Annotated in this window: 42 protein-coding genes and 1 pseudogene; 14 read left to right on the top strand and 29 right to left on the bottom strand. The window is 62.9% G+C overall.

The features are described 5' to 3' along the window. The 7 genes from V7773_RS25835 to V7773_RS25805 form a co-directional block, all read right to left on the bottom strand. A partial coding sequence (locus V7773_RS25835) for a Na+/H+ antiporter subunit G (RefSeq protein WP_336075979.1) occupies positions 1–223 on the bottom strand: 223 nt, incomplete at its 3' end. Continuing rightward, on the bottom strand, positions 220–498 hold the full coding sequence (locus tag V7773_RS25830; protein ID WP_024780040.1) for a K+/H+ antiporter subunit F: 279 nt from the start codon (positions 496–498) through the stop codon (positions 220–222). The genes V7773_RS25830 and V7773_RS25835, both read right to left, overlap by 4 nt. Then, positions 495–983 (bottom strand): Na+/H+ antiporter subunit E, encoded by a 489-nt coding sequence (locus V7773_RS25825; protein WP_063320694.1) that lies wholly within the window; start codon positions 981–983, stop codon positions 495–497. Before V7773_RS25825 ends, V7773_RS25830 begins: the two co-directional genes overlap by 4 nt. Next, positions 980–2,665 carry a monovalent cation/H+ antiporter subunit D gene (locus V7773_RS25820; RefSeq protein WP_336075978.1) on the bottom strand — a complete coding sequence of 562 codons (1,686 nt, stop codon included), beginning with the start codon at positions 2,663–2,665 and terminating at the stop codon, positions 980–982. The genes V7773_RS25825 and V7773_RS25820 overlap by 4 nt, the downstream gene beginning before the upstream one ends. Continuing rightward, the gene (locus tag V7773_RS25815) at positions 2,662–3,006 is read right to left on the bottom strand and encodes a Na+/H+ antiporter subunit C (RefSeq protein ID WP_007986256.1); all 345 of its coding nucleotides are present in this window, start codon (positions 3,004–3,006) and stop codon (positions 2,662–2,664) included. Before V7773_RS25815 ends, V7773_RS25820 begins: the two co-directional genes overlap by 4 nt. Then, complete coding sequence (locus V7773_RS25810; protein ID WP_063320696.1) at positions 3,006–5,930, bottom strand: monovalent cation/H+ antiporter subunit A; 2,925 nt, start codon at positions 5,928–5,930, stop codon at positions 3,006–3,008. The genes V7773_RS25815 and V7773_RS25810 overlap by 1 nt, the downstream gene beginning before the upstream one ends. A gap of 207 nt (positions 5,931–6,137) precedes the next feature. Further along, on the bottom strand, positions 6,138–7,142 hold the full coding sequence (locus tag V7773_RS25805; protein WP_336075981.1) for a DMT family transporter: 1,005 nt from the start codon (positions 7,140–7,142) through the stop codon (positions 6,138–6,140). Positions 7,143–7,154: 12 nt separating this feature from the next. On the opposite strand from V7773_RS25805, the gene V7773_RS25800 reads away from it, so the two are divergent. Together V7773_RS25800 and V7773_RS25795 are read left to right on the top strand one after the other, a co-directional pair. Beyond that, a complete protein-coding gene (locus V7773_RS25800; protein ID WP_072341866.1) occupies positions 7,155–7,718 on the top strand; it encodes a helix-turn-helix domain-containing protein in 564 nt (187 codons plus the stop codon). Positions 7,719–7,733: 15 nt separating this feature from the next. Then, entirely contained in the window at positions 7,734–9,176 is a 1,443-nt protein-coding gene (locus V7773_RS25795) for an FAD/NAD(P)-binding protein (RefSeq protein WP_336075977.1), read from the top strand. 198 nt (positions 9,177–9,374) lie between these two features. Here V7773_RS25795 and V7773_RS25790 read toward each other — a convergent pair whose 3' ends face one another. The 3 genes from V7773_RS25790 to V7773_RS25780 all read right to left on the bottom strand — a co-directional run bounded on the left by V7773_RS25790 (position 9,375) and on the right by V7773_RS25780 (position 12,503). Further along, positions 9,375–10,490: a Gfo/Idh/MocA family protein gene (locus V7773_RS25790; RefSeq protein ID WP_336075976.1), complete on the bottom strand. Its 1,116-nt coding sequence runs from the start codon at positions 10,488–10,490 to the stop codon at positions 9,375–9,377. A 153-nt stretch (positions 10,491–10,643) separates the two neighbouring features. Further along, positions 10,644–11,411, bottom strand: coding sequence for an SDR family oxidoreductase (locus V7773_RS25785; RefSeq protein WP_003180553.1), 768 nt, complete (start codon positions 11,409–11,411; stop codon positions 10,644–10,646). Positions 11,412–11,435: 24 nt separating this feature from the next. Further along, the gene (locus V7773_RS25780; RefSeq protein WP_336075975.1) at positions 11,436–12,503 is read right to left on the bottom strand and encodes a phosphotransferase family protein; all 1,068 of its coding nucleotides are present in this window, start codon (positions 12,501–12,503) and stop codon (positions 11,436–11,438) included. 198 nt (positions 12,504–12,701) lie between these two features. Between V7773_RS25780 and V7773_RS25775 the strand changes: the two genes are divergently transcribed. Further along, complete coding sequence (locus tag V7773_RS25775; protein ID WP_003202818.1) at positions 12,702–13,097, top strand: DUF4280 domain-containing protein; 396 nt, start codon at positions 12,702–12,704, stop codon at positions 13,095–13,097. Positions 13,098–13,318: 221 nt separating this feature from the next. On the opposite strand, the gene V7773_RS25770 is transcribed toward V7773_RS25775, so the two are convergent. The 10 genes from V7773_RS25770 to tssB form a co-directional block, all read right to left on the bottom strand. Next, on the bottom strand, positions 13,319–13,861 hold the full coding sequence (locus tag V7773_RS25770) for a toxin-antitoxin system YwqK family antitoxin (RefSeq protein ID WP_092145989.1): 543 nt from the start codon (positions 13,859–13,861) through the stop codon (positions 13,319–13,321). A 13-nt stretch (positions 13,862–13,874) separates the two neighbouring features. Next, complete coding sequence (gene tssI / locus V7773_RS25765; protein ID WP_336075974.1) at positions 13,875–15,884, bottom strand: type VI secretion system Vgr family protein; 2,010 nt, start codon at positions 15,882–15,884, stop codon at positions 13,875–13,877. Between the two features lie 57 nt (positions 15,885–15,941). Beyond that, complete coding sequence (locus V7773_RS25760) at positions 15,942–16,511, bottom strand: hypothetical protein (protein WP_336075973.1); 570 nt, start codon at positions 16,509–16,511, stop codon at positions 15,942–15,944. A gap of 52 nt (positions 16,512–16,563) precedes the next feature. Further along, a complete protein-coding gene (tssH, locus tag V7773_RS25755) occupies positions 16,564–19,107 on the bottom strand; it encodes a type VI secretion system ATPase TssH (RefSeq protein WP_336075972.1) in 2,544 nt (847 codons plus the stop codon). Next, on the bottom strand, positions 19,108–20,133 hold the full coding sequence (tssG, locus tag V7773_RS25750) for a type VI secretion system baseplate subunit TssG (RefSeq protein ID WP_336075971.1): 1,026 nt from the start codon (positions 20,131–20,133) through the stop codon (positions 19,108–19,110). Beyond that, positions 20,097–21,887, bottom strand: coding sequence for a type VI secretion system baseplate subunit TssF (tssF, locus tag V7773_RS25745; RefSeq protein ID WP_063320708.1), 1,791 nt, complete (start codon positions 21,885–21,887; stop codon positions 20,097–20,099). Before tssF ends, tssG begins: the two co-directional genes overlap by 37 nt. Further along, entirely contained in the window at positions 21,871–22,314 is a 444-nt protein-coding gene (tssE, locus tag V7773_RS25740; RefSeq protein WP_063320709.1) for a type VI secretion system baseplate subunit TssE, read from the bottom strand. Before tssE ends, tssF begins: the two co-directional genes overlap by 17 nt. A gap of 13 nt (positions 22,315–22,327) precedes the next feature. Next, positions 22,328–22,825 carry an Hcp family type VI secretion system effector gene (locus tag V7773_RS25735; protein WP_014337905.1) on the bottom strand — a complete coding sequence of 166 codons (498 nt, stop codon included), beginning with the start codon at positions 22,823–22,825 and terminating at the stop codon, positions 22,328–22,330. A 181-nt stretch (positions 22,826–23,006) separates the two neighbouring features. Beyond that, the gene (tssC, locus tag V7773_RS25730) at positions 23,007–24,488 is read right to left on the bottom strand and encodes a type VI secretion system contractile sheath large subunit (RefSeq protein WP_063320710.1); all 1,482 of its coding nucleotides are present in this window, start codon (positions 24,486–24,488) and stop codon (positions 23,007–23,009) included. A gap of 29 nt (positions 24,489–24,517) precedes the next feature. Continuing rightward, a complete protein-coding gene (gene tssB, locus V7773_RS25725) occupies positions 24,518–25,078 on the bottom strand; it encodes a type VI secretion system contractile sheath small subunit (RefSeq protein ID WP_003202799.1) in 561 nt (186 codons plus the stop codon). A gap of 224 nt (positions 25,079–25,302) precedes the next feature. Between tssB and V7773_RS25720 the strand changes: the two genes are divergently transcribed. From V7773_RS25720 to tssA, 5 genes are all read left to right on the top strand, one after another. Continuing rightward, entirely contained in the window at positions 25,303–25,752 is a 450-nt protein-coding gene (locus tag V7773_RS25720) for a hypothetical protein (protein ID WP_018605733.1), read from the top strand. Positions 25,753–25,815: 63 nt separating this feature from the next. After that, entirely contained in the window at positions 25,816–27,147 is a 1,332-nt protein-coding gene (gene tssK / locus V7773_RS25715; protein WP_072341844.1) for a type VI secretion system baseplate subunit TssK, read from the top strand. 18 nt (positions 27,148–27,165) lie between these two features. After that, positions 27,166–27,930, top strand: a complete 765-nt coding sequence (locus tag V7773_RS25710; protein WP_063320713.1) for a DotU family type IV/VI secretion system protein — start codon at positions 27,166–27,168, stop codon at positions 27,928–27,930. Further along, positions 27,927–31,751 (top strand): type VI secretion system protein, encoded by a 3,825-nt coding sequence (locus tag V7773_RS25705; RefSeq protein ID WP_336075968.1) that lies wholly within the window; start codon positions 27,927–27,929, stop codon positions 31,749–31,751. Before V7773_RS25710 ends, V7773_RS25705 begins: the two co-directional genes overlap by 4 nt. Then, entirely contained in the window at positions 31,748–32,830 is a 1,083-nt protein-coding gene (gene tssA / locus V7773_RS25700) for a type VI secretion system protein TssA (protein ID WP_336075967.1), read from the top strand. Before V7773_RS25705 ends, tssA begins: the two co-directional genes overlap by 4 nt. Here the strand turns inward: tssA and V7773_RS25695 are convergent. Beyond that, on the bottom strand, positions 32,827–33,780 hold the full coding sequence (locus V7773_RS25695; RefSeq protein WP_063320716.1) for a 2-hydroxyacid dehydrogenase: 954 nt from the start codon (positions 33,778–33,780) through the stop codon (positions 32,827–32,829). The genes tssA and V7773_RS25695 overlap by 4 nt on opposite strands. Before the next feature lie 380 nt (positions 33,781–34,160). Between V7773_RS25695 and V7773_RS25690 the strand changes: the two genes are divergently transcribed. Then, positions 34,161–35,441, top strand: a complete 1,281-nt coding sequence (locus tag V7773_RS25690) for a serine/threonine transporter (protein ID WP_336075966.1) — start codon at positions 34,161–34,163, stop codon at positions 35,439–35,441. 311 nt (positions 35,442–35,752) lie between these two features. Here V7773_RS25690 and V7773_RS30615 read toward each other — a convergent pair. Both V7773_RS30615 and acnB read right to left on the bottom strand, forming a co-directional pair. Further along, positions 35,753–35,830, bottom strand: a pseudogene (locus tag V7773_RS30615) (hypothetical protein); the annotation flags it as partial. A 422-nt stretch (positions 35,831–36,252) separates the two neighbouring features. Further along, a complete protein-coding gene (acnB, locus tag V7773_RS25685) occupies positions 36,253–38,862 on the bottom strand; it encodes a bifunctional aconitate hydratase 2/2-methylisocitrate dehydratase (RefSeq protein WP_336075980.1) in 2,610 nt (869 codons plus the stop codon). Between the two features lie 407 nt (positions 38,863–39,269). On the opposite strand from acnB, the gene V7773_RS25680 reads away from it, so the two are divergent. After that, positions 39,270–39,740 (top strand): DUF1289 domain-containing protein, encoded by a 471-nt coding sequence (locus tag V7773_RS25680; protein ID WP_003202781.1) that lies wholly within the window; start codon positions 39,270–39,272, stop codon positions 39,738–39,740. 185 nt (positions 39,741–39,925) lie between these two features. On the opposite strand, the gene V7773_RS25675 is transcribed toward V7773_RS25680, so the two are convergent. Next, positions 39,926–40,789: a universal stress protein gene (locus V7773_RS25675; RefSeq protein ID WP_072341820.1), complete on the bottom strand. Its 864-nt coding sequence runs from the start codon at positions 40,787–40,789 to the stop codon at positions 39,926–39,928. Between the two features lie 178 nt (positions 40,790–40,967). Between V7773_RS25675 and V7773_RS25670 the strand changes: the two genes are divergently transcribed. Then, positions 40,968–41,573 carry a tRNA-(ms[2]io[6]A)-hydroxylase gene (locus V7773_RS25670; protein WP_186704851.1) on the top strand — a complete coding sequence of 202 codons (606 nt, stop codon included), beginning with the start codon at positions 40,968–40,970 and terminating at the stop codon, positions 41,571–41,573. 40 nt (positions 41,574–41,613) lie between these two features. On the opposite strand, the gene V7773_RS25665 is transcribed toward V7773_RS25670, so the two are convergent. The 3 genes from V7773_RS25665 to V7773_RS25655 all read right to left on the bottom strand — a co-directional run bounded on the left by V7773_RS25665 (position 41,614) and on the right by V7773_RS25655 (position 43,953). Further along, a complete protein-coding gene (locus tag V7773_RS25665; protein ID WP_092145963.1) occupies positions 41,614–42,102 on the bottom strand; it encodes a GFA family protein in 489 nt (162 codons plus the stop codon). A 127-nt stretch (positions 42,103–42,229) separates the two neighbouring features. Then, on the bottom strand, positions 42,230–42,847 hold the full coding sequence (locus V7773_RS25660) for a DNA-3-methyladenine glycosylase family protein (protein ID WP_336075963.1): 618 nt from the start codon (positions 42,845–42,847) through the stop codon (positions 42,230–42,232). A gap of 23 nt (positions 42,848–42,870) precedes the next feature. Then, on the bottom strand, positions 42,871–43,953 hold the full coding sequence (locus V7773_RS25655; RefSeq protein WP_092145961.1) for a bifunctional transcriptional activator/DNA repair enzyme AdaA: 1,083 nt from the start codon (positions 43,951–43,953) through the stop codon (positions 42,871–42,873). A gap of 145 nt (positions 43,954–44,098) precedes the next feature. On the opposite strand from V7773_RS25655, the gene V7773_RS25650 reads away from it, so the two are divergent. Beyond that, the gene (locus V7773_RS25650; protein ID WP_336075960.1) at positions 44,099–44,575 is read left to right on the top strand and encodes a hypothetical protein; all 477 of its coding nucleotides are present in this window, start codon (positions 44,099–44,101) and stop codon (positions 44,573–44,575) included. Between the two features lie 69 nt (positions 44,576–44,644). On the opposite strand, the gene V7773_RS25645 is transcribed toward V7773_RS25650, so the two are convergent. Beyond that, positions 44,645–46,099, bottom strand: coding sequence for a TrkH family potassium uptake protein (locus V7773_RS25645; protein ID WP_336075958.1), 1,455 nt, complete (start codon positions 46,097–46,099; stop codon positions 44,645–44,647). A gap of 144 nt (positions 46,100–46,243) precedes the next feature. On the opposite strand from V7773_RS25645, the gene V7773_RS25640 reads away from it, so the two are divergent. Continuing rightward, the gene (locus V7773_RS25640) at positions 46,244–46,831 is read left to right on the top strand and encodes a LysE family translocator (RefSeq protein WP_336075957.1); all 588 of its coding nucleotides are present in this window, start codon (positions 46,244–46,246) and stop codon (positions 46,829–46,831) included. Positions 46,832–47,050: 219 nt separating this feature from the next. On the opposite strand, the gene V7773_RS25635 is transcribed toward V7773_RS25640, so the two are convergent. Further along, positions 47,051–47,875: a helix-turn-helix transcriptional regulator gene (locus V7773_RS25635; RefSeq protein WP_336075955.1), complete on the bottom strand. Its 825-nt coding sequence runs from the start codon at positions 47,873–47,875 to the stop codon at positions 47,051–47,053. 138 nt (positions 47,876–48,013) lie between these two features. On the opposite strand from V7773_RS25635, the gene V7773_RS25630 reads away from it, so the two are divergent. Continuing rightward, on the top strand, positions 48,014–48,976 hold the full coding sequence (locus V7773_RS25630; RefSeq protein WP_336075953.1) for a GGDEF domain-containing protein: 963 nt from the start codon (positions 48,014–48,016) through the stop codon (positions 48,974–48,976). Positions 48,977–49,078 lie beyond the last annotated feature (102 nt).

Genomic DNA, 49,078 nt, shown 5'->3' with positions numbered 1-49,078 from the left:
AGGCGTGCAGCACCGGCCCGGATTTGAGCGCCGAAAAATACACGATCGAAGCCAGCGCCACGCACCAGGCCCCCAGCGTGGAAGCCAGGGCCGGCGGGTGCATGCGCTGGAAGTAGTCCTTCAAGCGCACCAGGCCGATCGCCCCGATCAAGGCGAACAGGCTGCTGAGCACCAGCAGGATCGCCACCGGGATTTCCACCCACATCGACAATTCGCCGGTCATTCGATCACCTCGCCACGCAACAGGAACTTGGCCAGGGCAAACGAGCCGACAAAGCCGAACAGGGCGATCAGCAGGGCCGCCTCGAAATAGGTGTCACTGGCATATCGGATGCCCAGCACCAGCATCATCAGCATCGCCACGATGTACAGATAGTCCAGGGCCAGTACCCGGTCCTGGGCCGACGGGCCCTTGAACAGCCGCAGCAGGGTCAACACCATCGCCAGGGAGAACAGGAACAGGCTCAACAGGATCGCATTGGACAGCAAGGGGCTCATTGGAAAATCTCCATCAACGGGCGCTCGTAGGTGGCCTTGAAATGCGCGATGAATGACGCCTCGTCCTCCAGGTCGAACACATGCATCAACAGGATGCTGCGGTCCAGGGCCAGTTCCGACCAGACCGTCCCCGGAATCACCGTGGTGATCATCGACAGCGCGGCCAGTCCATTGGCGTCGTGCAGGTCCAACGGCACCTTGATGAACCGCGAGCGAGGCGGGCGGCGCCCGGCGTTCAGCACACCCCAGGCCACCGCCACGTTGGACACCAGCACATCACGGCCCACCAGCAGGAACAAGCGCAACACCACCCACGGCCGGCGGATACGGATGGGCCGTGGGCGCAACGGGCGCATCATCAACGGGGCCAGGAAGCCCAGCGCAGCGCCGAGCAGCAGATGGCCGGCGCTGACGGACACGTTCAACACCAGCCACAGCAACCACAACGCCAGGGACAACCACGGGGCGGGAAACAGGCGCTTCATGGCTGCACCTCCTGCAACGCGGCGCGGGTCTCTGGGTTGGGCACGGCGCGGGTGGCGAGTACCGACATCACGTAATGTTCCGGGGTGTTCAGCGCATCGGCAGCGGATTGGGTGTAGCGCAGCAACGGCTCGGCCTTGAAAGTCAGGGCGATGCCCAGGCCCAGCAGCACGATGATTGGCAGGCATTCGAACGGCCGCAGCAATGGCGAGGGTCGCTCCTGCGGCGTCCAGAAGCGCTGGATGCCCAGGCGCGAGAAGGCGATCAACGAGGCCAGCCCCGACAGGATCAATAACACCAACAAGCCCCAGGCCTGGTTCGACAGCAATGCCCCGGCGCTGGCGCCGAGCCCCTGGGGATTGAGCAGGGCGCTGAGCAGGCTCAGCTTGCCGATGAACCCCGACAACGGCGGCATGCCGATAATCAACAGCGCACAGAAGATAAAGCTCAAGCCAAGGAAGGCCATGGTCCAGGGAATTACTTGCCCGACCACGGCTTTCTGCTCGTCATCGAGGTTGATGCCCTTGGGCGGTTCCAGCGATTCCATCGGCCGTGGCAAGGTGTCCAGGTCATCGTCCAGGGCCTGTTCATTGGCCGAGCGCGAACGCTCGATCAGCTCGGCCAGCAAGAACAGCGCGCAGAGTGCCAGGGTCGAACTCACCAGGTAAAACAGCGCTGCGCCCACCAGGTTGGGTTGGGCGAAGCCGATGGCCGACAACAGGATCCCGGCCGAGACCAGGATGCTCAGGCTCGCCATGCGCTCCAGGCGTTGGGCCGCGAGAATGGCGATGGCGGCGCAGACGATGGTCGCCATGCCGCCGTAGACCAGCCAGTCGGCACCGTAATACGCCGAGGCGCCGGCTTGGCCGGAGAACAGCAACGTCCACAGGCGCAGGATCGTGTAGACGCCGACCTTGGTCATGATCGCAAACAGTGCCGCCACCGGTGCGCTGGCGGCGCTGTAGGCCGGCACCAGCCAGAAGTTCAGCGGCCACATGCCGGCCTTGGCCAGGAACGCCACTGCAAGGATGCCTGCCCCGGCGTGCAGCAAGCCGCGGTCGGCTTCCGGCACCAGGGGTACCTTCAGGGCCAGGTCGGCCATGTTCAAGGTGCCGGTGACGCCATAGATCAATGCCGCGCCGATCAGGAACAGCGACGAGGCCAACAGATTGATGGAAATGTAATGCAGCCCCGACGACACCCGCGCCCGGCCCGAGCCGTGCAGCATCAAGCCGTAGGAGGCCGCCAGCAATACCTCGAAGAACACGAACAAGTTGAACAGGTCCGCTGTCAGGAAGGCGCCGTAGAGACCCATCAACTGGATCTGGAACAACGCGTGGAAGCTCGCACCGGCGCCGTGCCAGCGGGCCGTGGCGAAGAGCAGGGCGCAGACGCCGATGATGCCGGTCAGCACCAGCATCAGCGCCGACAGCCGATCGACCACCAGCACAATGCCAAACGGTGCCTGCCAGTTGCCCGGCAGGTACACGCCAATGGACGCGGGCAGGGCCTGGTCCTGGGTCCAGTACAACAACAGCACGGCGATGCCCAGGCCCAGCAGACTGGAAAGCAGGTTGATCCGCGCCTTGAGCGGGCGGTGTTTCTCGCCCAGCATCAGCATCAACGCGGCGGTCAGCAGCGGTAGCAGGATGGGCGCGGCGATCAGATGAGGCGTCAACATCATTCCTTGGGCTCCCGGCCGTCCACATGGTCGGTGCCGGTCAGGCCCCGGGAGGCCAGCAGCACCACCAGGAACAGCGCGGTCATGGCGAAGCTGATCACGATGGCGGTCAGCACCAGTGCCTGGGGCAGTGGGTCGGTGTAGTGCAGCAGGTCCTGGGGTACGCCATCCTTGATGATCGGCTCCTTGCCGATGAACAGGCTGCCCATGCTGAAGATGAACAGGTTGACGCCGTAGGACAGCAGGCACAGGCCCATGACCACCTGGAAGGTCCGTGGCCGCAAGATCAACCAGACCCCGGAGGCGGCCAGTACGCCGATTGCGATTGCGATGACTTCTTCCATCAGGCGGTGGCTCCTTTGACGGGGGCGACGGGTTTGGCTTGCAGGCCCGGCTTATGGGCTCGCACCGACTGGTGCGCCAGGGCGGTGAGGATCAACAGGGTGGAACCGACCACCACGGCGTACACGCCGATGTCGAAAAACAGCGCGCTGGCCACATGGAGATCACCCAGCAGCGGTAATTTGAAATGCCAGGTGTGGGTGGTCAGGAACGGATACCCCACGGCCATCGCTCCCAGGCCGGTGGCGGTGGCGAACAACAGCCCGGTGCCCATCCAGCGCAGCGGCCGCAGGCTCATTTGCGCCTCGACCCACTGGGTACCGGCGACCATGTACTGCAGGATGAACGCCACCGACATCACCAGCCCGGCGACGAAGCCACCGCCCGGTTGGTTGTGGCCGCGCATGAACAGGTAGAACGACACCACCAGGGCGATCGGTAGCAGCAGGCGCACCAGCACCGACGGTACCATCATGAAGCCCAATGCGGTGTCGCTGGCATGGCGCGGGTTGACCAGGTCGGTGACCACGTCCGGCGCCAGCAGACGCTGTTGCGCCGGTAGCTGCATGCTTTCCTTCGGTGGGCGGAAACGCCGCAGCAGGGCGAACACCGCCAGGGCCACCGCCACCAGCACGGTGATTTCCCCCAGGGTGTCGAAGCCGCGGAAGTCCACCAGCATCACGTTCACCACATTGCTGCCACCGCCTTCGGGCAGGGCGCGACTGAGGTAGAACGAAGAAATGTCGTTGGGCGTCTGCCGCGTCAGCATCGCATAGGACAACAGCGCCATTCCGCCGCCGACGGCGCTGGACAGCAGCAAGTCCCGCAGGCGCCGGATGCGCGCGCGTCGCTCGCTGTTGGGCAGCGGCGAGACGTCCTCGATCCGCCGTGGCAGCCAGCGCAGGCCCAGCAGGATCAGCACGGTGGTCACCACTTCCACCACCAGTTGCGTCAAGGCCAGGTCGGGGGCGGAGAACCAGACGAAGGTCACGCAGGTCATCAGGCCGCAGACGCTGACCATGGTCAGGGCCGCGAGCCGGTGATACTTGGCCTGCCAGGCCGCGCCCAGGGCACAGGCGATGGCCAGCAACCACAGGCTGACGAAGACGATGGAACCGGGGATCTTCGGCCGGTCGCCCCAGACCAGCGTGCTGTGCAGCATCGGGATCAACCCGGCGAGCACCGCAGCCAGCACCAGCCAGAACAATTGGGCCTGCAGGCGACGGGTGCTGATCAGCCGTTCCAGGCGCCGCCCCTGGCGCATCATCAACACCAGGCAACGCTCGAACAGTCGCTTGCCACTGAGCCGGCCAATGAACGGCGGGTGCTTGATGTGGCCTTGCCGGAACTGATTGCGCAGCAGCAGGTACAGGACGATGCCGCCGGACATGGCCACCAGGCTCATGATCATCGGTGCGTTCAGGCCGTGCCAGATCGCCAGGCTGTATTCAGGCAGCGTGCCGCCCACCACCGGCAACGCGGCTGCCGCGAGCAACGAGCCCACCACTTGGGCCGGAAAGATCCCCACCACCAGGCAGGTGAACACCAGCAATTCCACTGGGGCGCGCATCCAGCGCGGTGGTTCGTGGGGGGTATGGGGCAGGTCGGTGGCGGCGGGGCCGAAGAACACATCCACGGTGAACCGCAAGGAGTAGGCGACGCTGAAGGTCCCGGCGATGGTGGCGATGATCGGCAGCGCCAGTTCGACCCAGGCCGTGGCAGAAATGAACACGGTCTCGGCGAAGAACATTTCCTTGGACAGGAAACCATTGAGCAGCGGTACCCCGGCCATCGCTGCGCTGGCGACCATGGCCAGGGTCGCGGTGAACGGAATCAGCCGCACGAGGCCACTGAGTTTGCGGATATCCCGGGTGCCGCTTTCGTGGTCGATGATCCCGGCGGCCATGAACAGCGAGGCCTTGAACGTGGCGTGGTTGAGGATATGAAACACCGCCGCCACGGCCGCCAGCGGACTGTTCAGGCCCAGCAGCAGGGTGATCAGCCCGAGGTGGCTGATGGTGGAATAGGCCAGCAGGCCCTTGAGGTCGTTCTGGAACATCGCGCAGTAGGCGCCTAGCAGCAATGTACAGGCGCCTGCGCCGCCGACGATGTAGAACCACTCTTCGCTACCCGACAGCGACGGCCACAGCCGCGCCAGCAGGAACACCCCGGCCTTGACCATGGTCGCCGAGTGCAGGTACGCCGACACCGGCGTCGGAGCAGCCATGGCGTGAGGGAGCCAGAAGTGGAAAGGGAATTGCGCGCTTTTGCTCAGGGCGCCGATCAGGATCAGCGGCAACAGGATGGGGTAGAGGCCATGGGCACGGATCAGGTCGCCGGCGGCCAGGACCTTGTCCAGCTCATAGCTGCCCACCACATGGCCAAGCAGCATCACCCCGGCCAACAGGCAAAGCCCGCCGGCACCGGTCACCATCAACGCCATATAGGCACCGCGCCGAGCGTCGGCGCGGTGGTGCCAGTAGCCGATCAACAGGAAGGAGAACAGGCTGGTCAGTTCCCAGAAGAACACCATCTGGATCAGGTTGCCGGAGATCACCAGCCCGAGCATGGCGCCCATGAACGCTAGGAAGAAGGCGAAGAAGCGCGGCACCGGATCGTCCGGCGACATGTAATAGCGGGCATACAGCGACACCAGCGTGCCGATGCCCAGCACCAGCAACGAAAACAGCCAGGCGAACCCGTCCAGGCGCAGCACGAAGTCCAGGCCCAGGCTGGGCAACCAGGTGTAGTGCTCACGGATCACACCGCCGTCGGCGATCTGCGGGTACAGCAAGGCCACCTGAACCGTGCCGGCCAGGGCGACGAGGCCGGCCAGCAGTGATTCGGCGTTACGGGCGTTATGCGGCAGCAGCGCCGCGACACAGCTGCCGATGAAGGGCAAAAGCAATAGAACTATCAGTGACATAGGCTTCTATTCGGCGGGAGGTTGTGAGGGATCATACGTGGCGTATTCCCGATCACCAACCGCGAGGGTGTCGCAGAATCCTACAAGGTAGGCAGTGTTTTCCGACTTTGCAGGGTCTCAGGTGAGCATGCACGCACCGTCAATGTCGGGATGGCCGCTGTCGAAGATAGTGATTTTTTTCGCCAGGCAATGGATTGCTGGCCGGCCTCAACCTTCCTGTTCAAGCCCTTCATCGACTGGGATGGTGTCTTTGTTGCGGGTCTTCAACTCACTGACAATCACCGCCGCGACGATCAGCGCCGCGCCGAACAAGGCAATCGCCGGCAACCGTTCGCCCGCCAGGCGCCCGGCAATGCCGGCCCACACCGGCTCGCCAGCATAGATAAGCGTGGCGCGGGTGGGCGAGACACTTTTCTGCGCCCAGTTCATCGCCACCTGAATGGCTGCACTGGCGGCCCCCAGGCCAACGGCGCTGACCAGCAGCAGCCAGGAGAACGCCGGGATCGCTTCCTGGGTCGGCACCACCATCAGAAACGCCAGCACCGCGGTGCTTGCCAGTTGCACCACGGTCACCCGGCGCACATCGACCTGGCCGGCATAGGCGCTGATCAGGATGATTTCGGCGGCAATCGCGATGGCGCTGATCAACGTGGCGATTTCACCGGGGCTGAAGTTCAGCGAGGCTCCGGCCGGGCCCGACACCAGCATCAACCCGGTAAACGCCAGCATGATGCCGATGCTCGGCATCAAGCCCGGTCGACGGCCCAACACCAGCCATTGCAGCAAGGGCACGAATGGCACGTAAAGCGCGGTGATGAACGCCGATTGGCTGCTGGGGATGGTTTGCAGGCCGACGGTCTGCAGGCCGTAGCCGAGCATGATCGCCACGCCGATAAAGCAGCCGGCCTTGAGTTCGAAGAGGGTCAGGTCCCGCAGATGCCGCCAGGAAAACAGCGCGACAAACACGGCCGCGGCGGCAAAGCGCAGGCCAACGAAAAACATCGGCCCGCTGACCGTCATGGCGTGCTGCACCAGCAGGAAGGTCCCACCCCAGATCATGGTGATCAGCACCAGCACGCATTCGGCCTTGCTGAACCTTGAGAAACGGGAGGAAGCTTGAGGGGAATTCACCGATGCCATGACCTTGCGCGCCACTTGAGGCGGACGCACAATGCGCCCGAAGTTGGGCAGTATAATGCGCAGCCCTACCATGTGAGCAATATAGTGCACAAAGAATCCGGCCAGCGGGCTTCCGTCCTGCAACACGTCAGCCAGAACATCCGTCGTCTGCGCCATGCCGCGCAGCTCAGCCAGACCGCGCTGGCGGAATTGTCCGGGGTCAGCCGGCGCATGCTGGTGGCCATCGAGGCCGGGGAAAAGAACGTCAGCCTGACCACCCTGGACCGGGTGGCCGAAGCCCTCGACGTGGCCTTCAGCGACTTGATCCAGGCCCCCGATGCCCGCGACCCGAGCCGCATCAACGAGCTGGCCTGGGCCGGCACGATTCCTGGCAGCAAAGCCGTATTGCTGGCAAAAGCCACCGCCAGCCGCGAAGTCGAACTCTGGGAATGGCGCCTGGAGCCCGGCGAGCATTACCATTGCGAACCCGACGCCGACGGTTGGAGCGAGCAGCTTTATGTCTTCGAGGGCTGCCTGACGCTGCTGTTGGGCAGTGAGGAACGCCGGATTGGTGCCGGGGAGTTTTTCATGTTCGCCAGCAACCAGCCCCATGCCTATCGCAACGATGGGCCGGTGGCGGCGAGATTCGTACGCAATGTGGTGATTTGATTCCTGGAGAGCGGCATGGACACAGCGTTGGATCGACAGACGAGCAGCCTCACCCGCGAAGCCGATATCCTGATCATCGGCGGTGGCCTGAGCGGTGCCATGCTGGCCGCGCAGCTGCTGCGCCTGCCGGGCCGGCGTGAGGTGCTGATTGTCGAGCCGCGCAGCGAACTGGGCCGGGGCGAGGCCTACAGTGCCGTGGAGCTGGGGCACACCTTGAACGGCAACGCCGCGCGCATGAGCGTCGACCCGGACAACGCCGACGACCTGACCCAATGGCTTACCGCATTCATCGAAGCCGGCGGCTGGCCCGAGTCGGATCAGCAGCATGTACCGGTCAGCGAGTTGTTCCCGCCCCGGGGGATGTTTGGCCTCTATGTGCAACAACGGCTGGCCGAGGCTCGCGAGTTGGGCGCACGAAACGATTCGACTGCCGAGCACGTGCGTGGGGAGGCCGTGGACCTGCGGGTTGTCGACGATGCCGTCATGCTGACGCTGGATGACGGCCAGGTCTTGCGCGGCCGTTTCGCGGTGCTGGCCACCGGCATGTTCCCGGCGGCACGCACCCCGCAAACCGAATCCAGCGGCTTGAATGCCGCGGCCCTGGACCCTTGGGATGTGGCGGCGATGCGCCTGCTTGATCCGCAGTCCACGGTGCTGATCATCGGCTCGGGGCTGACCATGGTCGATGCCGTGGTGTCCCTGGAGCAGGCCGGGCACCGTGGCCCGATCGAAGTGTTCTCCCGTCATGGTTTGTTGCCTCATGTGCGCCGCCAGCCACCCGCCTGGGTGGATTTCCTCGCCGACGATCACAGCCTGCGATCGCCACGTCAGTTGATGCGGGCCCTGCGCGAGCAATGCCGCCGGGCCCAGGCCGAGGGCATTGATTGGCAGGCGCCGCTGGACACGGTGCGCGCCCACATCGGGCGTTTGTGGAACCAGGCCAGCGATGTGCAACGCCGGCAGTTCGTCCGGCATGTACGGCCCTGGTGGGAGAGCCACCACCACCGTTCGCCGCCGTTGAGCGCCGAGCTGGTGGCGCGTCTGCACGGGGACGGGCGGTTGCGGATCCACGCGGCATCGTTCAAGGGGCTGGCGGCGTCCGCCGAGGGCACGGTGGGTATCCGCATCCGCCGTCGGGGTGAGGCTGAGCTGACCGTGGTGCAGGGCGCGGCGCTGATCAACTCCAGCGGTATTGAATATGACTGGCGCCGGGTGGCGCGACCGTTGCCGCAGCAGTTGCTGGCTCGCGGTCTGATCCAGCCGGGGCCGCTGGCCCTGGGCATTGCCGCCCGGCCTGACGGTGCGGTGCTGGACGCCCAAGGGGCCCCCGCCCAACGGCTGTTCGCCATGGGGCCGCCGTTGCGGGGGATGTGGTGGGAAAGCACCGCCGTGACCGACGTGGCGAGCCAGGCCAAGGCGCTGGCGGCGCGGTTGGTTGAGTTGCAAACCCAAAATTGAAGTTGGACACCCGTGGCGAGGGAGCTTGCTCCCGCTGGGCTACGAAGTAGCCCCAAAACCATTCACCCGGGTGTGTCAGGGTGATCGCATTCAGCCTTCAGTCTCTTTGGGGTTGCTGCGCAACCCAGCGGGAGCAAGCTCCCTCGCCACAGGGTTAACCATGTCCCCGGACCAAACAGGGGGTACTGAAGTGAGGGGTTATAGCTCGCTGACCTTCACCCAACGCTGCTCCCGCGCCGCCACCCGAATCGCCGCCGCCAGCCGCTCCACTTCCCAGGCCTCTTCGAAGTCCGTGCCGCTGCCGCCTTCGCCTGCAAGCGTCATGACCAGTTCCTGCACCTCCAGGGTCTTCAATTCGTTGTACCCCAACTGGTGCCCGGCGGCCGGGCTGAACGCGGCGTAGCCCGGCAAATCCGGGCCGGCCAGCAGGCGCTGGAAACCTGGCTGGCCGACGCGACACAAGCGCAGTTCATTCAGCCGTTCCTGATCGAACGCCAGGGTGCCGAGGGTGCCGCTGATCTCGAAGCTCAGGTGGTTTTTGTAGCCGTGCTTGAGCCAACTGCTGCTCACCGTGCCCCGGGCGCCATTGGCGAAACGCAGCAACGCGTGGACCTGGTCGTCCACCGCGATGGCACGTTGTTCGGCATTGCCCGCGCTGGCAGGGCGTTGGCTGTGCACGGTCTGGCTGTCGGCGCACACCGCTTCGACATCGCCCAACAAGTACCGGGCCATGGCCAGCAAGTGGCTGCCCAGGTCCGCCAGTGCGCCGCCGGCGTGGGCCGCTTCGCAGCGCCATGACCACGGCGAGGCGGGGTTGGCCATGAAGTCTTCGCTGAATTCGCCCTGGAAACTGATGATCTGTCCCAGTTCGCCGCGCTGGATCATGTCCCGCGCCCGTTGAATGATCGGGTTGTGCTGGTAGTTGTAGCCGACCCGCGTCACCACCCCGGCCGCCTTGGCCGCCTGGCGCATCTGCTCGGCCTGCTCCAGGGACACCGCCAGGGGCTTTTCACAATAGACCGGCTTGCCCGCCGCCAACGCCGCCATGGCCATCGGGAAGTGCAGGTGGTTGGGTGTGGTGATGGCGATCAGGTTGACCTTGGGGTCGTCAACCAGTTGTTGCCAGTCGCTGTGGGCCGTCTCGAACCCCCAGCTCTGGGCGCACTGCCGGGCACGCTGAGGATCGGCGTCGGCCAGGGCCGCCAGTGTCAGGTTCAGGGGGAGGTCGAACACCGCCTTGGCATTGTGGAACGCCAAGGCATGGGCACGGCCCATGAAGCCGGTGCCAATCAGACCGATGCCGAGTTCACGCATGAGGAAGAGCCCTTTGAATTGTTATTTTCAGAAGGGCTATTTATGGAATAAATATTCGCTAATTGCAAATGTTGGAATAAATATTCATTTGTTCGTCGTCACTGCAATGCCATGTAGGAGCGAGCAAGCCCGCTCCCACAAAGGTTTCCATCCTCAGGACAGGAACCCACCGTCCACATTCAACGCCACACCCGTGGTGTAGCTCGATGCATCGCTGGCCAGGTACAGCACAGCGCCGGCCATTTCGCTCGGGTCGGCCACGCGCTTGAGGGGGATCTGCGCCAGGGCGGTTTTCAGGATGGCGTCGTTCTTGACCAGGGCCGAGGCGAACTTGGTGTCGGTCAGGCCCGGCAGAAGGGCGTTGCAGCGGATGCCGAATTGCGCGCACTCCTTGGCGAAGACTTTGGTCATGTTGATCACCGCAGCCTTGGTCACCGAGTAGATGCCCTGGAAGATCCCCGGCGAGATGCCGTTGATCGACGCCACGTTGATGATGCTGCCGCCGCCGTTCTCGCGCATCAGCTTGCCGGCTTCCACCGACATGAAGAAGTAGCCGCGGATGTTCACGTCCACGGTTTTCTGGAACGCACCCAGGTCGGTGTCCAGGACGTTGCAGAATTGCGGGTTGGTGGCGGCGTTGTTGACCAGGATGTCCAGGCGTCCGAACTGTTCGCGGATGCCCGCGAATACCTGGCTGATCTGCTCCATTTCACCGATGTGGCAGGCGATGGCGGTGGCCTTGCCGCCGGCGGCGATGATGGCGTCGGCCACGTGTTGGCAACCATCGAGCTTGCGGCTGGAAACGATTACATGCGCGCCTTGCTGGGCCAGCAGTTTGGCGATGGCTTCGCCGATGCCGCGGCTGGCGCCGGAAACGAAAGCGATTTTACCGTCGAGGTCGAACAACTGGGTCTTGGACATGCTGTTTCCTTGTTATAGGTGCGCTCAGAGCGTGGATTTGCTGATGACCTGCAGGCTCATCTGCTCCAGCAGCTTGTTCATCTGAACGAACTGCGCGAAGCGTTTGTCCTGGGTCTGGCCGTGGAAGAAGCGGTAGTAGATCTGCTGGACGATGCCGGCCAGGCGGAACAGGCCGTAGGTGTAATAGAAGTCGAAGTTGTCGATGCGGATCCCGGCGCGCTCGGCGTAGTAATCGACGAACTCGCGGCGGGTCAGCATGCCAGGGGCGTGGCTGGGCTGGCGGCGCATCAGTTGCACCGGCGCTGGGTCGTCGGCCTCGATCCAGTAGGCGAGGCTGTTGCCCAGGTCCATCAACGGATCGCCAAGGGTGGTCAGTTCCCAGTCCAGCACGCCGATGATCTGCATCGGGTTCTCGGGGTCGAGGATCACGTTGTCAAAGCGATAGTCGTTGTGGACGATGCTTGAAGTGGGGTGGTCGGCCGGCATCTTGTCGTTGAGCCAGGCCTTGACCGCTTCCCACTTCGGCGCATCGGGCGTCAGGGCTTTTTCGTAGCGGTCGCTCCAGCCGCGGATCTGTCGGGCCACGTAGCCTTCGGGCTTGCCCAGGTCGGCCAGGCCGCAGGCGTTGTAGTCGACACGGTGCAGCTCGACGAGCCGGTCGATGAAGCTCTTGCACAGCGCTTCGGTGCGGGCGGCGTCGAAACCCAGTTCCGGCGGCAGGTCTGAGCGCAGGATGATGCCCTTGACCCGTTCCATTACATAGAACTCGGCGCCCATCACTGACTCGTCGGTGCAGTGCACGTAGGCCTTCGGGCAATAGGGGAATGCCTCGCGCAGCTGATTGAGGATGCGGAACTCGCGGCCCATGTCGTGGGCGGACTTGGCCTTGTGGCCGAACGGCGGACGGCGCAGGACGAATTCCTGCTCGGGGTATTCCAGCAGGTAGGTCAGGTTCGACGCGCCACCGGGAAACTGGCTGATCCGGGGCACGCCAGTCAGGCCGGGAATGTGGGCCTTGAGGTACGGGTCGATCAGGTTGGCATCGAGTTCTTCACCGTCGCGCACGCGGGTGGACTGATCAGTAAACGCCATGCTTATCCCTTCTGCTTATTTTGGAGGCCATCGATCATTGGCTAATCTAATGGCGCGCGGGAGGCGTCACAAGCACGCCAGGGTCTTATAGGTTAGCGTGTTGCAGGATAATCAGTGGGCTTGATGCATTGCGGCGTGCGCGTCGAGGATGGGCGAGCTAAGGTTCTGGAATCTGTCGCTTTCAATGGAGCAACCGCGATGGGATGCCCGCAAGTCTGTGGCACCGCGACCTTGCAATGCAGCTTCGGCGCTGCCCCGGCGGTGCTCAATGTGCTGCCGGTCAATCGCCTGCTGACCGGCGGGATGCCGGCGGCGAACATCATGGACCACATCCCGCTGGTGAACATCACCACGTTTGGCATGTGCATGAGCCTGGCGAACCCGACCGTGGCCGCCGCCACCGCGGCGGCACTCGGCGTGCTGACGCCCATGCCCTGCATCCCGGCCACCGCGGCGCCATGGATCCCCGGCGGCGCCCCGACCCTGTTGCTGGGCAACATGCCGGCCATCGATGCTAACAGCACCTTGATGTGTACCTGGGCCGGGGTGATCAAGATCGTGGTGCCAGGGCAGGTGCAGATGTTGATTCCCTGAGTAACACCAAGATCCCTGTGGGAGGCTATGTAGGTTACTTAAGACCGTAGATGCCCCCGTGGCGAGGGAGCTTGCTCCCGCTGGACTGCGCAGCAGGCCCATTTTTGTGAGTGCTTTGCACTCAAGCGGGAGCACGCTCCCTCGCCACAGTGAATTAAACAAACCTTAGGTGAACAGCATTCCCTGTGGGAGCGAGGCGGCTGCAGGAACCAGTCCCCAGTTTATGCCTGCGCCGGATCATTCCAGCGCCTGAACCACCAGCGCACCCGGGAGATTGGCTTGCCTTCGGCGTCCAGCGGCCGGCCGTCTTCGGCGTAGGCCTGGGCTGGTTCCAGCAGTTGGCCATTGAGGTAGCGCGCTTCGACCGCCGGGTTGCCGTTGGGGTGCAGGCGGCGATAGCGGCCGTCGCGCACGCCGTCGCGATAGACCTCGGCTTCGGCCAGTTGTCCGTCGGGAAAGTAGTTGTTCGCCTCGCCGTGCAGCAACCCACGGCGATACGTGGCCTGGCGTTGCAACCCGCCTTCGGCCGCGTAGAAGCTCGCCACACCTTGCAGTTTGCCTTTCACGAACGGCAGTACCGCCGAGACCTTGCCATTGGGGTGATACAGGGTGCTGGTGCCTTGCAGTTCACCTTGGCTGTAGTTGAGTTTTGCTTGCGGGCGTTGGGCTTCTTCGATCTGCAGCGGGCCGTCGAGTTGGCCGTCGACCAGTTGCCCGCTCAGTTGGCTGTCGCCACGTTCCACGTCGAGTCTCTTCGAGGCCATCGGTAGGTTCCTGTCAGTTGACCTTCACCAGGCCGCCCTTGATGGTCAGCATGCCGCCGCCGTCCACGGTCTGTTCGGCCGCCGCCTTGTTCACCAGGCTGATGCCGGCGTCATTGGTCAGGGTGGTGCCGGCTTTGTTTTCCAGCGAGGTACCGGCCTGGTTGCTCAGGGCTGTGCCGGCTTTCTGGCTGATGGACGTGCTGGCCTGGGCGGCCAGGTCGGCGCCGCTCTTGATCGCGAAGCTGCCGCCGCTTTGCAGGGTCAGGGTGCCGCTGACCTTGATGGTCAGGTTGCCGTCCACCGTCAGGCTGTAATTGCCAGTGACCTTGTGCTCGTAGTTGCCGCCGGTGCTGTGGGTCTGGTCCGAGCCCACGGTGACAGTGCGGGTGTCCTTCACATCGAGGCTGTCGCTGCCGGTCTGGATGGTCACGCTGCGCTTGCCTTTCTCCAGGGTCACGGTTTCGTCGCCATCCTTTACCGTACGGGTGCGGGCGTTCTGCACCGTGAGGGTTTCGTCGTGACCGACGGTGGCGGTGGTGTCGTTGAGCACGTTGATGTTGAAGTCTTTCTGGGCCTGGAGAAACACCTCTTCGGCGTCCTTCTTGTCTTCGAAACGCAACTCGTTGAAACCGCCGCCGCCCTTGGACGATTGGGTCTTGATCCCGGACTGGGTCTGGTTCGCCGGCAGCGCGTAGGGCAGGGCATTGTCGCCGTTGTAGACGCAGCCGGTGACCAAGGGACGGTCCGGGTCGCCGTCGATGAAGGTCACGATGACTTCCTGGCCGATGCGCGGCACGAACTGCATGCCAAAGCCTTTGCCGCTCCACGGCAAGACCACGCGGACCCAGCACGATGACGTCTCGTCGTTCTTGCCGATGCGGTCCCAGGGGAACTGCAATTTGATCCGGCCATATTCATCGGTCCAGATTTCTTCGCCGGCCTTGCCCACCACCAGCGCTGTCTGGGTGTGCATGCGGGGTTTTGGCGTCAGGCGGGGCGGTCGATAGACCGTGGCCTTGGGGATCGCTTCGAAGCGGTTGCGATAGCTGTCGTGGCTGGCTTCGTGGCTGACCGAGGTCACGACCCAATCGATATTCAGTGTCGTGTCTTCATGGCCGGCGAGGGTGAACCAGTATCCCGGCACCAGCCAGCGGCAATCGCTTTCGCCGACAAAACGTTGCTCCTGGCTGCGCAGGCCGTCCACCCGCTGTTTGGTCAACGCGTCGCCCTGGGCCTTGGCGGTGTAGCCGCCCGGGTGTTCGTACACCGAACTTGGCCCGGCCACGGCTTCGGCCTGGCTGTAGAGCGATGTCGTTGGGGTGGTGAATTCATAGTCGGTCGCCTGGTAAACCCCGGCCACCGCTTGCAGGCACACTTGCCCGGAGCGGATGCCGTGCAGTTCCCGCTCGCCGATTCGCTGCCCGAGGTAGTTCACCGTCGGCCCGTTGGGAATCGGTGCGAAGGCGTCGTTGCTGTCGGCCAGGACCAGCGTGTGGGTGCCTTCCTCGTGGGTGAAAAACCAGAAGATCCCATCTTCTTCCAACAGGCGCGAGACGAAGGCCAGGTCGGTTTCGCCGTACTGCACGCAGTATTCGCGCGGGGTGTAGCTGCCGGTGAGCTTGAGCTGGAAGTCGGTGAAACCATGGGCCTTGAAAATCGTGGTGACGATGTCCGAGGTGGCAAGGTTCTGGAACACGCGGTTGTTGCTGGCCAGGCTCAGCCACCAAAGCCAGGGCCGGAGCAGGAGTTGATAGCGTTCGGCGGTGGCGTCGGCCGGCAGTTGGCGGATTTCGGCCACCAACCAATCCAGCGGGCGCAGCAAGGCATCCTTGTGCAGCGTGGTGGTCACATGGCTGGCGACGGCTGTCGTGAGGTCCAGCGAGGCGCCGTCGTTGACGCCGTTTAGCATGTGCGAACCCAGGGCGTTGAGGCGTTCTTCGCCGGACAGCGATTCAGGGTACAGCGCCGACAGCGAGGTGGCGGTGAGGAAGAGGGTGGTGTTGCTGTCGGTGGAGCGGGGCATTCAGGGCCTCGAAGCATACGAATTCGTGAGTCGGATTGAATGAAGACTGACAGTCATTCAACTGTAATGCTTAGTGATGAAGTTATACGGCGCACTCAGCTCCTTGGTTCGACTGATAGGAAGCCCATGGGGGTAGGTATCGATGTTGCAGAGATAAGCGATGAAAGAACCCTCCGCGTCGTAAATCCAGGAGTCGCCGCGATTTAAAGTCATTTCCAGTAAATTACGGTTTTTTTGTGTGACAGCAATGATCACAACCCAGCGATGGTCGGCATTGAAACCGTGTAGCTTGTGAACATCGCGGGTGATCGCCTCTTGAAGGTTTTTACCGGCAAAATTTCCAGTGACGCCTTCCACTTTGATCTCCACTGCATAGGAGCTGCCGTCGAGCTCGAAATAAAAATCCACCTGCTCTGGATAGTAGGGCGCCGGGTAATAGATCTCTCTGAGTTTGGCTTCAGTTACGTAGGCTCGTTTCAAGTGATGGGCAATCTCGACCTGCGCAGCGGTTTCCCAGTGCGCATGCGATGTCCAGCCTTTGGTGAATTGATCGGGTGCACCCGAAAAGTCGTCTGGGTGAACGCCGGCCGCCTGTAGTACAACGTTGAGAAACTCCTTTTCAGTCATGGCGATTATCTCCATTCAGTTGGAAATGATTATGCAAGTCGGGGGGGGCAATTCACTCCAACACCCACTCCGCCAACTTGCCCGTCACCTGCGTCATCAACACATTCTCGACATCCCTTGCTCCAGCCGCACTGCACTTGGCGAGAACAGCCTTGACGATCCCCGCATCGAATTCGAACTGCTTGCCCGTCGCAGCCTTGTAGCGCCCGCGCAATTTCTCCAGTTTCGCCAGCACAATCCCCTCCAGCGTCGCTTCATCCAGCGGTCGGTATGCCACCACGGTCATGCGCGCCAAAAACGCCGGGCGGAACGCTTGCAGCAGCACGTTGTGCAAGGCTTCGTTGAAGGCGTCGCTGCCCAGTTGCGCGGTAGGCGTATCCAGCAACAGCTCAGCGCCGACGTTGCTGGTGGCGAGCATCACGGTGTTCTTGAAGTCCACCACCAGGCCGGTGCCGTCTTCCATCAGGCCTTTGTCGAAGACGTTGTAGAAGGCTTCGAGCACATCCGGGTGGGCCTTTTCGATTTCATCCAGCAGCACCACGGAATAGGGTTTGCGCCGCACCGCTTCGGTGAGCACGCCGCCGCTGCCGTAGCCGACGTAGCCGGGTGGGGCGCCTTTGAGTTGGCTGACGGTGTGGGCTTCCTGGTACTCCGAGAGGTTGATGCTGATCAGGTTGCGTTCACCGCCGTACAAAGCGTCGGCCAGGGCGTAGGCGGTTTCGGTCTTGCCCACGCCGGTGGGGCCCACCAGCAGGAACACCCCGACCGGTTTCTGTGGGTCGGTGAGGCCGGCGCGGTAGGCTTGCAGGCGTTGGGCAATGGTGTTCAGCGCTGTGCTCTGGCCCATGACTCGCTGGCCCATGCGCTGGCCGAGGGTGCGCACGGCGTGGGCTTCGTCGGCGAGCATCTTGCCCACCGGAATACCCGTCCAGCCGGCAATCACGGCGGCGACGGTCTTGCTGTCCACCTGTTCGGGCACCAGCGGATCGTCCTGGCGAATGGCATCGAGGCCGGCCTCCAGACGCAGCAGTTCGGCGGCCAAGTGGTCGATGCGGTTATCGATCTCGGTGTCGGCTTTTTCACTGTCGGCGCGTTCGCTCAGGGTAAGCAGTTCGCGTCGGGTGTCGAGCAGTTCGCGCACGGCTTCGCGCTCTTCGCCCCAGCGGGTTTCCAGCTCGCGGATGGCTTGCACGTTGCTGGTCGATTCGGCTTCGAGCAGGGTGATGCGCTCGCGATGATCCAGCCCGGTGGCCTGTTCCCGGCGCAGGCGTTCGACCTCGTCCTTGAGGCTATTCTGCCGATGGCGCAGGCTTTCCAGCGGCGGCGGCACGTCGTGCTGGCCGAGGGCGACCCGGGCGCAGGCGGTGTCGAGGACGCTGATGGCTTTGTCCGGCAACTGTCGCCCGGAGATGTAGCGGTGGGACAGCTTCACCGCCTCGTGGATGGCCGCGTCCAGCACCTGCACGCCGTGGTGCTGTTCCAGTTTGCTCGCGACGCCGCGGAGCATTTCCACAGCGGTAAGTTCGTCCGGTTCTTCGACCTGCACCAGTTGGAAGCGGCGGGCCAGGGCCGGGTCTTTCTCGAAATATTTTTTGTACTCCAGCCAGGTTGTGGCGGCCAAGGTGCGCAGTTCGCCCCGGGCCAGGGCCGGTTTGAGCAGGTTGGCCGCGTCGCTGCCGCCTTCCGCACCGCCGGCGCCGATCAGCGTATGGGCTTCGTCGATAAACAGAATGATCGGCTTTTCGGCACTGCGTACCGCGTCGATCACGCCTTTGAGGCGCTGTTCGAATTCACCTTTGACGCCGGCACCGGCCTGCAACAGGCCCAGGTCAAGGACGCGCAGGGTGACTTCCTGCAACGACGGCGGCACATCCCCAGCGGCGATACGCAGGGCCAGGCCTTCCACCACCGCAGTCTTGCCGACGCCGGGTGCACCCACCAGGATCGGGTTGTTCTGCCGGCGCCGGAGCAGGATGTCGATGCACTGGCGGATCTCGCCGTCGCGACCGACGATGGGGTCGATGCGTCCGGCCCGGGCGTCGGCGGTCAAGTCCTGGGTGTACTGGTCCAGCACCGGGTCTTGTTTCTGGGGAGGCTCGCCGGGTTTGGCCGGGCGCACGCCACCGACATGTTCACGGGAGCTTTCGGTCCACTCCAAGAGATGGGCGCGCAGGGCGTCGCGGGGAATGCGCAGCAACGACGAGGCGCTGTTGAGCAGCAGGCTGCGGCGCTCATCACGGTCCAGCAGGGCCAGCAGCAACAGCCCGGAGCGGATGCTGTCCAGGCCCAGCACGCTGGCCTGGACCACGGCGTCTTCCAGCAGGCCGATGGTTTGCGCCGATAAGGCGGGTGTGCGGGTGCTGCCGGATTTGAACAGGTCCAGTGCCTTGTTGGTTTCCGTTGCCACCGCGTCACGCTCCAGACCGAAACGTGGCAGCAGGCAGGCAAAGTCACCGCCCTCGATGTCGAGCAGCTCCAACAGCAGGTGTTCGATTTCCACGTAGTGGTGGCTGCGCTGCATGCAACGTTGCGCGGCTCGTTCCAGGGCGCGGCGGTTGTCCGGGTTGAGGCGTCCGATCAGGCTGGCCAGTTCCATTCAGGCAATCTCCGGCTGACGAAGGCGGGTTTCGATCCGTTGCACGGCGAGGGTCGTCTGGTGTTGCAGGCCACCGTTCCAGTTCAGCCGTGGCGCTGCCTGGCGGTCCAGTTGCAGCGGGCCGGCGCCGCGGATCAGCAGCACCAGGGTGCAATCCAGGTCGGGGCCGAAGTACAGGGCGTAGAGGCTGGCGAGCAGCGGATGGGTTTCGCCGTTGGGCAGCAGTCCGCTGGCCTGGCCCGTGGTCAGCGGGCCGAGGGTCAGGCGCACGCCGGCATGTTCGTCCCAGACGTGGCTGCCGGCCACCGCGTTGCGGCCCAGGCACAGGTTGCGCCCGCCTGGTTGCAAGCGGCTGCGGCTGGCCGGCGGGATTTCACGCCAGCCACCTTCGTAGGCCGTCAGCTCCACGGGCAGCCCGAACTGTTCACGGACAATCGCCGCGAACCCGTCCAGGGAGCGCCGGCCATCGGCGTACAGCGCGGTGCAGGCCAGTACCGCTGAGTCGGGGGCGGCCTGGCGCTCCTGCAAGGCCTTGGGTAGCAGGCCGGTCAACGCCCGCAGTTGCGCGTGTACGGCGGACGATCCCGGGGCAGTGAAACCCAAGGCGATGCGATGTTTGCGCATCACCTTGTAAAGCAGGCTGAGCAGGCGATGCTGGAATAGGTCGAGGAATTCCGCGGGGGCATGATCCTTCGCCCGGGCTCGTTGTTGCAGCCATTCCTGGTAGGCGTAGGGCAACGGGCCGTCGGGGCCGCCGAGGCCGAAAATCGGCGTGGTCAGGGTTGGCGGCAGGCCGGGTTCCTGGCCCAGGCTTTCCACTTCGCTGGCGGCGAACAGCGGCGTCAAGGGCCCGCGCAGACGCAAGGCTTCGGCGTGCGGCGCGGTGCCGCTGCCCAGGGGCTCGGCCTGGGGATGTTCACGTTCGAGCAACAGCAAGGCCTGGAGCCATTCGAAGCGTTGCGGATCGCGCCGCAGGCGCTGGCTCAGGTTCAGAGCACCAGGGGTTTGCCGGCTTGGGGTTGCCATGTCTTCACCTCCTTGTCGGACTGGACCAGCACGGTGCGCACGAAGCGATTGGCGGTGGCGTAAAGGGAAAAGAATTGCGCCAGTACCCCGGAGAACAGCACGGCGCTGCTACCGACGAAGTGTTGCGGATCCAGTTGCAGGCGCACCTCCAGGCCGTTGCGCCAGCCGCGCCAGGCGTCTTCGCCGACATGGGCGATGACCCGGTCGCAACTCAGCCCCGATACCCCTTCGATCTGGCGATGGGCGCTGGCCTCGTCCCGCAGGTTGTGCAATTGGAGAATCTCGCTCAGTGCGTCCAATGCCTGGGGGCCTTCGACCAGCGACAAATGGTTGAGGGTCAATTGCGACACCAGCCGCCAGCGCGATTCGCCGTCCAGGCGCGGCAGGCTTTGCGGGCTGGGTGGGTTGCGCAGGCGCGCCCAGGCCACCGGCCCCGGGCGCTCGAAACCCAGCGGGGTACCGGCCGGCAGGCTCTGGGCCAGGTGGCGGTTGGTGCACAGTAGTTCGGCGGTGAGGCTGTAGTCGCGGGTTTCGGCCAGCGGGTCGAACTGGGTGTCCACCAGGCTGACCATCAAGTCGGTGCCCAATCGGTTCGGGCTCATGCCACTGACCCGTCGCGCATGCCAATAACAGGTTTGGTCGCTGCCATGCTGGCTTCCGTAATAGGCCGGCACTTTGCGCACGCCCTGGCTGGACATGGCGCGCATGCCACGGATGCTGTGGATCTCGACGCTGTTTTCCCGATGACTGTCGGCCACCAACCGGTACTCGCTGCGGGTGCCATCCGGGCGCAGCGGCTCGGAAGTCCTGGGAAACAGGTTGATCACCGGCGTGCAGCCCAGGGCGATGTCGCTGGCCTGGAGCGGCAGGCGGCTGGTGGGAGGGCGGTCGAAAACGATGTACAGGTACAACGACGGACTGTCGCTGGTGGCGCCGGCCAGTGGCAGATCGAAGAAGCCGAATTTATCCGGGAAGGCAAAGTACTCCGCCAGCAGGCGCATGCCGGGATGTACGCCGTCTTCATCCGGCAGCAAGACCTGGTCATTGGCGAAGCCGACGATCTGTGGCAAGCCTGTCAGCGACGCCGGCACGCTGCCCGGCGCACCGGCCAGGACCTCGATGGCGTGCGCGCCCAGCAGGTCGTACAGCCCGGCGTTGATGATCGGTGACGCCGCCAGGTGTACCCGCAGCGAGTCGATTCCCAGCGTCGACCACTGGCTTTCGCCCAGGCACCGCAGCTCCAGGCGCAAGGCCGAGCGTGCCCGGACCACGCCGGTCAGTGCCTGGGTTTCGTCGCTGCCCAGCAGCAATGCCTCGCTGATTTCAACCGGCCACAGGTGCACGGCGGCGGTGGTCCGAAAATGAATGCTCTGGCCTTTGTCCGTAGTGACGAACAACGGTGTGTCGCGGGGCAGCGGGTAGCCCTCGTTCAAGTTGCCTTTGCTGGGGTCGGGTTCGAACTGCACGATGGCGCACGACGGCAAGGGGCGCATGGCCAACGGGTAAAGCTGTTCGAGCAGGGCATCGCTGAATTCGGCGTAGTCGTCGTCCAGCCGGCGTTGCAAGCGGGCGGCCAACAGGGCGAAACCTTCCAGCAGGCGCTCGACATGCGGGTCGGGGCATTCGCCCGGAGACAACTCCAGGCGCCGGGCGACCTTGGGGTAGCGCTCGGCGAACAGGCTCCCGGCGTGCCGCAACCAGGTCAGTTCGCGTTGGTAATAGTCCAACAGTTGCGGGTCAATCGAGTCGCTCATGTCGTACCTCAAGGCCGTCGCCGGCGTGCTCGATGACAAAGGCCACGGGCCAGGCATGCTGGTCGCCGCGCAGCTCGCCCAGCAGCCGTATGCACAGTTGCTGCGGACGGCCCGGCACCGGGCAGACCTCGACCTCGCCCAGGCGCAGGCGAGGTTCGAAGCAGGTGATGGCCTGGCGGATTTCCCGGGTCAGTTGGCGGCGGTCATCGCTGCGCTGCTGTTGCAGCGCGGTCCAGTCGGCGATGCCGTAGTCCAGGATGCTCGGCGGTTCGGTCAGCGCCCGTGGGCCGCGTCGGGTATTGAACAGGCGCGACAGTTCGGCATGCACCGAGTCTTGCAACGCCTGGCGGTCGAACGCCCGCCCGGTATCGTCCGCCGGGCTGGCCAGGCGTTCGAACAGGGGCGGGCGCAGCCCGAAGCCAGCCATGGGCGTGGTTTCCCTACTTGGTCATTTTGTTGGCGGCCAGGTCCCAGGTCGTGCCCGCCGTGCCTTCCTTGGTGCCGTCGTCTTTCTGCGCGGTGAGCTCCCATTTGATCTTGGTGAAGTTCAGCGACAGGGTTTCCACCGGTTTGCCGCCGGTGCCGCCGCTGACACTGACGTTGGACAGCACGACGTTGGTCAGGGTGTAGACGATGAACGGCATGATCTGGCCGCTGCCTTCGGCGGCGTTGCGGCCGATGGTGATGACGGCCTGCGGGATCGGCTTGCCGGCGCAGCAATACTCGTTGAGCGAAGGGGTGGAGCTGTCGATGAATTTTGTCAGGGTGAATTCGCCGATATGGGGCCGACCGGAGGTGCGCTCCGAGTTGCTGACGTCGTTGGTGACCTGCATCGCCACGTTATGGCTGTAGGACATGACCTCGATCTTGTCCGTGAAACCCTCCAGCAGGCTGTCGCCCTTGATGTCGCCGCCGAGGTCGAGAATGATTGCATCCATTGTGTGGAACTCCTGAAGAAGACAAGTAGGTGGTACCCAATACCCCTAGAAACGAATGCCGAACCCCTGTGGCGAGGGAGCTTGCTCCCGCTGGGCTGCGCAGCAGCCCTAAAAAACAGGGCCGCTTCGCGCCCCAGCGGGAGCAAGCTCCCTCGCCACATAGCCACATAGCCACAAGCGGTCAGGCAGCTACCGGTGGCGGCAATGTCGCCACCAGGCGAATCGAGGCGGTCAGCTCCTCCAGCTGGAAGTGTGGCCGCAGGAACACCGTGGCCTTATAGGCCCCTGGCTTGCCGGCCACTTCCGTCACGTCCACTCGCGCTTCGCGCAACGGGTACTGCGCCTTGATTTCTTGTGGCGCGTTGTCGTTGATCAGCACGTAGTCGGCGATCCAGTTGTTGAGGTAGGTCTGTACGTTGTCGCGGGTCATGAAGCTGCCGACCTTGTCGCGCATGATCACCTTCAGGTAATGGGCGAAGCGCGAGGCCGCGAGCACGTACGGCAACATCGCCGAGATCCGCGCGTTGGCGTTGGCCTCGTTGGTGTTGTAGACCTTGGCCTTGTTGGTGGTCTGGCCGCCGAAGAACACCGCCACGTCGCTGTTTTTCTTGTGGCACAGGGAGATGAAGCCCAGGTCGTTGAGTTCTTTTTCGCGACGGTCGGTGATCGCCACTTCGGTCGGGCATTTGAGCGACAGATCCCCGGAACTGGTGCGGAACGTATGGGCCGGCAGGCCTTCGACCGCGCCACCGCCCTCGGCCCCGCGAATGGCTGCGCACCAGCCATATTTGGCGAAGGCTTCGGTGATGCGTTGCGCCAGGGTCCAGGCGGCGTTGCCCCACAGGTATTTGCTGTGGTCCGTGCCGTTGACGTCTTCGACGTAGTTGATGCCTTCCACCGGCAGCGTGTCCGGGCCGTACGGCAGGCGCAGCAGGAAGTGCGGCAGCACCAGCGACACGTAGCGCGAGTCTTCGCTTTCACGGAAGGCGCGCCACTTGATCAGCTCCTGGCTCTCGAAAATCTTCGACAGGTCCCTGGGGATCGCCAGTTCGGTGAAGCTGGTCATGTCGAACAACCGCGGGCTGGCGGCAGCAATGAACGGGGCGTGCGCGGCGGCGGCGACGTTCGAGAGCTTTTCCAGCAGGCCGATGTCCTGCGGATGCCGGCCAAAGGTGTAGTCACCCACCAGCAGGCTGAACGGGTGCCCGCCGAAGGTGCCGTATTCTTCCTCGTAGATCTTCTTGAACAGTGCGCTCTGGTCGAACTCGACGGCTTTTTCCAGATCGTTCTGCAGTTCTTTCTGAGTGACGTTGAGCAGGCGCAATTTGAGCCGAGTGCTGGTCTCGGTGTTCTGCACCAGCAGGTGCAGGCCGCGCCAGGAGGCTTCGAGTTTCTGCAGGTCAGGGTGGTGCAGCACTTCGTTGAGCTGGGCGCTGATCAATTGGTCGATCTGGCTGATGCGGTCATTGATCATCGCCACGGTGTCCTTGTCGATGGCCATGCCTTCGTCGAGGACCTGGGTGGCGAATTCGGCCAGCATGTCGCGGGCGTAATCTTGCTGGCTGTCGTCGTGGGCCATGCGGCCTTCGGCGATGATCTTGTCCAGCAGGGACAGGGTCTGGGTCGTGCTCTCGCTGGTTTGAGCGCTGGATGAAGCAGGCATGGTGTTATCTCCCTTAATGAAGCGCGCGATCAGGCCTGTGGTTCGGCCGGGGCAGGGTCATCGTTGGCGGCCACGGCGGGCAGCTCTGGCGGTACGTCCTGGGGACGCGCCGACTTGATCTCCTGCAGGCCTTCGGTGTTGGCGATCACGTCGCGCAGCAGCTTGTCCAGGTCGTCGTTGCCATCGAGTTTGGTCAAAAGATCCCGCAGGCGTTGGCGCGCTTCGAACAACCGACGCAATGGCGTGACCTGCTCCACGACCTTGACCGGGTCGAAGTCGTCGATGTGGCGGAAGTTGAGTTCGATGTTGAGCTTGCTGTCGTCGCCGCTGAGGGTGTTGTTCACCTGGAGCGTGGCGCGGGGGGAGATGGAGGCGAGCACCTCGTTGAAATTATCCCGATCGATTTCGGTAAAGCGCCGCTCATTGAGCTTGGGCAGCGGGTCCAGTGGCTTGCCTGAGAGGTCGGCCAGAATGCCGACCACCAGTGGCAATTCCTTTTTCTCGATGGCGTTGCCGATTTCCACGTCATAGGTGATCTGGACGCGGGGAGGACGGACTCTGTCGAGCTTGTGCTGGGTACTTTCTGCCATGGCGGCCGACTCCGATGCATGTGTGGGCGCAATGCATCGGGAGTCCCGCTCATCGCATTCCCTTGCTGATCCACAGGTTGCAAATGGACGGCAGAAAACCTGTCATTCCCTTGACGAACCTGGCGCATTCGACCGTGTGGGTCGAACTACCCAAGACGCTAGAACAGGTCTATAAAAAAGCAAGCAAAAACAATTTTTGACCGCTGAGAAAAGGAAGATTCATTTTGCGTGGTTTTTTTTTCGGATTTTTTTTGAGCCTGGCGCTCACCGGTTGCTCGCTTTTTGCCCCCAGCGTCGACCTGGACAGCCTGACCCTGGACGTCGCGCCGCGTGCCAATGACGACACGCCGATCGCCGTGGACTTCATCGCGGTGAACGACCCGGACCTGCTCAAGCAGCTGTCGGGCATCACCGCCAGCCAATGGTTCGCCGAGCGCGAACAGTTCCAGCGCGACTATCGTCAACTCATGTCGGTGTGGGGGCTGGAGCTGGTTCCGGGGCAATTCATCGACCGCCAACCCTTTCCGTTGGAGGGCCGGCGCGCCGCTGGACTTTTGGTCTTCGCCAGCTATAACACTCCCGGAGCCCACCGGCTTCGGCTGGACGATCAGCGCCAGGCCTGGCTGAAGTTCGACAGTCGGGAGATGACCCTCGTCAATGATGGGGCTCGATGACAGCCAGCCTTGAGTGACCGCGGGCCGCCCAGCGCGGCGAATTGGGATGTCGAAGGGAGTCGTATGAGTCTGTTACCTGACGCGGTGTGCTGGCATGAGGGCATGCAATTGCTGCCCCAGCATTTTCAATTGCAAGGGCTGCGTGCCGAGGCCCTGGCTGCGTATTTTGCCGGGGCCTGCAACCCTTGGTTCTGGGGTGTCAGCCAGTTGGAAGTCGATCCTTCGGCCCTCAGCGCCGGCCAGGTGCGGCTGCTGCAATTGCAGGGCACCTTGCCGGACGGCCTGCCGGTCAACCTGCAGGCCGGTGTCGGGCCGACCCTGGAGTTGGACATCGGCGAGGCGATCGACAAGACCGACGACGCCACCGTGACTGTGTACCTGGCCGTCAGCCCGCTGTGGCGCGCCGGGCAATTGGTGCCGCTCAAGGGGCGCCTGCAATCGGTGGTCGGCGAGGCGTTGCCGGACCTCACCAGCGGTGCATTTCCCGAGTCGATCACCGTCTGGCGACCCAACCCGAGGCTGTGCACGCAACTGAGCAAGGCGGATTCGATCTGCCTGCCGCTGTTGCGCATCCGCAAGGAGGGCGGTGGCTTCTGGCGCGTGCCCTACACCCCGCCGACGCCGATCCTGTTGCCGGAGTCGGCCCTCGGTCGCCGGGTCGCCGGGGTGTGCGCCCGGGCCCGGGAAAAGTGCATGTTTCTCGCTGGTCGCTTGCGCCAGGCCCAGGCGGCTGGCAACCAGGACGATGCCATGGAGATCCGTCGGCAATTGACCGCCTTGTGGGCGCGCTTGCCGGAAGTCGAAGGCGCGCTGAACACTCGGGTGGCGACGCCCCAGGCACTCTACGGCTTGCTGCTGGGGCTGGCCGGGAGCTGGTCGGCCCTCGATCCACTGGCGGGTGTCCCGGCCTTCGCACCGCTGGATTTCCTCGAATTGCAGCGCGGCTACGAGCCGTTGCTCGACTGGCTGGAAACCACCCTGGAACTGGTTCGCGCCGGCTATCGCAGCCTGGCCTTCGAGCGCAATGAGCAGGTCTTCTCGATCCAGTTGCCTGACGACCAACCGGACCAACGCCTGGTGATCGGCCTGCGCATGCCCAACGGCGCCAGCGAGCAGGCGGCGGGCGAGTGGTTGCGTGGGGCGATCATCGCGTCGGCGCGGCACATCCCGCTGCTGAGCCGACAACGCATGAGCGGTCTGCCCCACCAGGCCATGAGCCGCAACGAACAGGTGGCCTACAGCGTGGGCGACGACACCCGTTTGTTTGTGGTGGCCGCCAGCGGCCAATGGTTCGACGCGCAATTGCCGCTGCACATCGTGGCGCCGGCATCGGCCCAGGCCAGCAGCCCGTGGCAAGTGGTGTTGTTCGTGGCGCAAGCCAGTGAAAGTGCCTGATCGCAAAAGGGGAGTCGTATGCCTGATGGAAGTGGCGGGGCGGTTCGGAGTCTGCATGAGGCGCCGCTGAGCAGCGCTTTTCGCCAGGCCTGGCTGAAGTGGTCCCAGGAATGGCAAGACTTGCCCAAGGACAGCGACCCTGCGGTATTGGTCAATCGGGTGGTGGAGTTTTCCGGGCGCAGCGCCCAGCGTCTGTGGCGGGTGGCCTTCGCCACCGTCGGCGATGCCGCTACCGAGCAGGTCAAGTCGCTGGTCTACGCCTTCGTGGCGCTGGTGGACGAAACCTTGCTGTTCAGCCCTTGGCCCGGACAACTGGCCTGGCAGCAGCACCCCCTCGAATCACGCATGTATGCCAGTCGCCAGGCCGGTGAGCGCTTGCCGGCGGCGATCAAGAAACTACTGGACGAGCAGATGCCCGGCACCCGGGACCTGGCGAATGTTTACCTGCAGTGCTTGATCCTAGGGTTCCAGGGGCGATTGCGTGGCGAGCCCGGCCAGGTTCAGCATGAGAAATGGCGCCTGGCGTTGTTCACGTTTGCCTGGCAGCACGAACCCGATTATGTCGATGTCAGCCAGCGCCTGGCGCTGTCTGCGGCGACGCCGCCAATGCGCATGCCGGTGCAGCAATCGCTGCCGGACGGCTTTCGCCTGGGGCTGGCGATCCTGGCGATGGTGTTGTTGCTGACCGGGTTGGGGCAGGTGTTTTGGCGTGACATTCGTTTGGAACTCGAACCGGTGTTGCAACTGAACGAGTCGGCGGTGGTCCAGGAGCAGGACTCATGAGCCCGCTGAGCATCGTTGCCCTGGTGGTGCTCGCCATTGTCGTGGTGTTGTTGATCGCGGCCCTGATCTGGTGGCTGCGGACCCAAGGCGGGGCGGCGATTCGCAGTTTCTATGGGGCGGTGCGCCGCATGGAGCAGGAGCAGGGCACCCGGGACCGCTATCAGATGCCTTGGCTGATGATGCTCGGTAACGAAACCGACGGCGCCCAATTGTGCGCCCAATGGCGCTTGCAACCGACTGACAAGGCCGCCTGGTTCGGGCGCTGGTTTTCCGATGCCGAGGGCTCGGTGCTGGTGGTCCCCCAGGCGTTGTTCCTGCCCGATGAAGGCATGAACCGCCAACGGGGTAATTGGTGGCGCCTGTTGGGGCTGATGTTGCGCTTGCGCAGCAAGCGACCATTGGATGCGGTGATCTGGACGGTGCCGTTCAGCGCTCTTGATGACATCGAACACACCACCGAACTGAGCCTCAAGGTCCGGCGGTGCTTTATCGACCTGTTGCAACGGTTCGGCCTCAGCCTGCCGGTGTACGTGGTGATCTGCGGGATGGAAGAGCTGCCTGGGGTCCAGGAACTGGTCAGCGCGCTGCCCGCCGAGGCGCGTGAATCGATGTTGGGCTGGTCCTCGCCCTATTTGCCGGATGCGGCCTGGCAGTCGCAGTGGAGTGACCAGGCCCTGGACCAGGTCAATGCGGCGCTGTCGCAGTCGATCATCGAGATCGGTGCGCTGTCGGGGCAATTGGGCAGCGATCTTTATGGCTTGCCGGAGCGCTTCGAAGGCTTGCGACGGGCCTTGCAGATCCTGCTGGAGCCGGTGTTCCAGGGCAATGCCCAAGGCGAAGCGCCGCGTTGTCGCGGGGTGTATTTCACTGCCAGCCAGGCGCCGGCTGTCAGCGGTGATGGTTTGACCGCCGCCGAAAGTGTCCAGCGCCAAACCGTGTTCGCCCGGCAATTGTGGTCACGACGGCTGGTGGCCGAGCGTGGCTTGGCCCAACCTGTGCCGCGGCTGTTGCGCCTGCGCCAGCGCGGGCATCGGTTGGTCGCAGCGGTGGCGTTGGTGGTGGGCCTGGTGTGGTTGGGTGGCATGGTCTGGGTCTGGCACGATTCGGTGGAGGAAGCCGAAGGGCTGTCGCGCTTGATCCTCAGCACCCATAAGAACCACCTCGTGGTCGACCCTGACGAACCGCAGCTGGAACCGACCCGGCACAACGTGCAGAACTACTGGAACATGCTGGAAAAGGCCCCGCGCTGGCGCTTTGTCTCGGTGGTCTTTCCCACTTCGTGGTTCTCTTCCGTGGACACGCAACTGGAGAATGGGGTGCGCCTGACTGCTCGGCGCCATTGGATATTGCCTCTGCGGGACCTGCTCAATTCAGACCTGGAACAGCTCAAATCCATCCGCAACACCGAGCGACGGGGCAATGTGGAGAACGAAGACCCGGCGCAATGGCAGAGCTATGTGAAGGCCAAGGCACTGGTGGACCTGGCGGTACGCCTTGAACAGCACAACCAGATGTTCAGCCAGGTGGTGAACGATCCCAAGGCACCGCTGGACGAGCTGGTGCAACTGAGCAACACCGCCTTGTCCCTGGGGCTCAACACCGGCACCTTGAGCCGCGCACATTTCTACAACCGGGTGCTGTTCGATGCCGGCAACAGCGATTTGAAAGGGTTGGACCTGAATGCCGCGCGCCCGGTGATCTCCGATAATTTCACCGGCCTGATGCAGCGCTGGCTGGACCATTACTTCCTGGCGGACAACTTCGTGCGCCAGGCCGGTTACCTCAAGCTGCACCTGCAACGGCTGGAGGCCGGCAGTGGCAATTCGTTGAGTGAACTCGAAGACCTGATGGCGCTGATCGACGATTTGCAGACCCTGGTCAGCCTGACCAACTCGGCCTGGGGGCGAGGCAAGGGCCAGGACCTGGTGCCCGGCTACAGCCAGATGCTGGACAAGGTCAGTCACAGCACTTTGCTGGGGCCGGATATCGAGCAGGACCTGGAAAGCCAGGCGGCGAAGTTGCAGCAGAGTTTTCGTGACCAGTGGATCGTCCAGACCGGCTCCCGGGACAATCTGCTGGTGCAACAGGGCAGTGGCTTGCTGGTCTTGCAAGACCATGTCACGGCGCTGGACGGTGCGGTGCAGGCGCTGTTCAAGCGCGATTTCGTGGCGTTGGCCATGCAGAAGGATCCGTCGGACAGCAACCCCGATGCGATGGGCCAGGGCGATGGCAGCGATGATTTCAGTGTCGCCCTGAACTACTTCGCCAGCTACAAGAGCTATGCCAGCGAAGAACTGCCGCGCATTCCGCCGGATTACCGTGACGCGCTGATGCAGGCCGCTGAAGGCGCCGCGGCCCGGGCCATGTGGTTGAGCCTGGATGAAAGCGACGCGTCGTTGCCCGGCATGGGCTTCAATGTACAAACGACCCAGGCCGTGGCGCTGCAAAAAGCCTTCATGGATGTACATCGCGGCGACCTGGCGATCCGTTTCCAGCGTCTGCTCAATCGCCGGGCATTGGCGCAGATCAAGAGTGGCCTGGACGAAATCGATGCCCAGCCGCTGTTCAGCCAACGGGCCGATGTCCAGCGCTGGGACGGTTCGAAGAACTTCGGCTTGCAGCTGTACGGTGCCAGCGATCCACAAGACTTGAAGCTGAGCCTGAGCCAGCAGTTCGGCGTGATGCTGCAGGTCGCCGAACAGCGAATGCCCGCCCTGGAATGGCTGATCGTCCAGCAGGACAACCTGTCGGCCCTGGAACACGACCAGGTGGCACGCTTCATGGCCCTCAACGATGAATTGCTCAAGTACAAGAACCAGAACCCGGCCAGTTCGGCGGCCCAATTGGAGCAATTGGTCAGCCGGGACTTCATCGCCATGGACACCACGTCCTGCGCGCAGATCTTGCAGACCGCCAGCCTGCCCAGCGGGCGCGGCGACCTGGCCCAGCGCACGGTCGCGTTGCAGCAGGGTGCCCTGCAACGGTGTCTGTACCTGCAACAGAACCAGGCTGCGAGCGCCTGGAATGACGTGGCCAACTATTTCAATCAGTACCTGGCCGGGCGCTTCCCATTTTCTCAGGATGTGCGGGCCAGCGATGCCGACCCGGCGCGTGTCCAGCATTTGCTGGAACTGATCGACACGCGCCTGCCCCTGGCCCAGGCCGGGCTGACGTTGAGCCAGACGCCAGAGCGGCTGGCGGCCGAGGATTTCCTCAACCGTTTGAAACAGGCCGGTACTTGGCTCGGGCCGCTGTTCGTAAGGGACAAGAGTGGCATCCTGGGGGTGGAAATGGACGTGCGCTGGCGCACCGATCGCGATGAAGAGCGCGGCGCCGACCAGGTGATCGCCTGGAGTCTGGACGCCGGCAATCAACAGATCAGCTACCCCGGCGGCGGCCAGCAGAACCTGCGCTGGATGGTCGGCCAGCCCGTGCGCCTGACCTTGCGCTGGGCCCGCAACGGCTACCAGCGTCCGGCCAATGACCCATTGCAACCGAACCTGGTGGTGCGCGACCTGGAGGCCGGCTGGGAATACCAAGGGCCGTGGTCATTGCTGCGCCTGATGCGCTCGCTGGTGTCGGCCCAGCGCCAGCCGAATGTCGACTACACCGATTTCCCCCTGGCCCTGCAACTGCCGGTCACCGCCCAGACCCAGGCCCGCACGGCGGAACAGACACTGATGTTCGTGCGCCTGTCGTTGATGAGCCAGGGTTCCAAGCTGCCGTTGTCGATCCCGCCGCTGCCGACGCGGGCGCCCCGTTCACCTTTCATGGCGACCGCATCGAGCCCCGCCATCGCCACCCGTGAGGAGGGCCTGTGAGCTTGCCGATATCGCCTTTGCCTGAGTTGATCACTCAGTTGCTCGAGCCGATCAGCGCCGAGTCGCCCTGTGGTCCGGACCTGCGCTACGAACCGGAATACGACCAACTGCGCGAACTGCGCCGGGAGGACGACACCAGCTTGCCCACCGGTGTGTGGCAGTCTTCGATCAAGCGCGCCCTGTGGCCGGACCTGGAACGGCTCGCGACCACGCTGCTGCTGGAGCGCAGCAAGGACTTGATGATCAGTGCCTGGCTGGGGGAGGCCTGGCTGCATATGGCCGGGCTGGAGGGATTGCCGGGCAGCCTGGCGCTGGTGACGGGGCTGTGTGAGCGTTATCCGGAGCAGTTGCATCCCCAGGCCGAGGAAGGCGACCAGTCGTGGCGGGTAATCCCGTTGGAGTGGCTGGCCCGTCGCTACAGCGAAGTGCTGCTGACGCGGGTGCCGTTGTTCGACGGCCGGGAACAGGCCTTCGCCGCTTTCTGCCTGGACGACTGGCAACGCTTGCAGCGCCAGCAAGTGTTGGTCAACGACAGCAAGAACGCCAAGGCCTCGGCGGAAGCGGCGCGCAACGATCAAAAGAAACTCGCCGAACTGATTCGCAACACACCCTTGTCGTTCTGGCTGCATCGCCAAGGCAGCCTGATGTTGAGCCTGCAACACCTGCAACGGCTCGAAGCCTGGAGCGACGCTTACCTGGGCAACCTGGCCCCGGGCTACAAATCCCTGCAGGACGTGATGCAGGCCTTGCTGGCACTGGTAGAGGAGTTCATCGCGATGCACCCACAGCAACCCACCGTCGCGCCGGTGCAAACGCCCCCGCCGTCCACGATGTCGACGTCCCAGGCGCAGGTGGCACCCGCCCAGGTCTTCCAGGAGCCGGCCAATCGTGAAGAGGCCTATCGACAGTTACTGGTCATCGCCGGTTACCTGGCTCGTACCGAACCCCACAGCCCGGTGCCCTACCTGATCCGGCGCGGCGTTGAGTGGGGCAACAAGCCGTTGAGCGAGTTGTTGGGTGAACTGATCAGTGCCGATGCCGAATCCCGGCGCTTATGGACGTTATTGGGCGTTCTTTAACGCTCCTCGCCGGGCCATGGCACTGGCGTCAACACCGGTTTACCGGAAAAGAACGCGGTCAGGTTCTGGCCAACCAGCTCTACCATTGCACGGGTCGCTTCTGGCGACAGGCCGGCCACATGGGGTGTGAGGACGACGTTGGGCAGGTTTTTCAGCGCCTGCGGCACCTCGGGCTCGTGATCGAACACATCCAGGGCCGCTCCGGCGATTCGCCGATGTTCCAGGGCGCTGATCAGATCGGCGGTGGCCACCACGCTGGCCCTGGCGACGTTCACCAGGAACCCTTTCGGGCCGAGCGCATCGAGGGTCTGCTTGTTGATCAATTGCCGGGTATCCAGGCCACCTGGCGTGGCGACGATCAGGAAGTCCGAAACCCGCGCCAGTTCCGTAGGAGTGGCGCAGAAGGTGTAGGGCACGTCATTGCGCACCCGGCGATTGTGATAGCTGATACTCATGTCAAAGCCCAGGGCGGCCCGTTTGGCGATCGCCATGCCCACCGCGCCAAGACCCAACACGCCCAGCCGCTTGCCCGCCAGGGAAGGGCGCGCAACCCTTGGCCATTCGCCCCGCCGCAGGGCGGTATCGGAATGGGGTATGTCGCGCACCAACGCCAGCAACAGCGCCATGGCATGGTCAGCCACCGACGACGCGTTGACCCCGGCGCCGTTGGTGACCACGATGCCCCGATGGCGCGCGGCCTGCAGGTCCACTTGTTCGTAACCGGCACCGATCACGCAGATGATTTTCAGGTTGGGCAGGGCGGCGATCTCTTCCTCCGTCAGGCCCAGGGGGCCGCGGGTCAGTACTGCGCTGAAGCGTTCACCGTGTTCGAAAATCGCCGTCTTGCGTTCGGCAGGCGTGGGCGCCAATTCCAGGTGGTAACCCTGCTTCTCGAGGATCGGCAGGTATTCATTGACGGTTTCAACCAGTACCAGAACGGTTGCGGTCATGCTGGGCTCCTGTGGGCGCTGGGGCGATTTCAAGTATTCAACCTGATTGTAGGAGCCGGGGGCAGGGGGGCTTGGCTTTTTATGTGCATTTCGGGTTCAGCATCGCCCTTGTGGGAGCGGGCTTGCTCGCGAAGGCGTTATATCAGTAACGCATCGGCTAAATGACACACCGCTTTGGCGAGCAAGCCCGCCCACAGGAAATGCGGCGGCTGTTTCTATTGGCGTGATCTGATACGCATAACCGCTCCTCAGCTAAGTCTTTGCTTCTGCTCGTGAATCCCGGACAATCGCGCCCCTGTTTCGGCCAGGGCGCTGCCTGTCGGGTTTTTCCGACTCGTCCCGGCCGGGTGCATGTGACCGGAATACGGAGATCCGCCCGGATGAATGATCAGGCCAATAGCGTCGAAGAGCGCTTTGAAACGACAGTCCCAGCCACCCTCAGCCAATGGAGTCGCCAGGACACCACGTGGATGCTGGGCCTGTTTGGCACCGCCATCGGTGCAGGTACTCTGTTTTTACCCATCAATGCGGGCCTGGGCGGCTTCTGGCCGTTGCTGATCCTGGCTGTGCTGGCGTTCCCCATGACGTTCTATGCCCACCGAGGCCTGACCCGTTTCGTGTTATCCGGTCGCGACGGCGCGGACATCACCGAGGTGGTGGAAGAGCATTTTGGCCTCAAGGCCGGTGCGTTGATCACGCTGTTGTACTTCTTTGCCATTTTCCCGATCCTGCTGATCTACAGCGTGGCGTTGACCAACACGGTGGGCAGTTTCCTGGAACATCAGTTGCATATCCAGCCGCCTCCTCGGATTGTGCTGTCCCTGGTGCTGATCCTGGGCCTGCTGGCGGTGGTCCGCTGCGGCGAGCAGGCGATCGTCAAGGCCATGAGCCTGATGGTCTACCCGTTCATCGTTGCGCTGCTGTTTCTGGCGGTGTTCCTGATTCCGCACTGGAGCGGCGGCATCCTGACCACGGCGTCCACGCCGCCTGAACCATCGGCCCTGCTGCATACCCTGTGGCTGGCGATTCCGGTGATGGTGTTCTCGTTCAACCATTCGCCGATCATTTCGGCGTTTGCGGTGGACCAGAAGCGTCGTTATGGCGCCAATGCCGAGGAACGCAGTTCGCAGATTCTGTCGCGCGCCCATGTGCTGATGGTGGTAATGGTGCTGTTCTTCGTGTTCAGTTGCGTGCTGACCTTGACCCCGGCGCAGTTGGCCGAGGCCAAGGCACAGAACCTGTCGATCCTGTCGTACCTGGCCAACCATTTCAGCAACCCGACCATCGCCTTTGCCGCGCCGCTGATTGCATTCGTCGCCATCTCCAAATCGTTCCTGGGGCACTACATCGGTGCCAGCGAAGGCCTCAAGGGCCTGATCGTCAAGAGCGGCCGCCGCCCGGCGCCCAAGACCCTCGACCGCCTGACGGCGGCGTTCATGCTGCTGGTGTGCTGGATCGTCGCCACGCTCAACCCGAGCATCCTGGGCATGATTGAAACCCTGGGCGGCCCGGTCATCGCAGCCATCCTGTTCCTGATGCCGATGTACGCCATCCGCAAAGTCCCGGCCATGGCTCGTTATAGCGGCCAGGCTTCGAATGTCTTCGTTGTGTTGGTGGGATTGGTGGCGATTACGGCGTTGGTCTACTCCCTGATGGCCTGACCGGCCCACACGGGTTGTGGTGGCGAGCACAAATCTGCCAATCGCCACCGTTCCCAGTGGCGAGGGAGCTTGCTCCCGCTGGGCTGCGCAGCAGCCCCCAACCACTTACCTGACACACCGAGTCGTCAGGACTCAGGGCCGCTTCGCGCCCCAGCGGGAGCAAGCTCCCTCGCCACAGGAGATCGGCCTGTCAGATACACCGACGTTAGTCTGCTCGCGATGGCGGTGATTCGGCTGGCATCGAAATGACAGGCATAAAAAAACGCCGCCCCTCGCAAGAAGGGCGGCGTTTTTCGTCGAGCGTCTAAGCCTTAGGCTTGAACGACCGGGATGTTGGCGTTTGCAGCCGCTTCACGGAACTCGGCGATCTGGTCGAAGCTCGGGTAGCGCATCCGTAAAGTCCCGGCCATGGCCCGTTATCGCGGTCAGGCCTCCAATGTCTTCGTTGTGTGGGTGGGTTTGGTGGCGATTACGCGTTGGTCTACTCCCTGATCGCCTGACCGGCCCACACGGGTTGTGGTGGCGAGCACAAATCTGCCAATCGCCACCGTTCCCCGGTGGCGAGGGAGCTTGCTCCCGCTGGGGCGCGAAGCGGCCCTGAGTCCTGACGACTCGGTGTGTCAGGTAAGTGATTGGGGCTGCTGCGCAGCCCAGCGGGAGCAAGCTCCCTCGCCACAGGAGATCGGCCTGTCAGATACACCGACGGTAGTCTGCTCGCGATAGCGGTGATTCGGCTGGCATCGAAATGACAGGCATAAAAAAACGCCGCCCCTCGCAAGAAGGGCGGCGTTTTTCGTCGAGCGTCTAAGCCTTAGGCTTGAACGACCGGGATGTTGGCGTTTGCAGCCGCTTCACGGAACTCGGCGATCTGGTCGAAGCTCAGGTAGCGGTACACGTCCGCTGCCATGCTGTCGATCTTGCCGGCGTATTCCATGTACTCCTCGACGGTCGGCAGGCGACCCAGGATCGAAGCAACGGACGCCAGTTCGGCCGAAGCCAGGTAGACGTTCGCGCCGTCACCCAGGCGGTTCGGGAAGTTACGGGTCGACGTCGACACCACGGTGCTGTTCGGCTCAACGCGTGCCTGGTTACCCATGCACAGCGAGCAGCCTGGCATTTCCATGCGTGCGCCAGCCTTGCCGTAGATGCCGTAGTAGCCTTCTTCGGTGAGCTGGTGAGCGTCCATCTTGGTCGGCGGCGACAGCCACAGACGGGTTGGCAGCTGGCCCTTGACCTGCTCCAGCAGCTTGCCGGCAGCGCGGAAGTGACCGATGTTGGTCATGCACGAACCGATGAACACTTCGTCGATCTTCTCGCCAGCCACGCTGGAGAGCAGACGGGCGTCGTCCGGGTCGTTCGGCGCGCAGAGCACCGGCTCGCTGATGTCGGCCAGATCGATTTCGATGACTTCGGCGTATTCGGCGTCGGCATCGGCTTCCATCAGTTGCGGGTTGGCGATCCAGGCTTCCATCGCTTGGGCGCGACGTTCCAGGGTCCGGGCGTCACCGTAGCCTTCGCCGATCATCCAGCGCAGCAGGGTGATGTTGGACTGCAGGTACTCGGTGATCGATTCTTTCGACAGCTTGATGGTGCAACCGGCAGCCGAACGTTCGGCCGAGGCGTCGGACAGTTCGAAAGCCTGTTCCAGGGTCAGGCCTTCCAGGCCTTCGATTTCCAGGATGCGGCCGGAGAAGGCGTTTTTCTTGCCTTTCTTCTCGACGGTCAGCAGGCCGTTCTGGATGGCGAAGTACGGAATGGCATGAACCAGGTCACGCAGGGTGATGCCAGGTTTCATCTTGCCTTTGAAGCGCACCAGGATCGATTCCGGCATGTCCAGCGGCATGACGCCAGTGGCAGCGGCGAACGCGACCAGGCCAGAACCGGCCGGGAACGAGATGCCCATCGGGAAGCGGGTGTGCGAGTCGCCACCGGTACCGACGGTGTCTGGCAGCAGCATGCGGTTCAGCCACGAGTGGATGATGCCGTCGCCCGGACGCAGGGAAACGCCGCCACGGGTCATGATGAAGTCAGGCAGGGTGTGGTGGGTGGTGACGTCGATCGGCTTCGGATAGGCCGCGGTGTGGCAGAAGGACTGCATCACCAGGTCAGCCGAGAAGCCCAGGCACGCCAGGTCTTTCAGTTCGTCACGGGTCATTGGACCGGTGGTGTCCTGGGAACCCACGGTGGTCATTTTCGGTTCGCAGTAGGTGCCAGGACGTACGCCTTGGCCTTCTGCCAGGCCGCACGCCTTGCCGACCATCTTCTGCGCCAGGGTGAAGCCCTTGGTGCTTTCAGCGGGGGCTTCAGGTTTCTTGAACAGGTCGAACGCTGGCAGGCCCAGCTCGGCGCGAGCCTTCTCGGTCAGGCCACGGCCAATGATCAGCGGAATACGACCGCCGGCACGGACTTCGTCCAACAGGACCGGGGTCTTCATTTCGAAGGTGGTCAGGACTTCATCGGTGCCGTGCTTGCAGACTTTGCCAGCATGCGGGTACAGGTCGATCACGTCGCCCATGTGCATGTTGGACACATCGAATTCGATCGGCAGGGCGCCGGCGTCTTCCATGGTGTTGTAGAAAATCGGTGCGATCTTGCTGCCGAAGCAGAAACCGCCGGCACGCTTGTTCGGAACGAAAGGGACGTCGTCGCCGAAGAACCACAGCACCGAGTTGGTCGCCGATTTACGCGAGGAACCGGTACCGACCACGTCACCGACGTAGGCGATCGGGAAGCCTTGGCCGCGCATTTCTTCGATCTGCTTCATCGGGCCGGTCTTGCCTTGCTCGTCCGGAACGATGCCGTCACGGGCCATTTTCAGCATGGCCAGGGCGTGCAGCGGGATGTCGGGACGCGACCAGGCGTCTGGAGCAGGGGACAGGTCGTCGGTGTTGGTTTCGCCGGTGACCTTGAACACGCGCAGGCTGATCTTGTCGGCCAGCACCGGGCGCTTCTTGAACCATTCGCCGTCAGCCCAGGATTGCAGTACGGCTTTGGCGTGAGCGTTGCCGTTCTTGGCTTTTTCAGCCACGTCGTGGAAGGCATCGAACATCAGCAGGGTGTGCTTGAGTTCTTCGGCGGCTACCGGCGCCAGCTCGGCGTCGTCCAGCAGCTCCACCAGGGTCACGATGTTATAGCCGCCCTGCATGGTGCCGAGCAGTTCAACGGCACGCTTCTTGTCCAGCAGAGGGGATTGGGCCTGGCCCTTGGCCAGGGCGGACAGGAAGCCGGCCTTGACGTAGGCAGCCTCGTCGACTCCAGGCGGAACGCGATTGGTGATCAGGTCAACGAGGAAAGCTTCTTCGCCAGCCGGAGGATTTTTCAGCAGCTCGATCAGGCCTGCGGTTTGTTCGGCGTTAAGCGGCTGGGGAACGATACCCAGGGCTGCGCGCTCTTCGATATGTTTGCGGTAGGCTTCAAGCACAGTTATTACCCTCATCAGTGGTCCCAAATGGGTGTCCGGGACGCTCATCCAGGAACCCACGGTACTCATGCGCGTCGACGGCTTTTTGAGCCATCACGCCAGAGTTTCCGCACGTTCCTCACAGAAGCTGCTTTCAAAGTTTTACGCCTGCAGAACGGGAGCTGATGAGGGTTGGCGTTGGGCTTTCCCCGCTGGAAAGACCCTTCGCCAACACCGCTCTGAAGGAACGACTGTGCTCGTGACGCTTTGAAAACAGCTTCTAACGGACATTGGCGCCTTAAAAGGCTGGCTGATTCTACGGGAAAAAAAAATTAAAGGTAAGTTGGGCCTGGAAGTTTGAGGGGTGATCAATCTTAGACAAAGGGCTAACATGCCGACCTGTCCTGCTTTTGCGTGTGCGTTTCCTTATGCCCAACCAGCTCATCAAGACCCCCTGCGTCGGCCTTTGCTCCACTGTCTACGGTGATCTGGTGTGCCGTGGCTGCAAGCGGTTCCACCATGAAGTGATTCACTGGAACGGCTACAACGAGGACGAAAAGCGCGCGGTGTGGATGCGGCTCGAGCAGCTGTTGGTGCAGGTGATGGTGGCCAAGTTGGAGGTTTTCGACCCGGTATTGCTGCGCCAGCAACTGGAGTCGCGCAAGATCCGCTTTGTGCCGCACCAGTCGGAATATTGCTGGGCCTATCAGTTGATCGCCAGGGGTGCGCGGGTGATCAACAACCTGGAAGCCTACGGCATGGTGCTGATGCCGGAGTTTCGCGACTGGGACCTGCCAGACCTGCGCGACGCCATTGATCGGGAATTTTTCCTCCTGTCCGAAGCCCACTACCAGCGCTACATCGCGCCGGGGTTCCTGAAGGATGCAATCGGCGGCTGACCTCCGGCCGGTTGTGCAAAGGCGCTTTTGTGCCCGGGAGCTTTTGTGGCGAGGGAGCTTGCTCCCGCTCGGCTGCGCAGCAGACGCCTGGATTTTTCAGGCCCGGAAATTTTTAAGATCAAGAGCGAGGGTCGCTTCGCAACCCAGCGGGAGCAAGCTCCCTCGCCACAAAAAGCCCATTCGCTTTATTCCTTGACCGCCAACTCCACCAGATGGTCCTCGACCTCCTGCGGCTTGAGCACCAGCACATCGCTTTCCAGCGTATCGAGCACGGCCTCGGCGGTGTTGCCGATCAGCACCCCGGACAACCCCGAACGGGCCACGGTGCCGATCACCGTCACCGCCGCCTGCAGCTTGCGCGCCATGTACGGAATCAATACGTCCGCCGGGCCTTCTTCGATGTGCAGATGCTGGTCGTCGATGTCGAACTCGGCCTGGAATGCCCGGCATTGTTCGCGATAGCGGGCCTCGATGGTTTCCTTGAGCTGGAACGTCGGGTCGGCGGACGAAAGCATCGGTGTGGGGTGGGCGCTGATCACGTGCAAGTGGGCCTTGGCGAGGAGGGCGATATCATAGCCATGATCGATGATGGTGGAGTGCAGGTGGCGATGCTCGCCGTCGGCATTGCCAACGTCGACGGCGGCCAGGATCACCTTGTCTTTCCAGGAGCCGGCGGTTTTCACCAGCAGTACCGGGGTTGGGCAGTGACGGAGCAGTTTCCAGTCCGCCGGGGTCAGCAGGGCTTTTTTCAGCGGGCTGTCGGGGAAGTGCTGCTTGATCACCAGGCCGCAACCTTCCGCCTGCTGCACGTCGATGATGGTGTCGTGGAGGCTTTCGTTCCAGGCCTGCTCGGTGGTGACGCTGTAGCCGTCGGCCAGCAGTGCGGCCTTGAGCACGCTGAGCAGGCCGGCATGGTCATGCTTTTTGTCACACACCAGCAGGTGCAGGTGGGCCTGGGTCACTCCGGCGATCAGTTTGGCGCGCTTGAGCGCCAGGCTTTCCGAATGTTCGGGCTCAATAACCACCAGGATGCTGCGAATGGCTTGCATGATCGGCGTTCTCCTGCAATGAAAAGGCTGGCGTTGCTCAACTATAGTTGTTGTGGGGCAGTCTAGTTGCTGTAGGTGAGTCTTTGACTTGATGCATATCAACGGCAGTGGCTGGTGGTCTGGGGGCAGGCCGGTATAATCGGCGCCCTTCGCTCGACTACCTTTTCCCGTGAGCCCCATGAATCTTCCCGAAATTCACGAATTCCTTGGTTGCCGCACCCCCGATGCCTGGGTCCAGGCCGCGTTGGCTGACCAGGAAACGTTGCTGATCGACCACAAGAACTGCGAGTTCAAGGCGGCCAGCACTGCCCTGAGCCTGATCGCCAAATACCATTCCCACGTCGACCTGATCAATCTGATGTCGCGCCTGGCCCGGGAAGAGCTGGTGCATCACGAGCAGGTCATGCGCTTGATGAAAAAGCGCAAGATCGGTTTGCGTCAGCTCTCCGCCGGGCGTTATGCCTCGGGGCTGCGCAAGGTGGTACGCAGCCACGAACCGGTCAAGCTGGTGGACACCCTGGTGGTTGGCGCCTTCATCGAGGCCCGCAGTTGCGAGCGTTTCGAGGCCTTGGTGCCGCATCTGGATGAAGAACTGGGCAAGTTCTATTTCGGTTTGCTGAAAAGCGAAGCCCGGCATTTCCAGGGCTACCTGAAACTGGCTTACCAGTACGGTGACGCCAAGGACATTGCCCAGGTGATCGACAAGGTCCGTGAGGCCGAGCGGGAGCTGATCGAATCGCCGGATGTGGAGTTTCGTTTCCACAGTGGTGTGCCTGCGGCATAGGGCTGTTTGCCTTGACGTCATCGCGAGCAGTACGGCATCTCTAAGTGACCAGCCCCAGGCGCTCGTGCCACTGGGCAATGGACTCCTCGGGATAAACCTCGAACTGCCGATCGTCCGGATGCGCCTCGACTTCCACCCACGACGCCCTGGAACCCAGCATCAGGTGGGTGTGCTCCGGCGGTACCGGCAGCGGTGTGTCGATGGCCGAGGCAAAGGGGTGAACCAGCTCCGGCCATTCGGGGCTGAACAGCCATAGCCCCGAACCGCACAAGGAACAGAAATGCCGTTCGGCACTGCTGCGGTGGGCGCGTTTATCGCCTTCGTCCTTGAGTCGTGCGTGGTAGATCGAGATGTGCTTGCGACCGCGCACCTTCAGGCTCTGGGCATCGCCCCCCAGGTTGATCGCAAAACCGCCGCCGCCCTGGGTCTTGCGGCAGATCGAGCAGTAGCAGCGCTGATAAGGGTAGGGGTGGGCGCTGTCGAGGGTGAACGACACGGCGCCGCAGTGGCAGGATCCTTCGAGCTGCATGGGAACCTCCGATTGGGGACTGTAATGACTCTGGACAGCCTGGGCGGCCCGATGTTCTGGGCAGTGGAACGCATGGCTGACATGCGGACGCTATCGCGAGCAAGCTCGCGATGAACGAATACACGGTCTAACGACCGGACACTCGCCACAAATACCACGCCGCCACCGTCCGATAAGGGCTCCACGCCAGGCCGATCTCAATCATCTGCTTGCGGCTGGGCTGTCGTTCCAACCCCTTTAGCCGTCGATAACCTTCGCGTACGCCAAAGTCATCGGCCGGCAGGATGTCGGGGCGTTCCAGGCTGTAGATCAGTAGCATTTCCACGGTCCAACGCCCGACGCCGCGCAAGCTGACCAGGCGTTCGATCAACGCTTCATCCTCCATCGCCCGCGCTGTGGCGTAATCCGGCACGACTCCGTCCAGCGTTGCCTGGGCGATGCCCTGGATCGTCGCGATCTTGCTGGCTGAAAACCCGCAGCCGCGCAACTGCGCAACGTCTGTCGCCAGGATCTGCCCGGGATGGGGGAATGTCTGCGCCGGGAACAACGCCAGCAGCCGAGCGAGGATGGCATCGCCTGCCTTGGCGTGTAGTTGCTGGTAGGCAATGGCCCGCACCAAGGCTTCATAGGGATCGCGGGCCGGCTTGGGTTGCAGCAGGCAAGGGCCGATCGCCTCGACGTGACGTCGCCAGTCTTCGTCGAGACTTGCCAGCAACGCGCTGGCGTCGTGGTAGGGCACAGGCATCGGGTATTTGTTCTCCGGGGCGCTCAAAACGCCAGGGGCAGCGAAACCTGCACCGCGGCTTTCTCCAGCCGTAGCAGAAATGCCTTGCGCGGCTGTCCGCCACCATAGCCGGTCAACGAGCCATCCGCACCGATCACTCGATGGCAGGGAATGACGATGGCCAAGCGATTCTGCCCGTTGGCCAGGCCCACGGCGCGGCTGGCGCCCGGGCTGCCCAGCGCCGTGGCGATGCCGCCGTAGCTGCGGGTTTCGCCGTAGGGAATCTTTTGCAGTTCAGCCCAGACCCGTACGGCGAAGGCGCTGCCCGGCATGTGCAGCGGAACGTTGAACGCCGTGAGCTTGCCGGCGAAATACTCGGCCAGTTCGGTTTCGATCTGTTGCAAATGAGCGTTGTGCCCCGGCGCAACCGTGTAGCCGTAGCGTAGCTGCAGCTCTTCGAGCTCCTTGGTCAGGGCCGGGCGGTCGAGGAATTCCAGCAGCACCAGGCCTCGTCGTTCGGCCATGGCCAGCATGGGGCCCAACGGTGTGGTCAGGCGGGTGAACAGCAAAGGTTCGCTGAGGGCTGCGCGGCCCGGCGTGATGTGGAAGGATTTCACGAAGGCGTCACGAAAACCGCTCAATGACTCATAACCGGAGTCGAATGCGGCATTGTCGATGGAGTTGCCGTCCTTGATGCCGCCCAAGGCGATGCCCAGGCGGCGGGTGCGCAGATAGGCGTGAAAGGTCATGCCGAAATGTTGCTTGAACCAGCGGCGCAATTTCAGTGGCTCGATACCTTGTTCCAGCAACAAGGCATCGGTCCAGCGCAGGTCGGGTTCGGCGTCCACGGTTTTGAGCAGGGCCTGGATCCAGTCTGGCGCGATGGCGGCGGCGTCCAGGGGCTTGCAGCGCAGGCAGGCCCGGTAACCGGCCGACATGGCTTCGTCGGCATGGGCGAAGAACTCCACGTTCTCCGGTTTCGGCTTGCGCGCGGTGCAACTGGGGCGGCAGAAAATACCGGTGGTCTTGACCGCAGTGAAGAACACCCCCTCGTAGGCGGTGTCTCGTTCGAGCATGGCGCGGACCATCTCGGCATGGGGCGGGAGCAGCGAGTCGTGTAGGTTCATGGGCCTGAGCATAGAACCGTGCCTGGAACGACTCCACCGAAAAATCGACAGTGAATTTCCGTTCACTTGGTCGGACGGTCACGAACAAAAATTGAACCTGAGAGTCTTAAAGGTTCAACCGTTGTTTTTGTCTTTCGGAGACATCATGTCCAAACATAAGAAATCTCTCATCGCCGTTGCTGTCTGTGCCTTGGCGTTCGGTGCCTCGGCCTTGCTGCCTGCTGAGTTGTCGCCTATCGGTTCGAGCTATGCCGCAGGCAATGGCGGCGGTGGTGGCAATGGTGGGGGGGGCGGTCACGGTGGAGGAAATGGCGGTGGTCACGGTGGTGGCATCGGTGGTGGCCAGGGCCATGACAAGTCTGGTGATTCCAGCGGCCTTGGCAAAGGATTGGCTAGCGACCACACCGGTACCCGCACCCGCGATCATGGCCTGAGCGGCAAGCACACCGGCACCACCCGCACCGATCGCACCAGCAAGTCCTCGCTGACTTCGACCATCGCCAAGGACCGTGATACCCGTGGCCTGACCAAGGCATCGGCGATTTCCACCGCTACGCCAGGTACCCACAACACCAAGGGCCTGACCAACGCGACCAGCTCTTCGATCAAGAACGACCGCTGATCGCTTGAAAAAAAAAGCCGCGACGCCTGTTCAGGGCATCGCGGTTTTTTTGTCTTGTGCCCGATGTCTTCAATACTTCCAGAACACCGGCGTGAACAACACCAGTACCGTCAGGATTTCCAGCCGACCCAGCAGCATGCCTATGGTCAGCAGCCACTTCGCCGCATCCGGCAAGGTCGAGAAGTTGCCGGCGGGCCCGATGATCGTGCCCAGCCCGGGCCCCACGTTGCACACGGCGGTGGCCGCGCCGGTCAGGGCGGTGGTCCAGTCCAGACCGATCAGCGCCAGCCCCAGGGCGATAGCGCCAATGGTGATAGTGAAGAAGAACGAGAAGGTCAGCAGCGAGCGGACGATTTCTTCGTCGATGGGGTGATCGTTGTATTTTTTCTGGATCACCGCCCGGGGATGGATCAGTTGTTTCAGGCTGCCCATCAATAACTCGCCGGCTACCTGGAAGCGGAAGATCTTCAGTCCGCCGGCCGTCGATCCCGAGCAACCGCCAACGAACGTCAAATAGAAGAACAGCAGCAAGGCAAAGCTGCCCCATAGGGTGTAGTCGCCCAGCGCCACGCCCGTGGTGGTGACCACCGACGTCACGTTGACGGCCACGATACGGACCGCATCCCACCAGCTGTAGTCACTGTTCAGGCTCAGCCAGGTCCCCACGATGAGCCAGGTGATGACCAGGAATCCGACGAATCCCTTGACTTGCTGGTCCTTGAGCAACGCGCGTTTGTGGCCGCGCAAGGTGGCGACGTACAAAGTGAAGGGCAGCGCGCCTGCCATCATGACGACCACCGACACCCAGTGAATGGCCGGTTGGGGCCAATGCCCCAGGGAAGCATCCGATGTGGAAAAGCCACCCGTGGAAATCAACGACATCGCATGGTTGATCGCTTCGAAGGGCGTCATGCCGGCCAGCCACAAGGCCAGGGTGGCGAGAGCGGTCAAGCCGACATAGATCCACAGGATGTAGTTCGCCGCGACATGGGAGCGCGGCGTGACTTTCTCTGACCAGTCCGACGACTCGGTCTGGAACAGCCGCATGCCGCCGACCCGCAGCAATGGCAGGATCGCCACCGCCATGCCGATAAAGCCGATCCCGCCGAGCCAGTGCAACATCGAGCGCCAGATCAACAGGCCGGGAGAGGCCGTGTCCAGGCCGGTCAGGATGGTCGAGCCGGTGGTGGTGATGCCCGACATGGTCTCGAAAAAGGCATCGGTGTAGCTGATGTGCTGGATGAACACCATGGGCAGGGCGGCGAAGCTGCAAACGATGACCCAACTGGCGGTGGTCAACAGGTACATGTCTCGCGGGCGCATCTGGGTGTGTGCTGGCCGACCACGCGCCACTAACGCGATGCCGCAGACGAAGGTGATCAGGCTCGACCACAAAAACGCCGAGAGGTCATCGTTGCGCTCGTATATCACCAGCGTCAAAAGCGGGATTGCCATGCTGGCAGCCAGGGTGACCAGGAAAATACCGAGGATGAAGCCAATAAACCGCACTACCGCAATGGACATAGAACACGCCTGGATGAATGAACCGCGCAGTATTGTTTTTGTGGAGGGCTGATGGGTAGCCCCCTTGGGGCAGTTTTGTTCAATACCGCCTGCGATTGGCAATTTACCTTGATCGTCCCCTCACAGATACAAAGAAGGTATGCGATGAGTTTGATTCTTTCCATGGCGGCGTTTGCCCTGGTCGCCTCCATTACACCTGGCCCGGTCAATATTGTCGCCCTCAGCTCCGGGGCGCGGTACGGGTTTCGTGCGACGTTGCGCCATGTGGGCGGTGCAACCCTGGGGTTTGTCTTGCTGCTGGTGCTAATGGGGTTGGGATTGCATGAAGTGTTGCAACGCTGGCCTGGCCTCACTCGGGTGGTGCAACTGGGCGGCGTGGCGTTCCTGTTGTTCATGGCCTGGAAACTGGCGATGGATAACGGGCACCTGGGAAGCGAGGACGAGGGACGGGCGCCTTCGATGTTCTATGGCGCGTTGATGCAATGGCTCAACCCCAAGGCGTGGCTGGCCTGCGTGGCGGGAATGGGGGCATTCGTGGCCGATGGCGAGGCGCGGCTGGTGTGGCAGTTTGCGGCGATCTACCTGGTGATCTGCTACGTCTCGGTGGGCTGCTGGGCTTACGCCGGGAGTTTTCTGCGCAGCTGGCTGGGTAATCCGGCGACCATGCGCCTGTTCAATCGGACGATGGCGGTGTTATTGGTGGCCAGTGCGGTGTATTTATTGTTGCCGTGAGCAGAAGTGGCGGGCAGTCCGGGCTTTTTGAGACGAGTGCTATTGTGGCCATAATCCGCATTTTTGAGGCGGGGATGCTGTTGTGGCGAGGGAGCTTGCTCCCGCTCGACTGCGCAGCAGTCGCCCAGAATCGAGGGCTACTGCGTAGCCCAGCGGGAGCAAGCTCCCTCGCCACAGAGGTCCACCTGTTTTTGGTCCAAACAAGGTGGTGGGGCAGTATCAGCCGCGATACTGGCCGGGCGTGGCCGCCAGGTGTTGCTTGAAGGCACGCTGGAAATGCGCCTGGTCGGCAAACCCGCTGTCCAGCGCCACGTCGGCGATCAGCTTGCCTTCGCGCAATTGGCGCCGGGCAAACTGGATTCGGCGGTTGACCAGGAAGGCGTGGGGCGTCATCCCGTAATGGCGCTTGAAGGCTCGGCTCAGGTAGGACGGCGACAGTTGCGCGGCGGTGCAGATGTCTTCCAGCTTCAAGGCTTCGCTGCAATGGTCGTGGATAAACTGTGCCGCACGCATCAGGCTCGGATGGCTGCCACGATCCGGGCGACCGGCAGGGTTGAGTCGTTGTTGCAGGTCAATGAAAAATGCCTCGGCGGCGGCGTGCTTGTCGCCAGCGTCAAGCTGCTCGTCTACCAATTGTCCATACAGTTTTTCCAACGCGGTAAACAGTTCCACGTCTCGGCTGTGGGTGGTGGCGAAGCCCTGGAAATCCAGGCTTTCGTCAAAGCCGACACGACGCTGCAAGTCTCTGAGCCATTGGGTGTCGACGTACAACATCACGTAGGACCACGGCTGATCGTCGATTGGGTTGCACGCGTGGACGTCGCCCGGGTTCATCAGCACCACCGTGCCACTTTCCACCTGGAATTTCGATCGTTCGTGAAGGTAGGTGCTGCGCCCAGCGGTGATCGCGCCGATGGAAAAGTGGTCATGGGAATGGCGCGAATAGCAGACCTTGCGCCCATCGCCGATGGCCCGGGCTTCGATGAAGGGCAGGGCTGCGTCGCGCCAGAAGCGTGGGGCGTCGTCATGGAGGGCGTGCTTCATCGGTCAGTGTCCTCGTCTTGAACTTGAGTGGCAGTGTATTAGTCCTGACCGGCAAATGCCCGTCGGATTTAGCCCGTTCGGTTTGAAGGGCTGGGGTCCTGGGCTAGACTTCATGAAGTCCTGCCAATGGAGTTTCCGATGCTTGCGCCACGCAAACCGGACGACGAAGCCGCTCGCCTCAAAAATCTGCACTCGCTCAAGCTGCTCGATACCGCACCTGAAGAACGGTTTGACCGCCTGACCCGTCTTGCCCGACGTCTGTTTGACGTGCCCATCGCCCTGGTGTCCCTGGTGGACGCCAACCGGCAGTGGTTCAAGTCCAGCGCCGGCCTGGACGCCAGCGAAACCCCGCGGGAAGTTTCCTTTTGCGGGCATGCGATCTTGCAGGATCAGATCCTGGAGATCTGCGACGCGGAACAGGACGAGCGCTTTCACGACAATCCGTTGGTCACGGACAAGCCTGGCATTCGTTTCTACGCCGGGCATCCGCTGGGGCTGGAGGACGGTAGCAAGCTCGGTACGTTGTGCCTGCTCGACACCCGGCCGCGCAAACTCAATGATGAGGAGCGCGAACTGTTGCGCGACTTGGCGCGCATGGCCGAACAGGAAATGGTCGCGGTGCAGATGGCGAGCATGGACGAGCTCACGCTGCTATCCAATCGACGGGGCTTCAGGACGTTGGCCCAGCATGCGCTGAATGTGTGTGATCGCTTGTCGCGACCGGCGACGCTGCTGTTTTTCGATCTCAACGACTTCAAGCCGATCAACGACCGTTATGGCCACGCCGAGGGCGACAACGCGCTGAAAACCTTCGCCGATGTGCTGCGTATCGCCTTTCGCGAAAGTGACGTGATCGGTCGCCTGGGCGGCGACGAATTCGTGGCGTTGCTCACCGGTTCTTCCCATGTCGAGATAGCGGTAATCATGGCGCGCCTCAAGGAAATCCTCGATGAGCGCAATGCGATGTTGCAGCGTGGCTATGACATTCGTTTCAGCGTCGGCCAGATCGAGTACGACGCCCAGCGTCATCAGTTGATCGACAATCTATTGGTTGACGCGGACGCGGAGATGTATGCACAGAAACAGGCGCTACGCAGCTAGCACAAGCCAACCCCCGATCACACAGGGATTTATGTTGGTCGAAGAACCGAGACTCACCCCTCATTCAATGGCGAGGGAGCTTGCTCCCGCTGGGGCGCGCAG

It is taken from the genome of Pseudomonas sp. 3JA (assembly GCF_036961705.1).
Taxonomy (GTDB): Bacteria; Pseudomonadota; Gammaproteobacteria; order Pseudomonadales; family Pseudomonadaceae; genus Aquipseudomonas; species Aquipseudomonas fluorescens_Q.
This window is presented reverse-complemented; position numbering and strand designations above follow the sequence as displayed.

Coding starts and splice junctions, on each gene's coding strand:
- V7773_RS25690 (WP_336075966.1), top strand. CDS start 34,161: ATGAATGATCAGGCCAATAGCGTCGAAGAGCGCTTTGAAACGACAGTC.
- V7773_RS25675 (WP_072341820.1), bottom strand. CDS start 40,789: ATGCAAGCCATTCGCAGCATCCTGGTGGTTATTGAGCCCGAACATTCG.
- tssG (WP_336075971.1), bottom strand. CDS start 20,133: ATGGCAACCCCAAGCCGGCAAACCCCTGGTGCTCTGAACCTGAGCCAG.
- tssK (WP_072341844.1), top strand. CDS start 25,816: ATGAGTCTGTTACCTGACGCGGTGTGCTGGCATGAGGGCATGCAATTG.
- V7773_RS25775 (WP_003202818.1), top strand. CDS start 12,702: ATGGGATGCCCGCAAGTCTGTGGCACCGCGACCTTGCAATGCAGCTTC.
- V7773_RS25635 (WP_336075955.1), bottom strand. CDS start 47,875: ATGAAGCACGCCCTCCATGACGACGCCCCACGCTTCTGGCGCGACGCA.
- V7773_RS25810 (WP_063320696.1), bottom strand. CDS start 5,930: ATGTCACTGATAGTTCTATTGCTTTTGCCCTTCATCGGCAGCTGTGTC.
- V7773_RS25735 (WP_014337905.1), bottom strand. CDS start 22,825: ATGGATGCAATCATTCTCGACCTCGGCGGCGACATCAAGGGCGACAGC.
- V7773_RS25695 (WP_063320716.1), bottom strand. CDS start 33,780: ATGACCGCAACCGTTCTGGTACTGGTTGAAACCGTCAATGAATACCTG.
- tssC (WP_063320710.1), bottom strand. CDS start 24,488: ATGCCTGCTTCATCCAGCGCTCAAACCAGCGAGAGCACGACCCAGACC.
- V7773_RS25650 (WP_336075960.1), top strand. CDS start 44,099: ATGTCCAAACATAAGAAATCTCTCATCGCCGTTGCTGTCTGTGCCTTG.
- V7773_RS25665 (WP_092145963.1), bottom strand. CDS start 42,102: ATGCAGCTCGAAGGATCCTGCCACTGCGGCGCCGTGTCGTTCACCCTC.
- V7773_RS25640 (WP_336075957.1), top strand. CDS start 46,244: ATGAGTTTGATTCTTTCCATGGCGGCGTTTGCCCTGGTCGCCTCCATT.
- V7773_RS25680 (WP_003202781.1), top strand. CDS start 39,270: ATGCCCAACCAGCTCATCAAGACCCCCTGCGTCGGCCTTTGCTCCACT.
- tssH (WP_336075972.1), bottom strand. CDS start 19,107: ATGGAACTGGCCAGCCTGATCGGACGCCTCAACCCGGACAACCGCCGC.
- V7773_RS25760 (WP_336075973.1), bottom strand. CDS start 16,511: ATGACTGAAAAGGAGTTTCTCAACGTTGTACTACAGGCGGCCGGCGTT.
- V7773_RS25660 (WP_336075963.1), bottom strand. CDS start 42,847: ATGCCTGTGCCCTACCACGACGCCAGCGCGTTGCTGGCAAGTCTCGAC.
- V7773_RS25705 (WP_336075968.1), top strand. CDS start 27,927: ATGAGCCCGCTGAGCATCGTTGCCCTGGTGGTGCTCGCCATTGTCGTG.
- V7773_RS25815 (WP_007986256.1), bottom strand. CDS start 3,006: ATGGAAGAAGTCATCGCAATCGCAATCGGCGTACTGGCCGCCTCCGGG.
- tssF (WP_063320708.1), bottom strand. CDS start 21,887: ATGAGCGACTCGATTGACCCGCAACTGTTGGACTATTACCAACGCGAA.
- V7773_RS25820 (WP_336075978.1), bottom strand. CDS start 2,665: ATGATGTTGACGCCTCATCTGATCGCCGCGCCCATCCTGCTACCGCTG.
- V7773_RS25780 (WP_336075975.1), bottom strand. CDS start 12,503: ATGGCGTTTACTGATCAGTCCACCCGCGTGCGCGACGGTGAAGAACTC.
- V7773_RS25795 (WP_336075977.1), top strand. CDS start 7,734: ATGGACACAGCGTTGGATCGACAGACGAGCAGCCTCACCCGCGAAGCC.
- V7773_RS25805 (WP_336075981.1), bottom strand. CDS start 7,142: ATGGTAGGGCTGCGCATTATACTGCCCAACTTCGGGCGCATTGTGCGT.
- V7773_RS25630 (WP_336075953.1), top strand. CDS start 48,014: ATGCTTGCGCCACGCAAACCGGACGACGAAGCCGCTCGCCTCAAAAAT.
- tssI (WP_336075974.1), bottom strand. CDS start 15,884: ATGCCCCGCTCCACCGACAGCAACACCACCCTCTTCCTCACCGCCACC.
- V7773_RS25770 (WP_092145989.1), bottom strand. CDS start 13,861: ATGGCCTCGAAGAGACTCGACGTGGAACGTGGCGACAGCCAACTGAGC.
- V7773_RS25645 (WP_336075958.1), bottom strand. CDS start 46,099: ATGTCCATTGCGGTAGTGCGGTTTATTGGCTTCATCCTCGGTATTTTC.
- V7773_RS25830 (WP_024780040.1), bottom strand. CDS start 498: ATGAGCCCCTTGCTGTCCAATGCGATCCTGTTGAGCCTGTTCCTGTTC.
- V7773_RS25785 (WP_003180553.1), bottom strand. CDS start 11,411: ATGTCCAAGACCCAGTTGTTCGACCTCGACGGTAAAATCGCTTTCGTT.
- tssB (WP_003202799.1), bottom strand. CDS start 25,078: ATGGCAGAAAGTACCCAGCACAAGCTCGACAGAGTCCGTCCTCCCCGC.
- tssE (WP_063320709.1), bottom strand. CDS start 22,314: ATGGCTGGCTTCGGGCTGCGCCCGCCCCTGTTCGAACGCCTGGCCAGC.
- V7773_RS25710 (WP_063320713.1), top strand. CDS start 27,166: ATGCCTGATGGAAGTGGCGGGGCGGTTCGGAGTCTGCATGAGGCGCCG.
- V7773_RS25790 (WP_336075976.1), bottom strand. CDS start 10,490: ATGCGTGAACTCGGCATCGGTCTGATTGGCACCGGCTTCATGGGCCGT.
- V7773_RS25670 (WP_186704851.1), top strand. CDS start 40,968: ATGAATCTTCCCGAAATTCACGAATTCCTTGGTTGCCGCACCCCCGAT.
- V7773_RS25825 (WP_063320694.1), bottom strand. CDS start 983: ATGAAGCGCCTGTTTCCCGCCCCGTGGTTGTCCCTGGCGTTGTGGTTG.
- V7773_RS25655 (WP_092145961.1), bottom strand. CDS start 43,953: ATGAACCTACACGACTCGCTGCTCCCGCCCCATGCCGAGATGGTCCGC.